The sequence below is a fragment of the Pseudomonas sp. ITEM 17296 genome, from assembly GCF_028895205.1.
GTDB classification, from domain to species: Bacteria; Pseudomonadota; Gammaproteobacteria; order Pseudomonadales; family Pseudomonadaceae; genus Aquipseudomonas; species Aquipseudomonas kermanshahensis.
Genome location: NZ_WJRS01000036.1, coordinates 1 through 42,154, shown reverse-complemented (window position 1 = coordinate 42,154; position 42,154 = coordinate 1). Strand labels below are relative to the sequence as shown.

Below are 42,154 nucleotides of genomic sequence, written 5' to 3'. Positions count from 1 at the left end.
TCGGCGCTGGTGCGGGCCTCTTCGCGGGTGAACCCGCTCCCACAGGGACTGTGCAAATGCTGAATCCTGCGTAGCACCTGTGGCAAACATCACTGACGGAGATCACTCGAGTATTTCCGGCGCTGGTGCGGGCCTCTTCGCGGGTGAACCCGCTCCCACAGGGACTGTGCAAATGCTGAACCCTGCGTAGCACCTGTGGCAAACATCACTGATGGAGATCACTCGAGTATTTTCGGCGCTGGTGCGGGCCTCTTCGCGGGTGAACCCGCTCCCACCGGGACTGTGCAAATGCTGAACCCTGCGTAGCACCTGTGGCAAACATCACTGATGGAGATCACTCGAGTATTTCCGGCGCTGGTGCGGGCCTCTTCGCGGGTGAACCCGCTCCCACCGGGACTGTGCAAATGCTGAATTCTGCATAGCACCTGTGGGAGCGGGTTCACCCGCGAAAAGGCCGGTACAGACAACCACAAGCCCCCTGCCATATCCCGAAACCATCCAACGCACTTTTGCGGTTTCACATCCACTACCTTGGAGAGGTCACTCTTCAAGTAAGAAACCAATGCCTCGGGCTCAATCACACCTGCTTCGACGTGGTCGCTATTCAGAGCTCGGCAGGCTGTACCTGCTTACTACTGTTACCCATCAACGCAAGCCGCTGTTCAATGACTTCCAACATGCCCGATTAGTTATCCATCAACTGCGACAATCCGATCATGACCACGCCTGCCGGTCATTGGCCTGGGTACTGATGCCGGACCATCTGCATTGGCTGATCGAGTTGAAAGGCACGACGCTGGGTACATTGATGCGCAGATTCAAATCCAGATCCAGTCTGGTTTTGCATCAGGCGGGGGTTGAGCATGATCCGGTGTGGCAGCCTGGGTATCAGGACCGAGCATTGAGAAGGGAGGAAAGCATGGTGCATGTAGCCCGGTACATTGTTGCCAATCCGTTGAGGGCTGGATTGGTCAGAAGTGTCCGGGACTATCCACACTGGGATGCGGTATGGCTTTGAATCGGTGCTGGGGTTTTCGCGGGTAAACCCGCTCCCACAGGATGTGTGCAGTTTCTAGAACTGCACTTGCCTGTAGAAGCGGGCTTGCCCGCGAAGAGCTGGGTCAGACCGGCGCAGCTGCTGCCGTCGGGCGCTTGACCTGTGGCTGCGACACGTTCGCCGCAGCCCCTTCTTCGATGGCCTGCTGAATCGCCTTGCGACGGTGCTCTTCAGCCCGGCGGCTGAAGTACCAGACCATGAAGGTCACCAGCGACACCGACAACAGGATCAGGCTGGCCACGGCGTTGATCTCAGGCTTCACGCCCAGGCGCACCGCCGAGAACACTTCCATCGGCAAGGTGGTCGAGCCCGGCCCGGACACGAAGCTGGCCAGCACCAGGTCATCCAGCGACAGGGCAAACGACATCATGCCGCCCGCCGCCAGCGATGGCGCGATCATCGGGATGGTGATCAGGAAGAACACCTTCCACGGCTTGGCACCCAGGTCCATCGCCGCTTCCTCGATCGACAGGTCCAGCTCACGCAAGCGTGCCGACACCACCACCGCCACGTACGCCGCACAGAACGTGGTGTGGGCGATCCAGATGGTGACGATGCCACGCTCTTGCGGCCAGCCGATCATCTGCGCCATGGCCACGAACAGCAGCAACAGCGACAGACCGGTGATCACTTCGGGCATCACCAGCGGCGCGGTGACCAGGCCGCCGAACAGCGTGCGGCCTTTGAAGCGGGTGACCCGGGTCAGCACGAAGGCCGCCAGGGTACCCAGCGCCACCGCTGCCACCGCCGTGTAGCAGGCGATTTCCAGCGAGCGCATCACCGACCCCATCAGCTGGGTGTTGTCGAGCAGGCCGACGTACCACTTGATCGACCAGCCCCCCCACACTGTCACCAGCTTCGAGGCGTTGAACGAGTAGATCACCAGGATCAGCATCGGCAGGTAGATAAACAGCAAGCCGAGCACCAGCATCAGCTTGGAGAAACTGAAGCGCTTCATGCCCTGCCCTCCATTTCTTTGGCCTGGCTGCGGTTGAACAGCAGGATCGGCACGATCAGGATCGCCAACATCACTACCGCCAGCGCGGACGCTACCGGCCAGTCACGGTTGTTGAAGAACTCTTGCCACAGCACCTTACCGATCATCAGGGTTTCCGGGCCGCCTAGCAGTTCTGGGATCACGAACTCGCCTACCACCGGGATGAACACCAGCATGCAGCCCGCGATGATGCCGTTTTTCGACAGCGGCACGGTGATCTTCCAGAAGCTGTTGAAGGTGCTCGAACCCAGGTCCGATGCGGCTTCCAACAGGCTCGGGTCGTGCTTCACCAAGTTCGCGTACAGCGGCAGGATCATGAACGGCAGGTACGAATAGACCACGCCGATGTACACCGCCAGGTTGGTGTTGAGAATCTGCAGTGGCTGGTCGATCAGCCCCAGCCACAGCAGGAAGCTGTTAAGCAGCCCGTTGTTGCTGAGGATGCCCATCCAGGCGTAGACGCGGATCAGGATCGCCGTCCAGGTCGGCATCATGATCAGCAACAGCAGCACAGTCTGCGACTCTTTGCGGGCGTTGGCGATGGCATAGGCCATCGGGTAGCCGATCAGCAGGCACAGCAAGGTGCTGAAGAAGGCCATCTTCAACGAGCCCAGGTAGGCCGAGATGTACAGCTCGTCTTCGGTCAACAGGCCATAGTTGGCCAGGTTGAGCACCAACTGGATCTTGTCTTCGACGTAGCTGTAGATCTCGGTATACGGCGGGATCGCCACGTCGGCTTCGGCAAAGCTGATCTTCAACACGATGAAGAACGGCAGCATGAAGAACAGGAACAGCCAGATGAACGGCACGCCGATCACCAGGTGCCGCCCCTCCGGGGTCAAGCGCTGGAAGGCTCGCTTGAGCTTGCGCAGTTTCATGACCGCAGTACCACGCCGCTGTCGTCTTCCCACCACACGTACACTTCATCGCCCCAGGTCGGACGCGTGCCCTGGCGCTCGGCGTTGGCCACGAACGACTGGACGATCTTGCCGCTCGGCAGCTCGACGTAGAACACCGAGTGGCCGCCCAGGTAGGCGATGTCGTGCACCTTGCCGCGCGACCAGTTGTGCTCGCAGGTCGGTTGCTGGGTAGTGACCAGCATCTTCTCCGGGCGCAGCGCGTAGGTGATGTGCTTGTCTTCGACCGACGTGGTGATGCCGTGGCCAACGTAGATCTTGCGCTCCAGTTCAGGGCTGGCAATGATCGCGTGGCCTTCGGCGTCGTCGACCACTTCACCTTCGAACAGGTTGACGTTGCCGATGAACTCGCACACCAGGCGGCTGGTCGGGGTCTCGTAGATGTCCACAGGCGAGCCGATCTGGGCGATCCAGCCCAGGTGCATGATGGCGATGCGCTGGGCCATGGTCATGGCCTCTTCCTGGTCGTGGGTCACCATCACGCAGGTCACGCCCACGCGCTCGATGATTTCCACCAGCTCAAGTTGCATCTGCGAACGCAGCTTCTTGTCCAGGGCGCCCATCGGCTCATCGAGCAACAGCAGTTTCGGGCGCTTGGCCAGCGAGCGCGCCAGGGCCACACGCTGGCGCTGGCCACCCGACAGCTGGTGCGGCTTGCGTTTGGCGTACTGGGTCATGTGCACCAGCTTGAGCATCTCGGCCACACGGGCGTCGATGTCCGCCTTGGGTAGCTTGTCCTGCTGCAGGCCGAAGGCGATGTTCTGCGCCACGGTCATGTGCGGGAACAGCGCGTAGGACTGGAACATCATGTTGATCGGCCGCTCGTAGGGCGGCATCTCGGTGATGTCGACGCCATCGAGCAAGATCCGCCCTTCGGTGGGGCGCTCGAAGCCAGCCAGCATACGCAGCAAGGTCGATTTGCCGGAACCGGAGCCACCCAGCAGGGCAAAAATCTCACCCTTGCGGATTTCCAGGGACACATCGTCCACCGCTACCGTTTCGTCGAACTTTTTCGTGACCCGGTCGATCTTGACCAGCACCTGCTTGGGTTGCTGGCCACCCTCGAGGGCTTTCTTATAGGCTCCGGAGGCAACTGCCATGAGTGAAACTCCCAACAAGATTTTTGTGCCCGCGCGGCCTGTTCTGCAGGGGCCGCGGCGGGTCTGGATTGTTACTTGCCCGACTTGACCTTGGTCCAGCTACGGGTCATCAAGCGTTGCACCTTGGGCGGCAACTCACTGTTGACGAACATCTTGTCCAGCACTTCCTGCGGTGGGTAAACCGCGGCGTCAGTCCTCACGGCCTGGTCCATCAGGTCGCCAGCCTTGGGGTTCGGGTTGGCGTAACCGACGTAATCACTGACCTGGGCGATAACCTCAGGTTTCAGCAAATAGTTGATGAAGGCATGGGCCTCTTTGACGTTCTTGGCGTCCTTGGGGATCGCCAGCACGTCGAACCAGAGGTTGCCGCCTTCTTTGGGAATCGCATACGCCAGGTTCACGCCCTTCTTGGCTTCTTCGGCGCGGGCCTTGGCCTGGAAGATGTCGCCAGAGAAGCCCGCCGCGACGCAGATGTCGCCGTTGGCAAGGTCGGTGATGTACTTGGACGAGTGGAAGTAGGTGACGTAAGGGCGCACCGCCAGCAGCTTCTGCTCGGCAGCCTGGTAGTCCTTGGGGTTGCTGCTGTTGGGGTCCAGCCCCATGTAGTTGAGCACCGCCGGGAGCATTTCGTCCGCCGAGTCGAGGAAGGCCACACCACACTTGGAGAGCTTCTTCATGTTCTCGGGTTCGAACAGCACAGCCCAGGAATCGATGGTGTCGACGCCCAGCGCAGCCTTGACCTTTTCAACGTTGTAACCAATGCCGTTGGTGCCCCACAGGTAAGGCACGGCGTACTGGTTGCCCGGATCGTTCTTTTCCAGGCGTTTCATCAGCGCCGGATCCAGGTTGGCATAATTGGGCAGCAGGCTTTTGTCGAGCTTCTGGAACGCGCCCGCCTTGATCTGCTTGCCGAGGAAATGGTTGGACGGCACTACCACGTCATAGCCGGTGTTGCCGGCCAGCAGCTTGCCTTCCAGGGTTTCGTTGGAATCGAACACGTCCTGCACGGGCTTGATACCCGTTGCCTTCTCGAAGTCCGCGAGTGTGGTCGGGCCGATATAGTCGGACCAGTTGTAGAAATGCACCGTAGGCGCCGCTTGGACGCTGCATGCCAGCGTCAGGCCCGCTCCAGCCATCAAGGCCTTGCGTAATACAGAAATAGACAAGTGGGTGGTCCTCACAATCAGTGCCTGGGTAGCGGCAATGTGGCCGCACACGCAAAACCGGCGCGCAACTTACCTTCGCAGCTTCGATGCCGCAATCATCAATTGCCTTTCATGGCCTCTGGGCCGGGCAACCCCGGCCCAGAGCGCCTCGCATCGGGCTTACTTGCCCGACTTGATCTTGGTCCAGCTGCGGGTGATCACACGCTGCACAGAAGCGTCAGGCGCAGCGATCGCGTACAGCTGCTTCTTCACTTCGGCAGGCGGGTAGATGCTCGGGTCGCTGGTGATGTCTTTGTCCACGAACGCGGTGGCGGCAGCGTTGCCGTTCGGGAAGCGCACGGCGTTGGTGATCTCAGCCATGATTTCCGGCTGCATCAGGAAGTCCATGAACTGGTAGGCAGCGTCTTTATGCTCGGCATCTTTCGGGATGGCGACCATGTCGTAGAAGGTACCGGCACCTTCTTTCGGAATGACGTAGTCCACTTTGACCTTGTCGCCAGCTTCGTGGGCGCGGGCCTTGGACTGCTCCAGGTCACCCGAATAACCGACGGCTACGCAGATGTTGCCGTTGGCCATGTCGCCGATGTACTTGGAGGAGTGGAAGTAGGTGATCGAAGGACGGATCTTGAGGAACAGGTCCTCGGCGGCCTTCAGGTCTTCCTTCTTGGTGCTGTTGCTTGGCAGGCCCAGGTAGTGCAGCGCGGCCGGGATCATCTCGGTCGGCGCATCCAGGAAGCTCACGCCGCAGCTCTTGAGCTTGGCGATGTTCTCAGGCTTGAACACCACGTCCCACGAATCGATCTTGTCCACGCCCAGCGCGGCCTTGACCTTCTCCGGGTTGTAGCCAATGCCGATAGAGCCCCACATGTACGGGAAGGCGTGCTTGTTGTCCTTGTCGCTGGCATCGCCAACGGCCTTGAGCAGGTCGGTGTCGAGGTTCTTCCAGTTCGGCAGTTTGGAACGGTCCAGTTCCTCGTACACGCCAGCCTTGATCTGCTTGGCCAGGAAGTTGTTCGAAGGCACGACGATGTCGTAGCCCGACTTGCCTGCCAGCAGCTTGGCTTCCAGGGTTTCGTTGCTGTCGAAGACGTCGTACTTGACCTTGATGCCGGTCTGCTTCTCGAACTTGGCGATGGTGTCCGGAGCGATGTAGTCCGACCAGTTGTAGACGTTCAATACCTTGTCTTCAGCCTGAACAGCGGTCGCCATGGCACCCATCAGGGCGGCGGCCAGCAACGTCTTGCCCATTTTCTTCATGCGTCATGCTCCAGATTTTTTTGATTAGCCATCCGTTCAGCTGCCAGGTCCCGCAGTACACGCGTCGGGCGACTGAAACAGTCGCTAGTCTGGCAAGTTACAAGGCGCTGTTTCAAGGAAAGCAGCCCCTTGTAACCAACTAATGTCACAACGCTAGCCTAGCAGGTGCTCATCTGATCGCTTCGAGGGTCAGGTCGAGGCACTTGCGCGCCTTTTCCACCAGCTCGTCGATCTCTGCATGGCTGATTACCAGCGGTGGCGCGATGATCATGGTGTCACCGACCGCGCGCATGATCAGGCCGTTCTCGAAGCAGAAGTTGCGGCAGATCATGCCCACGCCCTTGCCTTCGTAACGGCTGCGGGTGGCCTTGTCCTTGACCAGCTCGATCGCGCCGAGCAGGCCCAGGCCGCGTACCTCGCCCACCAGCGGGTGGTCTTGCAGCTCACGCAAACGCTTTTGCAAATACGGTGCCGCTTCTGTGCGCGCCTGCTCGACGATTTTTTCGTCGCGCAGAATGCGCAGGTTTTCCAGGCCTACCGCGGCCGCGACCGGGTGCCCTGAATAGGTGAAGCCGTGGTTGAAGTCGCCGCCTTCGCTGATCACCTTGGCCACGGTGTCACGCACGATCACACCGCCCATGGGGATGTAACCGGAGGTCAGGCCTTTGGCGATGGTCATCAGGTCTGGCTTGAGGTCGTAGTAGTCGGAGCCGAACCACTCGCCGGTACGGCCGAAACCGCAGATCACTTCGTCGGCCACGAACAGGATGTCGTACTTGGCGAGGATCTCCTTGACCTTCGGCCAGTAGGTTTCTGGCGGGATGATCACCCCACCGGCACCCTGGATCGGCTCGGCGATGAAGGCGGCGACGTTGTCTTCGCCGACCTCGAGGATTTTCTTCTCCAGTTGCTCGGCAGCCCACACACCGAATTCGTCCGGGCTCATGTCGCCGCCCTCACCGAACCAGTACGGCTGCGGAATGTGCACGATGCCCGGAATCGGCAGGCCGCCCTGCTCGTGCATGCCGCTCATGCCGCCCAGGCACGCACCGGCGAAGGTGGAGCCATGGTAGCCGTTGATGCGGCCGATGATGGTCTGCTTGTGCGGTTTGCCCTTGAGTGCCCAATAGTGACGGACCATGCGCAGCACGGTGTCGTTGCCTTCGGAGCCGGAGCCGGTGAAGAACACATGGGTCATGCCTTCCGGCGCCACGTCGGTGATGGCTTTGGCCAGTTCCAGCGCAGGCGGGTGGGCGGTCTGGAAGAACAGGTTGTAGTACGGCAGCTCGCGCATCTGCTTTTCGGCAGCCTGCACCAGCTCTTCACGGCCGTAACCTACCGCCACGCACCACAGGCCGGCCATGCCGTCGAGGATCTTGTTGCCCTCGCTGTCCCACAAATGCACACCCTGGGCCTTGGTGATGATGCGCGGCCCCTTTTCCTTCAGCTGTTTGTAGTCGCTGAAGGGCGCGAGGTGGTGCTCGCCGCTCAGGTTTTGCCATTCACGGGTTTGCGGGTTTTTGACGCTCATGTGCTTCTCCGTTATCCGACAGCCGCGCTCCTGCGGCACCAGGGTTGATCAGACAGCAAACAGCAGGAACTCACGCTCCCAGGAACTGATGACGCGTTTGAAGTTTTCGTGCTCGGCGCGTTTGGTGGCGACGTAGCCGGTGATGAACTTCTTGCCCAGGTATTGGACCAGCGCACGGCTGATTTCCATGCGTTCCAGGGCGTCTTCGATGGTAAGCGGCAGGCGCAGGTTGCGGCGTTCGTAACCGCGGCCCTGCACCGGTGCACTGGCTTCGATGCCTTCGACCATGCCGATGTAGCCGCACAGCAAGCTGGCGGCGATGGCCAGGTAAGGGTTGGCATCGGCGCCCGGTAGGCGGTTCTCGACCCGGCGGTTTTGCGGGCCGGCATCCGGTACGCGCAGGCCGACGGTGCGGTTTTCTTCGCCCCACTCGACGTTCACTGGCGCCGAGGTGTCGGGCAGGAAGCGGCGGAACGAGTTGACGTTGGGGGCGAACAGCGGCAGTGCTTCGGGGATGAACTTCTGCAGGCCACCGATGTGGTGCAGGAACAGCTCGCTCATGCTGCCGTCTTCGTTGCTGAAAATATTTTTGCCGGTGACCACATCAACCACGCTCTGGTGCAGGTGCATGGCACTGCCCGGCTCGCCGGTCATGGGCTTGGCCATGAACGTTGCGGCCACGTTGTGCTTGAGCGCGGCCTCGCGCATGGTGCGTTTGAACACCAGGATCTGGTCGGCCAGGTGCAGGGCGTTGCCGTGACGGAAGTTGATTTCCATCTGCGCCGTGCCGTCTTCGTGGATCAGCGTGTCGAGGTCCAACTGCTGCAGTTCGCACCAGTCATAGACGTCCTCGAACAGCGGGTCGAATTCGTTGGCGGCCTCGATCGAGAACGACTGGCGGCCAGTTTCCGGGCGGCCCGAACGGCCTACCGGAGGCTGCAGCGGGAAGTCCGGGTCTTCGCTGCGCTTGGTCAGGTAGAACTCCATCTCGGGCGCGACGATTGGCTGCCAGCCTTTGTCAGCGTAGAGCTTGAGCACTTTTTTCAAGACGTTGCGCGGCGAAAGCTCGACCGGGTTGCCCTTCTTGTCGTAGGTGTCGTGGATCACCTGCGCCGTCGGCTCGATGGCCCAGGGCACCAGGAACACGGCGTCTTCGTCGGGGCGGCAGATCATGTCGATGTCGGCCGGGTCGAGCAGCTCGTAATAGATGTCGTCGTCGACGTAGTCACCCGTCACGGTCTGCAGCAGCACGCTCTCGGGCAGGCGCATGCCTTTTTCGGCGATGAACTTGTTGGTCGGCGAGATCTTGCCGCGCGTGATGCCGGTCAGGTCGCTGATCATGCATTCGACTTCAGTGATCTTGTGCTCTTTCAACCAATCGGTGAGCTGGTCGAGGTTGTTACTCATAAATACCTCAGGAGGTAAGGTGGTCCGCGCCTTGATTCTGGATGGAGAAGATTGCTAAAGCAAAAACCCCCACGCAGGAGCACAGTGGATACACTGAAAACAAGCGTGTCCGTAATGAGTTTGAAGGGCAGGAAGGCGAATCGAAGCGTGCGAAGCCGCTACGGGGAATGGTCCGGGTGCGCCAAGCGTCAATTATTGCGGCCAGGGCGGCCACACCGTTGACGGTGCGTGCATGAACGACAGGGGTACCCGATGGCACTGCGCAGGCAGTGCTTTCAGGTCGCGACAAGCGGACCATGTGACCCTCGTATTATTGTGTTCTGGGTTGAATCCGAGCTTAGCCTTGTTCATTTTTTTACACAACACCTCCGTAAAAAATAAAACACGGCACGCTTGAGATAGCCCTTCAGGCGGGAAATAGCGGATAATGGTTCGCCCCGATATGCAGCAAATCTGCCGTAGATGTGCCATTTCAGGGCATCATGGGGTTGGCTTGACATCAGTAGGGCTTTTCGATTGACTGGTCTTGCAAGCCCCCCTTGATTGATATTTTTAACAACAAAGGTGTTGCATCATGTCGGTACCCCCGCGTGCCGTTCAGCTTAACGAAGCGAACGCGTTCCTTAAGGAACATCCTGAGGTTCTCTACGTTGACCTTCTGATTGCAGATATGAATGGTGTGGTGCGCGGCAAGCGCATAGAGCGCACCAGCCTCCACAAGGTTTACGAGAAAGGCATCAACCTGCCGGCCTCCCTCTTCGCCCTGGATATCAACGGTTCCACCGTCGAAAGTACCGGCCTTGGCCTGGACATCGGCGACGCCGACCGCATCTGCTATCCCATCCCCGATACGCTGTGCAACGAGCCGTGGCAGAAACGCCCCACCGCACAGCTGCTCATGACCATGCACGAGATCGAAGGCGAGCCGTTCTTCGCCGACCCTCGTGAAGTGTTGCGTCAGGTTGTCAGCAAGTTCGACGACATGGGCCTGACCATCTGCGCCGCGTTCGAGCTGGAGTTCTACCTGATCGACCAGGAGAACGTGAATGGCCGCCCGCAACCGCCGCGCTCGCCGATCTCGGGCAAGCGCCCACAGTCGACCCAGGTGTACCTGATCGACGACCTCGACGAATACGCCGACTGCCTGCAGGACATCCTCGAAGGCGCCAAAGAGCAGGGTATTCCGGCCGACGCCATCGTCAAGGAAAGCGCCCCTGCGCAGTTCGAAGTCAACCTGCACCACGTCCCAGACCCGCTCAAGGCCTGTGACTACGCGGTGCTACTCAAGCGTTTGATCAAGAACATCGCCTACGACCATGAAATGGACACCACGTTCATGGCCAAGCCCTACCCGGGCCAGGCAGGCAACGGCCTGCACGTTCACATCTCCGTGCTGGACAAAGATGGCAACAACATCTTCACCAGCGAGGATCCCGAGCAGAACGCCGCGCTACGTCACGCTGTCGGCGGTGTGCTCGAGACCCTGCCCGCGTCCATGGCGTTTCTCTGCCCGAACGTCAACTCGTACCGTCGTTTTGGCGCACAGTTCTATGTGCCGAATGCACCGAGCTGGGGCCTGGACAACCGCACCGTCGCGCTGCGCGTGCCGACCGGTTCTGCAGACGCCGTGCGCATCGAGCACCGGGTCGCCGGCGCCGATGCCAACCCGTACCTGATGATGGCGGCCGTGCTGGCCGGCGTGCACCACGGTCTGACCAACAAGATCGAGCCGGGTACGCCGATCGAAGGCAACTCGTACGAGCAGCTGGAGCAGAGCCTGCCGAACAACCTGCGCGATGCCCTGCGCGAGTTGGACGACAGCGAGATCCTCAACAAGTACATCGATCCGAAGTACATCGACATCTTTGTCGCGTGCAAGGAAAGCGAGCTGGAGGAGTTCGAGCACTCGATCTCCGACCTCGAGTACAACTGGTATCTGCATACCGTGTAACTGAAAACGCCGCCCACAAGGGCGGCGTTTTTCTGAGACCGGTGTCGCCTGCTTCGCGGGGCAAGCCCGCTCCCACAAGTCCTCCGCATGGCTCAGGCCTAGTGAGATTCCTGTGGGAGCGGGCTTGCCCCGCGAAGAGGCCGGTACAGGCTTACAAGGACTTCTCGAAAATCTTGGAGTTGCGCTGGTAGTTGTACAGCGATGCCCGCGCCGCCGGCAGCCGCTCCACGCCACTGGGCGCAAAGCCCCGCTCGCGGAACCAGTGCGCAGTCCGCGTAGTCAGCACGAACAACGTATTCAGCCCCATCTGCCGCGCACGGCTCTCGATGCGCTCCAGCAACTCATCGCCCCGCCCGCCATGCCGGTACTCCGGGTTCACCGCCAGGCACGCCAGCTCCCCCGCCTCGGAATCGGCAATCGGGTACAGCGCTGCACACGCGATGATCATGCCCTCGCGCTCGACCACACTGAACTGTTCGATTTCCCGCTCCAGCACCTCGCGCGAACGGCGCACCAGGATGCCCTGCTCTTCCAGCGGGCTGATCAGCTCCAACAGGCCGCCCACATCCTCGATGGTCGCCTCACGCACGACTTCGAACTGCTCCTGCGACACCAGCGTGCCGCCACCACCGCGGGTGAACAGCTCGGTAAGCAGCGCGCCGTCTTCGGCATAACTGACGATATGGCTACGCGCCACGCCGCCCTTGCAGGCCTCGGCGGCCGCATCCAGCAATTCGCCCTGGTAGTCGCTGCCCAGGCGCAGCAAATGCGGCGCCACCTGCTGTGGGCGCAGCTCACGCACCAGCTTGCCCTGCTCATCCAGCAGGCCCGGTTCGGCGCCGAACAGCAGCAGCTTGTCGGCACCCAGCTCGATGGCCGCGCGGGTGGCCACGTCTTCGCAAGCCAGGTTGAAAATTTCGCCTGTGGGCGAATAACCCAACGGCGACAGCAATACGATGGAACGCTCGTCGAGCAGGCGGCTGATGCCTTTGCGGTCGACCCGGCGCACTTCGCCGGTGTGGTGGTAGTCCACACCCTCGAGCACACCGATCGGCCGCGCCGTGACCAGGTTGCCGGACGCCACACGCAGGCGCGAGCCCTGCATCGGCGAGGCGGCGATGTCCATCGACAGGCGTGCTTCGATGGCCAGGCGCAGGGCACCCACGGCATCGATCACACAATCCAGGGTCGCCGCATCGGTGATGCGCATGCCACGGTGGTAGTGCGGGGTCAGGCCACGGTCGGCCAGGCGGCTCTCGATCTGTGGGCGCGAGCCATGCACCAGCACCAGCCGCACGCCCAGGCTGTGCAGCAGCACCAGGTCGTGGACGATGTTGCCGAAATTAGGGTGGTCCACCCCATCGCCAGGGAGCATGACTACAAACGTGCAGTCGCGATGGGCATTGATGTACGGGGAAGCATGACGCAGCCAGTTGACGTAATCGGGCATGACAGGGCCTGTGGATAAGTGGACGGAGAACGGCGATACAGGGGGCGTTCAAGATCATCGTCGGAACAGGCTTGCGGTCACGCGCGGTCTCCTCTAGGCAGGAACGAATAAGCTCAATGGACGTTTAGTGCAGGCAATAGTGCCGAATCAAGTCACGCAATAGACGCACGGTAGGCTCGATTCGTGACATTTCCAGGTACTCGCCAGGCTGATGGGCACAAGCGATGTCGCCAGGGCCCAGCACAATGGTCTGGCAGCCCAGCTGCTGAAGATAAGGTGCTTCGGTGCCAAACGCTACCGCTTCGGCGCGGTGACCGGTCAGGCGTTCGGCCACCTGTACCAGCTCGGCGTCCGCCGCCTGCTCGAAGGCGGGCACTTCCGGGAACAGCGGGGCATAGTCGATGCGCACCTCGAACCGCTCCGCCACCGGCGCCAGCTTCTGGCGAATCGCTGCCCGCAGTTGCTCGACATCCATCCCCGGCAACGGCCGCAGGTCGAATTCCAGCGCGCATTGGCCGCAGATCCGGTTGGGGTTGTCGCCGCCATGGATGCAGCCGAAGTTCATCGTCGGTGTAGGCACCGTGAACTGCGGGTTACGGTAGGTTTGCTGCCATTCGCCGCGCAATTGCATCAGTTCGCCCATTGCGGCGTGCATGGCTTCCAGGGCGCTGCGGCCGAGGGACGCGTCCGACGAATGGCCGCTGCGCCCGAGGATGTCGATGCGGTCCATGAGGATGCCCTTGTGCATGCGGATCGGCCGCAGGCCCGTGGGCTCGCCGATCACTGCGGCGCGGCCCAGCGGTTGGCCGGCCTCGGCCAAGGCACGCGCGCCGGACATGGAGCTTTCTTCGTCGCAGGTGGCGAGAATCAGCAGCGGCTGCTTGAAGTCATGCTCCAGCAACGGCACCACCGCCTCGATGACCAAGGCGAAGAAGCCCTTCATGTCGCAGCTGCCCAGGCCAACCCAACGGCCATCGACCTCGGTCAGCTTCAGCGGGTCGCTCGACCACAGCTGCTCGTCGTAGGGCACGGTGTCGCTGTGCCCCGCCAGCACCAGGCCACCCGGGCCGGTGCCACGGCTGGCCAGCAGGTTGAACTTGCCGGGGCTGACCTGCTGGATGTCGCACGTGAAACCCAGGTCACCCAACCAGCCGGCCAGCAGGTCGATGACCTGACGGTTGGACTGGTCCAGCGCAGGCTGGGTACAACTGACCGAAGGTGCGGCGATCAAAGCGGCGAACTGGTCTTTCAGCGTCGGCAACGGCATGCCTGTACTCCTCGGAAGCGTTGCCCATCATAGGACCATCTGCCGTCTGGAATAAACCGTTGACGGCCGACTCCTGTAGACTCTCTGCCAACGAGCCCCTCCTTCGAGCCTGCGATGCACAAAGAAACCGAACTCAAGCTCCGCGCCAGCCGCGAGACCCTTGCCGCCCTGCGTGAGCACCCCCTGCTGAAAAAGCGCAACAAGTCCGGTTGGCAGACCCGTGAACTGCTCAACCAGTACTTCGACACCCCGGAGCGCGAGCTTTCCGCCGCCCGTGTCGCCCTGCGCCTGCGCCGCGATGGTGATGCAATCATCCAGACCTTGAAGTGCCGCGGGCAAAGCGTGGCCGGGCTGTCCGAGCGCAACGAGTACGAGTGGCACCTGGACAAGGTCAAGCTCGACCTGAAAAAGCTCGACGGCACCTGCTGGCCCGAGCAGTTGGCTGCGCTCGACAAGAAAACCATCAAGCCGCTGTTCACCACCGACTTCAGCCGAGAATACGCCGAAATCGCTTGGGGCCGTGGCAAGAGCAAAGTCGTGATCGAGGCCGCGCTGGACCAGGGCTTCGTGATCGCCGGCAAGCGCAAGGAAGAAATCTGCGAGTTGGAGCTCGAACTGCGCGAAGGCGCACCTGAAGCCCTGCTGGAACTGGCCGCCGAGCTCGCCGCCAGCCTGCCGCTGATGCCTTGCGACATCAGCAAGGCCGAGCGTGGCTACCGCCTGCTGGAGCCCGAAAGCTACGAGCTGGGCCTGCCCCAGACCGAGCTGGACGCCGAAATGGCCCTGGACGATGCCTTCGCCGCCCTCGCCTGGCAGTTGCTCGGCAGCAGCCAGCGCCTGGCCGAGCAATACCGCCACAATGGCCACTGGCGCCTGCTGCAGGACTGGGTGCAGTCCCTGGCCGAACTGCGCGCACTGGTCGCCAGCCTGGGCCAGGCCGCACCGCGCGCCACCACCCGCGAACTGCGCGCCAGCCTCGACGCGCTGCTGGAAGACTGGCGCCCACTGGTGCAGGCCGGCAACGATGACGAAGACATCCGCCGCGCTGCGCCTGAGCAATTTGCCGAAGAACTCGAAGACGTGCGTTGGGGCCAGTTCTCGCTGGAAACCTCGCGCTGGCTGCTGGCCCGTGGCTGGACCGTCGAGCGCAAAGGCCGTGGCGAACGCCAGGGCAAGGCGCAGCTGGCCAGCTGGATGGCGCACCTGCTGGGTGAAGAAGGCCGTTCGCTGAAACTGCCGCTGTACACCCAGCGCCCGGAAGACCTGGCCGAACAGCTGCCGCGCATCGAACAGCTGCTCGCCTGGCTGCACCATGCCCGCCAGGTGCTCGAAGCGCCGCAGATGGACCGCCTGTACGGCGACCTGAAAAAGCTGCACGAGCTGGCTGAACTGCCGCTGTCCGAAACGCCCGACGAGCTGCTTGAAGCCCGTATCGAGCAGGCCCGCGCGGTTGATCAAAGCCGTGGCTGGAAGTACCTGCTCAAGGCTTGATCGGCGTCGCTAGCCCTGTAGGAGCAGCCTTGTGCTGCGAAGAGGCCCGTTTTGCCACAGATTTTTTCTGGTCAAACCGGCCCCTTCGCAGCACAAGGCTGCTTCTACAGATCGTGTGCTATCTCGACAGTGGCAGGCTGGTGGTGGATTTGATCTCCGAAAGCGCCACGATCGAATTGACCTCCTGAATCCCCGGCACATTCGACAGTTTTTCGAAGAAAAACCGCTCATACGCCTCAATGTCCGAGGTAACGATACGCAGCAGGAAGTCCACCGAGCCCATCAGCACGTAGCACTCCAGCACCTCCGGAAAACCTCGGATCGCCTCGGTGAACTCGGTGAAATTGGAGCGACCGTGCGCGTTGAGCTTCACCTCTGCAAAAATCTGCGTGTTCAGGCCGATCTTCTTGCGGTCGAGCAACGTCACCTGCCCACGTATCACCCCCTCCTCCTTCAGCCGCTGGATGCGCCGCCAGCAAGGCGACTGCGAAAGCCCCACACGCTCGGCGATCTGTGCGCTGGACAGCGAAGCGTCCTCCTGCAGCAATTCGAGGATGCGCCGATCATAGGCGTCCAGTTCGCTGTGCATGAATAATTCTCCAAATCACGACAATTCGAATAGATCAATCTGCCATACCGGCCAATTAGTCGAATCATAGCGAAAAAATACCCGCCTCAACGTGCAAGAATTTCTCCCACATTTGCGGAGACCAGCATGAACGCACTGCCACGTACCGACGCCTGGGCCGCCAGCAACGCCCACAGCACCGTGCACTACCGCCTGCAGGCCGAGGCCGAGCCCGACAGCTTGTGCCGGGTGCTCAACCTGTTTGCCTTACAGTTTCTGACCCCGCACCACGTGCAGGTCAGCCAACAGGATGACTGGCTCGCCATCGAGATCGGCATTGGCGGGCTGAGCTGGCACCGGGCCGAGGTGATTGCGCAAAAATTGCGCAACTTGGTGTGCGTGGGCGACGTAAGCCTGATGAACCTGGCGCGCGTGGAGCTGGCGGTGGTCTGACACCGCAAGATCCAGAAACCCTTTGCCCGCCGTAAGCGCACCACACCCGGCTAGCCTTCAACAGGACTCCCCTCCTGGCAAGGACGCCGCCATGCATACCCCCGACAACCAAGCCCTCGACCTCAAGCGCCTGCTCCAGGCCTTGCTCACCGACCGGCACCTGGACGCCAGCGACACCCTGCTGGTACTGCAGCAGGCCGCGTCACGGCCGACCTGCCACCCTCTGGAACTCATCGCCGCCCAAGGCCTTGAAGACCGCAAGCACCCCGGACAGCCCTTGGACCTGGACCGCCTCTGCCAATGGCTGGCTGACAAGATCGGCCAGCCGTTCCTGCGCATCGACCCCATGCAACTCGACATGGCCCAGGTCAGCGGGCTGATCTCCCCCGCTTTCGCCCAGCGCCATGGCATTCTCGTCGTCGCCGCCGACCCTTCCGGCGTCACCGTGGCCAGCGCACAGCCCTATCAGGATGACTGGCAAGCGGACTTGGCCAGGAGCCTGGGCAGGCCCATCCGCCGCGTGCTGGCCAGCCCGCTGCAGATCCGCCAGCTGGGGCAGTCGTTCTTCCGCCTGGCCCAATCGGTACAGGGCGCGCAGCACCAGCAGTCAGCCAGCCTGGGCGAGCTCGAACACCTGCTGGAGCTGGGCAAACGCCAGGCCGAAGCCAGCGCCGATGATGCTCACATCGTGCACATCGTCGACTGGCTGCTGCAGTACGCCATCGAGCAACGCGCCAGCGATATCCACTTGGAGCCCCGCCGCGACAAAGGGCAGCTGCGCTACCGCATCGACGGCCTGCTGCACACCGTCTACGCCTTCCCCGCGGGCGTCACCCTGGCGCTGGTCAGCCGCCTCAAACACCTCGGGCGCATGGATGTGGCAGAGAAACGCCGGCCACAGGACGGCCGGTTGCAAAGCCGCCTTGCCGGCGGCGGCGAAGTGGAATTGCGCCTATCGACCTTGCCGACGCCCTTTGGCGAAAAACTGGTACTGCGCCTGTTCGACCCGCAACAGCTGCATGAAGGTTTCGACCGCCTGGGCCTGGAAGGGCAGCAACTGGAGCAATGGCGCGCGCTGCTGGGCCAACGCCAGGGCATCATCCTGGTGACAGGCCCCACGGGCTCTGGCAAGACCAGCACGCTCTACGCCAGCCTCAAGCTGCTGGCCACCCCGCAAGTCAACCTGTGCACCATCGAAGACCCCATCGAGCGGCTGGAGCCGGCCTTCAACCAACTGCAAGTCCAGCCCGCACTGGGCCTGTGCTTCGCCGACGGCGTGCGGGCGATGCTGCGCCAGGACCCGGACATCATCATGATCGGCGAGATCCGCGACCGGGAAACCGCCCTGGTGGCCGTGCAGGCAGCCCTCACCGGGCACCTGGTGCTGTCGACCCTGCACACCAACGATGCCTGCGGCGCGATCACCCGGCTGCAGGAACTGGGCGTGGCTGATTACCTGATCAAGGCAACGCTGATCGGGGTCATGGCGCAGCGCCTGATTCGCACCTTGTGCGGCGATTGCCAGGGTTGTGCCTCGGCAGCCAGCGGTCAGCCCTGCCGCACCTGTCGCGATACCGGTTTTCAGGGCCGTACCGGCCTGTTCGAACTGTTGATACCCAGCGAAAGCCTGCGCGCGCAGATAGGCCCACACACCGACCTGGCGCAGTTGCGACGCCAAGCGCTGACCGAAGGCTTGGTAGACCTACGCCGCTGCGGGGAGGCGAAAGTGGCCCGGGGCCTGACCGCTACAGAGGAAGTGCTAAGGGCCTGCTCCTGAGCAAAAAACCCTTGTATTCAAGGAACTTGCACCCCCTCGGCAGGATCAAATCGCGCATCTTCAACCCTCACCCTTCGAGGTGTTTCAACATGCGTCTCAAAACCGCCATCGCGACCGCTGCCTTGCTTTCGCTGCCAATGGGCTCCGCCATGGCCGATACCTTCTGGCGTAACGTGATTTCTTCCGGTGCAACCACGGCGTCGACCTACCTGACGTCGAAGGATCACAAACTGGTAATGGCCGCGCAGGATGACGCCGGCAGCTTCGTGGCCAGTGAAGGCGCAATCCGCGGGCCGTTCCTGGAATCGGCGATGCGCCAAGTGCGCGCTGAAAACCCAGGGATGCAGGCCAGCGACATGGAACTGGCCAATGCCATCCTGGCCAAAAACGCTGTGTCAGAGTAAACCAGCGTGCTAGTCAGTTCTGGCCTTGACCGAGCCAGAACTGATCTCCAGTTTTCTGAGCCTTGGAGAGGCTCACCATTACAACAATGATCTGACCGATAATTATTTCAGAATCCCCCAATCGACCCACTGCCTGGCAATGGCGGCGGCTCTCTCAGCCAAAGTATTTCTGCCCCTCGAATGGCTTCGACGCGATTATTAAATAGCGCTTGGTCTGCGGCTACTTTTCCTAAACCAAGAAGCGTGCGTTTCCTGTCGGGACTGATTGTTTTTGATTGAAAAACGGCACCGGTAAATGCGCTTAGGCGAAACTCAATTTGCATATTGCTCGCACGGGTAAACAAACCACTAACTTCCTTGAGAGCCTGTTGCCTTAATATTCCTCGATCACCATGCCCTTGAGGCAATTCACCTAAAGCATCAAGTTTCCATCCTGCTTTTAGCAGACCATTATCTATGGTTAATTTAATATTATTCGAAGCCACTTTATAAGCGCGCACACTCAAATCGCGCTCTTGCAAGAGGACGTTCCTCCTTTGCACGCGCTCCAACCTATGATCACGTTGCGCTTGGGCTTGCACTACCCCTCTCCGCCGCCCCGTAGGATCTGAATAGTTGATTGGGTCACCCGCACAATAAGCATAGCTATTGATCCCACCTTCAAAGAAAGGACTCAGGCTATCAGCGCCGCTGAACCTCATTGACCTTGTGTTATAGGCACGAACCCCATTCCCCAACATATAAGAGCTTGCAACGGGTTCTAAAATGGCCCCGGTGAAGCCTGGAGCTAGAAACATGGCATTCACTTCAGGCCGGTATCCATACGCAGTATACGTGCTCTGAACCACAACATCGCCACGAACCACACCGATTACAGAACCGTTCAAGTCAGTGGTCACGAGCCTAGGAATGCAATGTCCAGATATGCCCTGGCTTTCACTTAGAAACACCCCGCCAGCAAATAGCAATGTCTGGCTAGCTTTGCCTTTAATTTGAGTCACCAACTGCTGCCCCTGATAAAACAACCTTCGTACGTCAGGCTGCTTCTCCATTGAAACCTCCAGTTGCTGGTTCAGATGCTTCAGACATGGATGCTGCAGGAAACGTTGCCAACGCGAAACTAGCAGAATTGTCAGTCCGCCTCTGCGTAGCACCTATTCTGAAACGCCCGTTTCGTCCCTACCGATAAGCCTCCACCGGCACACATGCGCAGAACAAGTTCCTGTCCCCATACACATTGTCGACCCGGTTCACCGCTGGCCAATACTTGTGCTGGCGTACGTGTGCGCTGGGGGCGATGCCTTGCTCCAGGCTGTACGGCCTGTTCCACGGTGCCAACACGTCAGCCAAGGTATGCGGCGCATGCTTGAGCGGGTTGTCTTCAGCCGGCCAGTTGCCTTCCTGTACCTGAGCGATTTCTGCACGGATCGCCAGCATCGCTTCGACGAAACGGTCCAGCTCGGCTTTCGACTCACTCTCGGTCGGCTCGACCATCAGCGTACCCGGTACCGGGAATGACATGGTAGGGGCATGGAAGCCGTAGTCCATCAAACGCTTGGCCACGTCTTCCTCGCTGATGCCGGTCTGCGCCTTGAGCGGCCGCAGATCGAGAATGCACTCGTGGGCCACGCGCTGGTTACGCCCGCGGTAAAGCACCGGGAAAGCCCCGCCAAGTTGGCTGGCCAGGTAATTGGCCGAGAGGATCGCCACCTCACTGGCATCGGCCAGTTGCGGGCCCATCATGGCGATATACATCCAGCTGATCGGCAGAATGCTCGCGCTGCCCCAAGGCGCGGCACTGACCGCGCTGTTGTTCGGGTCCAAACCCGGCACCGGTACCACCGGGTGGCTGGCGACAAAGGGCTTGAGGTGGGCGCGGATACCGATCGGGCCCATGCCGGGGCCGCCGCCCCCGTGGGGGATGCAGAAGGTCTTGTGCAGGTTCATGTGCGACACATCGGCGCCGATGTCGGCTGGGCGCGTCAGGCCGACCTGGGCATTGAGGTTGGCGCCGTCCATGTACACCTGGCCACCGTGCTGGTGCACCACGTCGCAGATTTCACGAATACCCTCTTCATACACCCCGTGGGTCGAGGGGTAGGTGACCATCAGGCACGACAACCGATCCCCGGCCGCTTGCGCTTTGGCCTTGAGGTCCGTGAGGTCGACGTTGCCGTCGTCGTCGCAATCGACGATCACCACCTCCATGCCGGCCATCTGCGCCGAGGCCGGGTTGGTGCCGTGGGCCGAGGACGGAATCAGGCACAAGGTACGCTGAGGCTGGTGGCGGCTGCGGTGGTAGCGGGTGATGGCCATGAGGCCGGCGTATTCGCCCTGCGCGCCGGAGTTGGGCTGCATGCAGATGGCGTCGAAGCCGGTGATGGCACATAACCAGCTTTCCAGCTCGTCGATCATCGCCTTGTAGCCCACTGCCTGGGCAGCAGGGGCGAACGGGTGCAACTGGGCGAAGGCTGGCCAGGTGATGGGGATCATCTCGCTGGTGGCGTTGAGTTTCATGGTGCAGGAGCCCAGCGGGATCATTGACTGGTTCAGCGCCAGGTCCTTGTTTTCCAGCTGCTTGAGGTAGCGCAGCATCTCGGTTTCGCTGTGGTGCAGGTTGAAGACCGGGTGCGCAAGGATCGGCGTGCGCCGCACCAGCCCCGCCGGGATGCCTTCTGGCAGCGCCAACTGGTCGAGCGCGGCAATGTCCAGGCCGTGATCGACGCCGAGGAAAATATCCAACAGGCGCAATACGGTCTGCTCGTTGCAGGTTTCGTCCAGGCTCACGCCCAGGTGCCCGCGCCCGAGGATGCGCAGGTTGATACGCGCGTGCTCGGCACTTTCGATGATCGCCGCCTGCGCGCCGCCCACCTCCAGCGTCAAGGTGTCGAAGAAATGCTGGTTGAGCCGCTTGATGCCCTTGGCCTCCAGGCCGGCCGCCAGAATGAAGGTCAGCCGGTGCACCCGCTGGGCGATGCGCTGCAAGCCTTCTGGGCCATGGTAGACGGCGTAGAAGCCGGCGATGTTGGCCAGCAGCACCTGGGCCGTGCAGATGTTGGAGTTGGCCTTCTCGCGGCGGATGTGCTGCTCGCGGGTCTGCAGGGCCATGCGCAGCGCGGTGTTGCCCCGGGCATCGCGCGACACACCGATGATGCGCCCCGGCATGGCCCGCTTGAAGTCGTCGCGGCAGGCGAAATAGGCGGCATGAGGGCCGCCATAGCCCATCGGGACGCCAAAGCGCTGGGTCGATCCCAACACCACATCGGCGCCCAGCTCACCGGGTGGCGCCAGCACCACCAGGCTGAGCAGGTCGGCGGCGACGCAGGCCAAGGCATGCTGGCTGTGCAGATGATCGATCAGCGGGCGCAGGTCGCGTACCTCGCCGTGGGTGTCCGGGTACTGCAGCAAGGCGCCGAATACCGCGTGCTTGGCCAGGTTATCCACAGAATCGACGATCAGGTCGAAGCCAAACCCTTCGGCGCGGGTTTTCAGCACCGAGAGGGTTTGCGGGTGGCAGTGCTCGTCGGCGAAAAACGCGTTGCTCTTGTTGCGTGCCACGCGCTTGGCCAGGGCCATGGCCTCGGCAGCGGCGGTGGCCTCGTCGAGTAGCGAGGCGTTGGCCAGGGTGAGGCCGGTGAGGTCGATGACCATCTGCTGGAAATTCAACAACGCTTCCAGCCGGCCTTGGGCGATTTCGGGTTGGTAAGGCGTGTAGGCGGTGTACCAGCCAGGGTTTTCCAGCACGTTACGCAGGATGACGGTCGGCGTGACGGTGCCGTGGTAGCCCATGCCGATGAGGCTGGTCCAGACCTGGTTCTGTTCGGCATAACCGGCGAGCTTGGCCAATGCGGCCTGTTCGTCCAGCGCCGGCGGCAGGTCGAGGGGGCGATCGAGGCGGATCCCCGGCGGGACCGTCTGCTCGATCAGCTCGCTGCGGCTGGCAACACCCAACGCGCTGAGCATGGCCTGCTGCTCCGAGGCATCGGGGCCCAGGTGGCGACGCAGGAAAGGGTTGAGCTCTTGCAGTTGATGCAGGGACGGCGACTGGGACATGACGACGCTCTCTTCCTAGACCAGGCCTCATGGAGACTTATAAGTCTAGGAAGGATTGCCGATTGTGCGGGGAAACTTGCTTGCAGGCCCGGCCTCATCGCGGGTAAACCCGCTCCTACAGGGGTATCAGCTGCCGTGCAGTACCTGTGGGAGCGGCTTTAGCCGCGAAGAAGGCGACGCGGTATTACTCGCCGATAGCAGCCTGATAACCCGCAGCATCCAGCAGCTTGTCCAGCTCAGCCTTGTCGCTTGGCTTCAGCTTGAAGATCCAGGCACCGTAAGGCTCTTCGTTGAGCAGCTCTGGGCTGTCGGCCAGTGCTTCGTTGACCGCGATCACTTCGCCACCGATCGGGGCGTAGATGTCGGAAGCAGCCTTGACCGACTCGACCACGCCAGCCGCGTCGCCTTGGGCGAACACCTTGCCGACTTCCACCAGTTCGACGAACACGACGTCACCCAGGGCTTCCTGTGCGTGGTCGCTGATGCCAACGGTCACTGTGCCGTCGCTTTCCAGGCGTGCCCACTCGTGGCTTTCGGCAAAACGCAGTTCGGCGGGGATATTGCTCATGTCTTGAATTCCTCGATTGGCTCAGCGGTCGGCCCGCCGGTTAAAAATTATTCAAATCAGGATTTTGCCGTGGCGCACGAAGGTCGGTTTGACCACCCGCACCGGGTACCACTTGCCGCGAATCTCGACCTCGGCGCGGTCGCCGGTGGCCATGGGTAAACGCGCCAGGGCAATAGACTTGCTCAGCGTAGGAGAGAAACTACCACTGGTGATCTCCCCTTCGCCAATGCCGGCAACGCGAACCACCTGATGGGCACGCAAAACGCCGCGTTCTTCCAGCACCAGGCCAACCAGTTTTTCCTTCACACCTTGCTCGATTTCCGCCAGCAGGCCCGCGCGGCCGATGAACTCGCGTTCAGCCGGCTCCCAGGCGATGCTCCAGCCCAGGTTGGAGGTGAGTGGGGTATGGGTTTCGTCGATGTCCTGGCCATAAAGGTTCATGCCGGCTTCCAGGCGCAGGGTGTCACGGGCGCCCAGGCCACTGGGGGCGATGCCGGCGCCGACCAGGTCGTTGTAGAAAGTAACGGCCTCGTGGCCTGGCAGGATGATCTCAAGGCCGTCTTCACCGGTATAACCGGTGCGGGCAATGAACCAGTCGCCGTCGGCAATGCCTTCGAACGGGCGCAGCGCGCGAATCAGCGCGGCGCGCGAGGCGCTGAGCAAGGCGGCGACCTTGTCACGGGCCTGCGGGCCTTGGATGGCAAGAATGGCCAGGTCCGGGCGCACCTCGAAATCGACCGAGAACTCGCTCTGCTGGGCCTTGAGCCAAGCCAGCACCTTGGCGCGGGTAGCGGCGTTGGTGACCAGGCGGTAGCCGGCTTCGGTGCGATAGGCGATGAGGTCATCGATGACCCCGCCCTCTTCGTTGAGCAGTGGGCTATACAGCGCCTTGCCGACACTGTCGAGGCGGGCAACATCGTTGGCCAGCAAATGCTGCAACCAAGCGGTAGCATCACGGCCACTGATGTCGATCACGGTCATATGGGAAACATCGAAGACCCCGCAGTCACTGCGCACCTGATGGTGCTCCTCGACTTGCGAGCCATAGTGCAGGGGCATGTCCCAACCGCCAAAATCGACCGTCTTGGCGCCGAGCGCCAGGTGCAGGTCATACAAAAGCGTGCGCTGTCCCATGGGTTTCTCCTTCCGGGCGTGGCGAAGCGGCGGCGGTCGATGACGTTTGGTCGTCAGCTCTTCTTGTAGGACCCGCCGCGCGAGTGCCGCGCATTGTAGCCGCATGGGCGCGGGCTGGCATCCTTACTGTCAGTGACCGGGGCGCCGAGCTGAGCGGCGAATCAGCCCGATGACCGGCAGCAGGCCCACCAGCACCAGGGTCAGGGCAGGCAGCGAGGCACGCGCCCACTCGCCCTCGCTGGTCATCTCGAACACCCGTACCGCCAAGGTGTCCCAGCCGAACGGGCGCATCAGCAAGGTGGCCGGCATTTCCTTCAACACATCGACGAATACCAGCAGGGCAGCACTCAGTGCACCGGGCACCAGCAACGGCAGATACACCTTGAAAAACAATGCCACGCCGCCGACGCCCAAGCTGCGCGAGGCCTCCGGCAACGAGGGCCGGATACGCTCCAGGCTGCTTTCCAGCGGCCCGTAGGCCACGGCGATGAAGCGCACCAGGTAGGCCAGCAGCAAGGCCGCAAGGCTGCCCAGCAGCAAGGGTTTGCCAGCGCCGCCCAGCCACGTCGAAATCGGCACCACCAGCCGGTTATCGAGGTAACTGAAGGCCAGCATGATCGACACGGCCAGCACCGAGCCTGGCAAGGCATAACCAAGGTTGGCCAGGCCGACCCCGGCGCGGATACCGCCGGTCGGCGCCTGGCGCCGGGCGAAGGCCAGCAGCAGCGCCACGCTCACCGTGATCAATGCGGCCATGCCACCCAGGTACAAGGTGTGCAGCACCAGGCCGACATAACGCTCGTCCAGGTCATGCCGCCCGCGCTGCCAGCACCACACCAGCAGTTGCAGCAGCGGTATGACGAAGGCACAGGCGAACACCAGCAGGCACCAGCCGCTGGCCAGCAGCGCCTTGGCCCCACGCAGGTGATAGAGCGCCTTGCCGCGCGCGCGCTCATTACCCGTGCGGCTCGCGCCGCGGGCACGGCGCTCGCCGTACAGCACCAGCATCACTGCCAACAGCAGCAGGCTGGCCAACTGGGCCGCGCTGGACAGGCTGAAGAAGCCGTACCAGGTCTTGTAGATGGCGGTGGTGAAGGTGTCGAAATTGAACACGGCCACCGCACCGAAGTCGGCCAGGGTTTCCATCAATGCCAGGGCGATACCGGCACCGATCGCCGGCCGCGCCATGGGCAGTGCGACGCGCCAGAACGCCTGCAGCGGTGACAGCCCCAGTACCCGGGCCGCCTCCATCAGCCCCCTGCCCTGCGCCAGGAAGGCTGTGCGCGCCAGCAGGTAGACATAGGGGTAGAACACCAGCACGAGCACGATGATCACCCCGCCCGTGGAGCGCACGCGCGGCAGGCGCATCGGCCCGAACACTTCGCGCAGGGCGCTTTGCACCGGGCCGGCAAAATCCAGCAGGCCGACAAAAACGAACGCCAGCACGTAGGCGGGGATGGCGAACGGCAGCATCAGCGCCCAGTCCAGCCAGCGCCGGCCAGGGAATTCGCAGAGGCTGGTGAGCCAGGCCAGACTGACCCCCAATACGGTCACGCCGATGCCTACGCCTACTACCAGAGTCAGGGTGTTGCCGAGCAGGCGGCTCATCTGGGTGTCGAGCAGGTGTGACCAGATCTGCAGGTCGATCGACTGCCATGACAGCAGCAGGACGCTCAGGGGCAACAGCACCAAGGCGGCGACCAGGGCGACCGGGAGGTACCAGCGACGTTGGGGGGTGTGGGGCAAGTTCAGAACTCTCGGTTGCGATTGCGACCGCTGCGCGGTCGTTCGCGGGCAAGCCCGCCCCCACAGGGTTTACACACGCTTCAGTGGAAAACCTGTGGGAGCGGGCTTGCCCGCGAAAGGGCCCTTGCAGGCCCCGGAAGGATAACTTAGTTCCAGCCAGCCCGATCCATCAAGCGAATCGCTTCGGCCTGGCGCTTGCCAGCGATTTCGACCGGAATGCTGTCAGCCTTGAAGCTGCCCCAGGCGGCTACCTCGTCCGATGGCTTGACCTTCGGGTTGGCCGGGAACTCCTGGTTGATGTCGGCGAACAGCTTCTGCGCGTCCTCACCCGTCATCCATTCCACCAGCTTTTTCGCAGCCTCAGGGTGCGGTGCATGCTTGGTCAGGCCAATACCCGACAGGTTGACGTGCACACCGCGGTCACCTTGGTTGGGCCAGAAGATCTTGACCGGCAACGTGGGGTTTTGTTTGTGCAGGCGCCCGTAGTAGTAAGTGTTGACCACGCCCACGTCGCACTGGCCAGCTTCGATGGCCTGGATCACGGCGTTGTCATCGGAGAACACGTCGGTGGACAGGTTATTCACCCAACCTTTGACGATGGCTTCGGTTTTCGCCTCGCCGTGGTTCTCGATCAAGGTGGCGGTCAGCGACTGGTTGTAGACCTTCTTCGCAGTGCGCAGGCACAGACGCCCTTCCCACTGCTTGTCGGCCAGGGCTTCGTAGGTGCTCAACTGCTCCGGTTTGACCCGGTCGGTGGAGTAGATGATGGTGCGCGCGCGCAGGCTCAGGCCGGTCCAGTCATGGGACGAGGCCCGGTATTGCGGCGGGATGTTCTGGTCGATGATGTCCGATTTGATCGGTTGCAGGATGCCCATCTGCTCGGCCTGCCAGAGGTTGCCGGCATCGACGGTCAGCAGCAGGTCGGCCACACCGTTCTCGCCCTCGGCCTTGATGCGTTGCATCAGCGGGGCTTCCTTGTCGGTGATGAACTTGACCTTGACCCCGGTCTTGGCGGTATAGGCGTCGAACACCGGCTTGATCAGCTCATCGATGCGCGAGGAGTACACCACCACTTCTTCCGCTGCCTGGGCAGTGCCGCCGAACAACGTCAGGGCCAGGGCGGCCAGTAGGGGCTTGCGTGGCAACATGAAATGCACTCCTCGGATCGTATGAGAGGCGCAAATGGTAGTGAATCCCATTTTGTCCCTCACCCTCGGAGCCGTTACCGGATGTTGCAGCCCCTGCCCGGGCCTCCTGTAGGAGCAGCCTTGTGCTGCGAAGAAGCCACAACGGTGCTCGTCATACCGGCCCTTTCGCAGCGCAAGGCTGCTCCTACAGAGGCCGTGCTAACGTCAGGGTTTGGCCAACTCCGGTAGGTCCCCAGTCAGCCCCAACGCTTGGCGCACGAACAATGCCTTGGCCTCCGGCATCTGCTCCACCAGCTTCAAGCCACTGTTACGCAACCAGCGCAACGGCAGCGGATTGGCCTGGAACAGCCGCTCGAACCCTTCCATGGCGGCCATCAGCCCCAAGTTGTGCGGCATGCGCCGGCGCTCATAGCGGCTCAGCACCTTTACATCCGCCAGCCGTTCGCCGCGCTCGCTGGCATTCACCAGCACCTCGGCCAGCACGGCGGCATCAAGGAACCCCAGGTTGACGCCCTGCCCGGCCAACGGGTGAATGGTGTGCGCGGCATCGCCGATCAACGCCAGGCCCTCAGCCACATAGCGCTTGGCATGGCGCTGACGCAGCGGCACGCACACGCGTGGGTCGGCCTGTAGCACCTCGCCCAGGCGCCCCTCGAAGGCCCGCTCCAGGGCCTTGAGGAAGGCCGGCTCGTCCAGCGCCATCAGTTGCTCGGCATGCTCTGGCGTGGTCGACCAGACGATCGAGCACCAGTCCTGCTGGCCCTCACGTGTCAGCGGCAGAAACGCCAGCGGGCCCTCGTCGGTAAAGCGCTGCCAGGCCGTAGCCTGGTGCCCCGCACTGCAACGTACGCTGGTGACGATGGCGTGGTGCAGGTAATCCCACTCACGGGTTTCGCAGCCGGTCAGGCGGCGTACCGCCGAGTTGGCGCCATCCGCCGCCACCACCAACGGCGCCCGCAGTTGGCGGCCGTCGGCCAGGGTCAGCAGCCACTCGTCACCGGAACGGCGCAGTTGCTCGAGCCGCGCGTTGGGCAACAGGCCGATGTCGCTGTCATGCAGACGCTCCAGCAAGCCATCCTGCACCACCCGGTTTTCGACGATGTGGCCGAGCACCTGGGCATGCACGCTGGCCGCCGAGAAGTGGATCTGGCCCGTACCGCTGCCATCCCAGACGTGCATGTCGGTATACGGCGTGGCCCGTCGCCGGGCGATGCCATCCCAGGCGCCTAGGCGCTCCAGAATGCGCTGGCTGGCCGCCGACAATGCACTGACGCGCGGCTCGAACGGCGCTTCGGTATCGAAGGGTTTTACCGACAGCGGGCTGCCGTCGAGCAGGAGAATGTCCAAGCCACTGTGGCGCAATGCCAGGGCCAGGGCGCTGCCGACCATTCCGGCACCGACAATCAACAGATCTGCGCGCATTTCCATGCCTTACGCCTGCCTCGCTTGCGGCTTGAGCCGCACGTATAGGGTTTTATCGACCCGCGCTACCAGTTCGCCGGCGCCGTCGCGGATGTCCACCTGCAGCCGCGGCAGGCACTTCTTGCCGGTGGCGGTCTGCTGGCGAATGTCGTCGAGCAGGGCGTCATCGAGGTGGAACTCGGCGTACACGGGGCCTTTGCCCGGCGAGATGAAATCGATGCTCGCCGCCTTGTCCCAGACGATGTACTCGCGCCCCAACTGCTCAATCAGCAGCAGCATGTAGAACGGGTCGACCATCGAGTAGAGGCTGCCGCCGAACTGGGTACCGACGTAGTTGCGGTTCCAGCGGGTGAGCTTCATGCGGACCTTGACGCTGCGCATGTCCGGGCTGATGTGCTGCACGCGGATACCGGCGCCCAGGTACGGCGGGTAAAGGTTCAGTAACCAGCGCAACATGCGGGCCCGGCGCGCCAGTCTGCGCGGATTGCTCATGCCTGGCCCCGCGGATCGGGGCGCGTACCCAAGCCCATGGCCTGGCGGGCAAACCAGCTTTTTGCCGGCGGCAGCAGGTCGAGCCCGAGCAGGCCAATGTTGCGCCCGGCAGCCAGCAACGGCTGGTTGCTGCCGAACAGGCGGGTGACCTGGTCGGAGAAGCCGATGGTCAGCGCCTGGTCCAGGCGCTGACGCTGATGATAGGCCCGCAAGGTGCCAAGGTCACCGGGGTGCTGCGGGCCCGCCAGCAGCGCGTGTGCAAGCACCTGGACGTCACGCAGCGACAGGTTGAAGCCCTGGCCGGCAATGGGGTGCAGGCTGTGCGCAGCGTTGCCCAGCACCACCAGGTGCGGGCGTACCTGCTCTTCGGCCTCGACCAGTGCCAGCGGGTACAGATGCCTTGCACCCACTTGGCGCAATGCCCCAAGACGATAGCCGAAGGCGTCCTGCAGCTCGCGCAGGAAGCTGCGTTCGTCGATTTCGGCCAGGCGCTGAGCGTCCATGCCCTGACGGGTCCAGACCAGCGCACAGCGGTTTTCCGGCAGTGGCAGCAGGGCCATCGGGCCGGTTTCGGTGAACCGCTCGAACGCCTGGCCGCGGTGGGCTTCGCCAGGCGTGATGTTGGCGATCAGGGCGCTTTGCTCATAGGGCGTGCGGCGCACATGAATACCCAGCTGCTCACGCAGGCCAGAGCGGCCGCCATCGGCCAGCACGGCCAAGTCGCATTCCAGGCTGGTGTCGTCATCCAGCTGCAGGCGATAACCGCCTTCGATGGCGTGCATCGCCCTCACTTCGGCGGGGCAACGCCAGCTCACCACCTCAGGGTCCAACCCCTGCCACAGGCACTGCCCGAGCCAGGCGTTTTCCACCACGAAACCCAGCGCTGGCACGCCTTCTTCGTGGGCATCGAGGCGCGTGGCACCGAACCGGCCACGGTCCGATACCTGAATCTGCAGGATAGGCTCGGCGCGCTGGCTGATGGCCTGCCACAGCCCCAACTGCTGGTAGATCTGTTGCGTGCCATACGACAACGCCGACGAGCGTGCATCGTAGCTGGGCTGGAAACTGTGGCCGGGTGCGAACGGCTCGATCAGCAGGATCTTCCAACCCCGCGCCTTGGCCCCGGCCTGCAGGGCCAACGCCAGGCTCGCGCCGACCAGGCCGCCCCCGATGATCGCCAAGTGGACCCGGTTCATGCCGCGTCCTTGCGCGCAGCCTGCATCAGCGCCTCGATCTCGGCGACTGTGCGGGGTACACCCGACGTCAGAATTTCACAGCCCTGCCTGGTCACTACCACGTCGTCCTCGATCCTTACGCCGATGCCGCGCCACTTCTTGGCCACCGCCTGGTTGTCGGCGGCGATGTAGATGCCCGGTTCGACGGTCAGCGCCATGCCGGGCTCCAGCACGCGCCACTGGCCGCCCACTTTGTATTCGCCCACATCGTGCACATCCATGCCCAGCCAGTGCCCGGCGCGGTGCATGTAGAACGCGCGGTAGGCTTCGCTTTCGATCAGCCCCTGCACATCGCCCTTGAGCAACCCCAGTTCCACCAGGCCCTCGGTGATGACCTGCACGGTCGCCTCGTGGGCGTGGTTCCAGTGCTTGCCGGGGGCGATTTCGGCGAAGGCTGCGGCCTGGGCCTTCAGCACCAGCTCGTAGATGGCCTTCTGCTCGGGCGAAAAACGCCCGCTGACCGGGAACGTACGGGTGATGTCGCTGGCATAGCAGTCGATTTCGCAGCCCGCGTCGATCAACACCAGGTCGCCGTCCTTGAGCGGGGCGTCATTCTGCTGATAGTGCAGGATGCAGCCATTGCGCCCGGCCGCGACGATCGAGCCATAGGCCGGCATTTTCGCGCCACCTTTGCGGAACTCGTAATCCAGCTCGGCTTCCAGGCTGTACTCATGCAGCCCGGCCCGGCAGGCCTGCATGGCACGCACGTGGGCACGGGCGGAAATGTCTGCGGCAACGCGCATCACCTTCACTTCTGCCGCCGATTTATACAGGCGCATGTCGTGCAGCAGATGATCCAGCGCAACGAACTCGTTCGGCGGCTGGGCACCCAGGCGCGCCTTGGAGCGGATCACGTTGATCCAGTCCATCAGCCGGCGATCGAATTCCGGGTTGCTGCCCATGGCGCTGTACACCCGCTCCCGGCCCTCGATCAGGCCCGGCAGGATCTCGTCGATGTCGGTGATCGGGAAGGCATCGTCGGCGCCAAAATCACGCACCGCACCTTCCTGGCCCGCGCGCAGCCCTTCCCACTGCTCGCGCTCAGGGTTGCGCTCGCGGCAGAACAACACGTACTCGCCATGTTCACGGCCCGGGATCAGCGCAATCACCGCCTCGGGCTCGGGAAAGCCGCTGAGGTACTGGAAATCGCTGTCCTGGCGGTACACGTGCTCGACGTCGCGGTTGCGAATGGCAACGGCGGCGGCGGGCAGGATGGCGATGCTGTTGGGGACCATCTGCGCCATCAGCGCCTTGCGCCGACGGGCATACTCGGCCTTGGGAATGTGGCTCATGGGCAGACTACCCCCGGTTGATCAGTGCAACGATGGCTTGGACGCAGGCGCGGCCGGCTTGGCCAGCTCGGAGAACAGCAGCAGCGGCGCGACGCGCAGGTATTCCATGACTTCCATGTAGTCGCTCTCGCCGTCTTCGGATTCTTCGAGGGCTTCTTGTACCTGGGAGATTGCCACCAGGTCCTGCAGCACGTCTTTGGCTTCGGTGGACAGGTCCTTGCCACCGGCGTTCAGGCCAAAGCCCGTGATGAAGCCTTGGCACCACTGGCCCAGCGCCGCAGCACGGTCAGCCAGCGCGGCATCATCGGTCGGCAGCAGCAGGACGATGGCCATGTCATCGCTGGTGAGCTCGCCCTTGACCATCTCTTGCAAGCCGATCAAGGCGTTGCGGACGGTGTCACCGGGTTCGTTTTCCAGCAGTTGGGCGGCGTCGGCCAGCCAGGCGTCGGCATCGAAGCCGGCACCGGCGCAGCTGCGCCCGACCAGCAAGCCGTGCAGCTCGGCAGGAGTGACAGGGTGGCCGTTGCTGGCAAGCAGCATGGCGAAGGCAATGTAGGGCGATTGGGTATTGGGCATGGGCAACTAGGCGCCAGACGGCGCAATGACTAGAATGGAGACCTTGTATCCTAGCACCGGCAGGCGCGCCAAGACCATCGGCACTGGCCGTCGCGGCCCGGGGAGAGGCATCATCGCCAGGTGACTCAACGACGGAGCGATTCGAGTGCAACCCACGCAAGAGAACGACCTGCAAGCGCTGATGAGCCGATTCGAGTTGCTGATCGAACGTGTCGAGCAACTAAAACGGCAAAATGCACTCCTAGTAGCTCAGGAAAAATCCTGGCGCGAAGAGCGCGCCCACCTCATCGAAAAGAACGAGATCGCAAGGCGCAAGGTCGAGTCGATGATTTTACGCCTCAAGGCTCTGGAGCAAGACTCATGAGTTCAAGCAATAGCGTCACCGTGCAGATCCTCGACAAGGAATACTCGATCATCTGCCCGCCGGAAGAGCGCAACAACCTGGTCAGCGCCGCGCGCTACCTGGACGGCAAGATGCGCGAGATCCGCAGCAGCGGCAAGGTGATCGGCGCCGACCGCATCGCGGTCATGGCTGCGTTGAACATTACCCACGAGATGCTGCACCGCCAGGAAGACCGTAGCGCTGCCCCGGTCGCTGGCACCAACCGCGAACAGGTGCGCGACCTGCTGGATCGGGTCGATAAGGCTTTGTCCGACGACACGGATACCAAAATCGGCTGAGATTGGTATACTGGCGCCACTCCCTGGGGGATGCGCCAGTCGGTTATGTCCCTGAGCCGATACGCACAACCACGGGGGTTGCACGCTGGGGCCGGTGTGCATGTCCGCTCGACGGAAAGCCTTAACGCCCCCTGCAATCTCCACCTTGAACTTTCGGGTTCAAGGGCTACACCGATAGCGGTCTTATCGGGGAGCCTTATTTTTTTGTCCGCCCTTGCTGCGGGCATACCCCTACCAGTCGCGACAACTGGGAACGCCTGTGCCATGACCGACACCGCGCCGCTCACCCGCCCCCAGCTTCGTCGCCTGCTCCGCAATGCCCGCCGCGCACTGACGCCTGCCCAGCAGCGCCAAGCCGCCCTTGGCCTATACCGCCAGCTGGCGCAAGACCCGCTGTTTCGCCGCGCCCGGCACATTGCCCTGTACTTGCCCAACGACGGCGAAATCGACCCCTACCTGCTATTGCGCGAAGCTCAGCGACGCGGCAAACGCACTTACCTGCCGGTGCTGCACGCCTGGCCGCGCACACGCATGGTGTTTCAGCGTTTCGAACAGGGTGAAAAACTCAAGCGCAACCGTTTCCGTATTCCAGAGCCACTGACCGACCGCAAACGCCAACGCCCGATCTGGGCCTTGGACCTGATCCTGCTGCCGCTGGTGGGTTTCGATGAAGTGGGTGGCCGCTTGGGCATGGGCGGTGGTTTCTATGACCGCAGCCTGGCCTACCAGGCGCGCCGCAAGACCTGGAAGAAACCTTTGCTATTGGGGCTGGCGCATGAATGCCAGAAGGTCGAGCGGCTGGCACAGGCCAGTTGGGATGTACCATTGCAAGGCACGGTCTCGGACCGCGATTGGTACCTGGCGCCGAACTGAGCGGCGCCAGCGGAGGGCATCAACGTTGCGGCTGGCTGGCGTCGACCGGCATTTGATAGGCGGTGTCCAGCTTGCGCTCCAGGAACCCCTGCGCATAACCAGTGGTGACCACACCCAGGCCAAAAATGAACACCAGGATCCACAGCAGATCCGGCTTTTTGCGTTGATTCATCGAAGATTGCCCCCCAGGCAAACTGTTTCGGCTTGGCGATTTTCTGAGTATCGCCAGAGCATCTCGCTTTAAACGGGGCGCATTTTCCGACAACCTGCGCCGACACGCAAACATTGGCGCCAACCGGCTGTCGGTTTCGTGCAACAGGTTATTTCAAACCTTTTCAGGAGCAGCATGCATGGCCTATTGGCTGATGAAATCCGAGCCCGACGAGCTCTCGATCGAAGCCCTTGGCCGGCTGGGCGAAGCGCGCTGGGACGGCGTGCGTAACTACCAGGCGCGCAACTTTTTGCGGGCCATGAGCGTGGGTGACGAGTTCTTCTTCTACCACTCCAGCTGCCCGCAACCGGGCATTGCTGGCATCGCCCGCATCACTGCGGCGGCCTACCCGGACCCGACCGCACTGGACCCAGAAAGCCACTATTACGACCCCAAGGCCACCGCCGAGAAGAACCCGTGGAGTGCGGTGGACGTGACCCATGTGAAAACCCTGCCCAAAGTGCTCGACCTTGGCCGGCTCAAACAACAGGCCGCGCTTGCCGAATTGCCGCTGGTGCAAAAAGGCAGCCGCCTGTCGGTGATGCCGGTTACCCCCGAACAATGGGCGGCCATTGTCGCGCTGAAGTGAAGGTGGGCTAGGATCAAGGGGTTTGACCGATATCAACACGCCATGGATAGCCGCACGCCACGATAGGGGCGTGCATTGAGCAGGATGCTGACTGATGAATCGATATGCCCCCAGGGTCTTCGCCACTGCGTTGATCGCCCTTCTGGCGACCGCGGCAGGGCTGGGTTACTGGAAGTCGCTGCATGACCAGCTGCCCGAAGGCCTGAGCATGGGCAACGGCCGTCTTGAGGCGACCGAAGTGCAAATTGCCACCAAGGTCCCCGGGCGTTTGGCTGAAGTGCGGGTCGACGAAGGCGACAAGGTGATCCGTGGCCAGCTGCTGGCGCGTATCGACACCCGCACAATGGAAGCCCAGCGCAACCAGGCCGAGGCCGAAGTGCTGCGCGCCCAGGAAAACTACGCGGCGGCCCAGGCCAGCGTGCAACTGCGCCAGAGTGAGCTGCTGCTCGCCGGGCAGGAACTCAAGCGCGTGCGCGAGATTTTCAAGCGCAACTATGCCAGCCAACAACTGCTCGACCAGCAGCAGGCCCGCTTCGACACCGCGAACGCGGCGGTGGTTGCGGCGCGCGCCCAGCTGGCAGCCGTCAAAGCCGCCATCGGCGCGGCCCAGGCCCAGGTCGCCCAGCTGACCAGCGAGATCGACGACAGCAGCCTGCGCGCGCCCATCGACGGCATCATCCAGCTGCGCCTGGCCGAGCCGGGTGAGGTGTTGGGCGCTGGCGGTCGCGTGCTGATGCTGATCGACCCGAGCGACCAGTACATGAACCTCTACCTCCCAGCCTCCACCAGCGGCCGCCTGACCGTTGGCGATCAGGCACGCATCGTCCTCGACGCGCTGCCCGATCAGGCGTTGCCGGCGAAGGTAGCGTTTGTCGCAGCCAAGGCGCAGTTCACCCCGAAACAGGTCGAAACCCGCGATGAGCGGCAGAAACTGGTGTTTCGCGTAAAACTGCGCCTGAGCGACCCAAGCGCCGTGCCGCAAGCCAAGCCGGGCATGCCGGGCGCTGGCTATGTGCGCACGGCTGACGTGGACTGGCCGGCCAACCTGCAATGAACGCGCCGGCATTGCTGGCCGAGGGCATCAGCCACCGTTATGGCGACCTGATCGCCTTGCAGACGCTGGGTTTCAGCCTGCCCAGCGGCACCCGCTGTGCACTGATCGGGCCTGACGGGGCCGGCAAATCGACCCTGCTCGGGCTGATCGCCGGCGTAAAACGCCTGCAGCAGGGCGAGTTGCAGGTGCTGGGCGGCTCGATCCGCCAACGACGCCACCGTGCTGCGCTGTACCCCAAGGTCGCGTTCATGCCCCAAGGGCTGGGCAACAACCTGTACCCCGAGCTGTCGATCAGCGAGAACATTCGTTTTTTCGCCACGCTGTTTGGCCTGGGCCGGCACGAATGCGAACAGCGCATGGCCAACCTGCTGCAGGCCACCGACCTGCATCGCTTCGCCGAGCGCCCGGCCGGCAAGCTGTCGGGCGGCATGAAGCAGAAGCTGGGCCTGTGCTGCGCGTTGATCCACGAACCTGACCTGCTGATCCTCGACGAACCCACAACCGGGGTCGACCCCCTGTCGCGGCGACGCTTCTGGGAACTGGTCGAGCAGGTACGCGCACAACGCCCGCAATTGACGCTGCTGGTGGCCACTGCCTATATGGAGGAAGCCGAGCAGTTCGAGCATTGCCTGATGCTCGATGGCGGCCGGCTGATTGCCGCGGGCCCCAGCCACACATTGGCGGGCGTCACGCCCAGCGGCAAACTGGACGATGCCTTCACCCATTTCCAAGGGGCAGGCAGTACGCAACCTGCGCCGTTGACTATCCCGCCACGCTCGGCAAATGACGGCCTGGTCGCCATCGAAGCGCATGACCTGACCCTGCGCTTTGGTGACTTCACCGCGGTCAACAAGGTCAGCTTCGCCATTGGTCGTGGGGAAATTTTTGGTTTTCTCGGCTCCAACGGCTGCGGCAAGACCAGCACCATGAAAGTGCTTACGGGCCTGGTACCCGCCAGCGAGGGCAGTGCCAGCCTGCTGGGCCGCCCGGTGGACGCCAGCGACCTGGCCACGCGCAAGCGGGTTGGTTTCATGTCGCAGAGTTTCTCGCTGTATGGCGAGCTCAGCACCCGTCAGAACCTCACGCTGCATGCGCGCCTGTTCGACCTGCCCAATGTCGACAGCGCGCAGCGCATCAGCGAACTGATCGAGCGCTTCGGCCTGCGCGACATCGCCGACCAACCGTCAGGCGCCCTGCCCCTCGGCCTGCGCCAGCGCCTGTCACTGGCGGTCGCGGTGCTGCACCGCCCTGAAGTGCTGATCCTCGACGAGCCGACTTCCGGCGTCGACCCTGCCGCCCGCGATGACTTCTGGCGACTGCTGGTGGAGTTGTCGCGCGAGCAGGGCGTGACCATTTTCCTCTCTACTCACTTCATGAACGAAGCCCAGCGCTGCGACCGCATTTCGTTCATGCACGCCGGGCGCGTGCTGGCCTGTGACACGCCTGATGCCCTGCAACGCCAATACGCCGGCGAAACCCTGGAAGACGCCTTCGTGCGCTGCCTGGAGCAAGCCCAGGAGGCCGTACCCCAGGCCCCGCAAAACACTGTGCTGGAGCAGCCTGCAGCGGCCACACCGCCGTTGCGCCAAGGTTTCAGCCTGCGCCGCCTGCTGGCGGTGGCCAGCCGGGAGGGCAAGGAGCTGCTGCGCGACAAGGTGCGCCTGGCCTTCGCCCTGCTCGGCGCCGTGTTCATGATGGTGATCTTTGGCTATGGCATCTCGCTGGATGTAGAGAACCTCGCCTTCGCCGTTCATGACCAAGACCAAAGCCCGCAAAGCCGGGCCTACCTCGAAGCGTTTCGCGGATCACGGTATTTCGCCGAGCAGGCGCCGATTCGCGATACCCGTGAGATGCACCAACGCCTGCAACGTTCCGAAATCAAACTGGCGCTGGAAATCCCACCCGGCTTTGGCCGCGACCTTTACGCCGGTCGCCAGCCGGTGGTGGCCGCCTGGCTCGACGGCGGCATGCCGTTTCGTGCGGAGACCAGCCGCAACTATGTCGAAGCAGTGCACCAGGCGAACCTCGAACAATTTGCCGCGGCCAGCCAGCAACCGGTGCAGCGCCAAGACCCGGTGCGCTTGGAAACACGCTTCCGCTACAACCAGGACGTGGTCAGCGTGAATGCCATCGGGCCCGGCGTCATGGCGCTGATCCTGGCGTTCATCCCGGCCATGCTCACCGCCCTGGGCATCGTCCGGGAAAAAGAACTTGGCTCCATCACCAACTTCTACGCCACGCCCCTCACCCGGCTGGAGTTTCTGCTCGGCAAACAGCTGCCCTACCTGGCCGTAAGCCTGGTCAACCTGGCGTTGCTGGTGGCGATGAACCGCTGGTTGTTTGCCGTACCGCTCAAGGGCAGCGTGCTGGCCCTGGCCTGCGGCGGCGTCGCCTACCTGCTGGCGACCACCAGCCTGGGCTTGCTGATCTCGGCCTTCACCCGCACCCAAATCGCGGCCATCCTGGGCACCATGATCATCACCAGCCTGCCGACCATCCAGTTCTCCGGTTTGATCGTGCCACGCTCGTCGCTCGATGGCGCCGCGGCAGTGATGGGCCAGCTGTTCCCGGCGGGTTACTTCCTGGACATCGCGGTCGGCACCTTCACCAAAGCGCTGGGCCTGCGCGAGCTGTGGCCGCAGTGCCTGATCCTGCTGAGCTTCTTCGCCGTGTTCACCGGCCTGAGCCTGGCCATGCTGAAGAAGCAGGAGGCCTGACATGTCGCGCCTGAACCACACCCTGCGCCTGGGCCTGAAAGAGCTGACCAGCCTGCGCCACGACAGCGTGCTGCTGCTGTTTTTGCTGTATGCCTTCAGCGTGGCGATCTACATGCCGGCGGCGGGCTCGGTGATCGGCGTGCACAACGCCAGCGTTGCCGTGGTGGACGAAGACCATAGCCAGCTCTCACGCAAGCTCACCGAGTCACTGCAACCACCCGAGTTTCAACCTGCCGTGCCCCTGCCCCCGGACCGCCTGGACCAGGCCATGGACAGCGGCCAGTACACCTTCGTGATCAATGTACCGGTGAACTTCCAGAGCGACCTGCTGGCCGGGCGCTCACCCGAGCTACAGATCAACGTCGACGCCACGGCCATGAGCCAGGCGTTCATGGGCGCCGGCTACATCGGCCGGATCTTCGAGCGTGAGCTGCTCGACTATGCCCAGCGCACCACAACCCAGAGCCCCGTGCTGATCAACCCCAAGGCACTGTTCAACCCCAACCTGGAGGGTGGCTGGTTTCTGGCCGTGATCCAGATCATCAACAACATCACCATCCTGGCGATCATCCTCACCGGCACGGCGCTGTTGCGCGAGCGTGAGCACGGCACCCTCGACCACTTGCTGGTGCTGCCGTTGACCGCCCTGGAAATCATGCTGGCGAAAATCGCCAGCAACGCGCTGGTGGTGGTGCTGTGTACCTGGGTTTCGCTCATCATGGTGGTCAAAGGCGCCCTGGGCGTGCCGCTGTCTGGCTCCATCGGACTGTTCCTGGCCGTGACCGCGCTGTACCTGTTCGCCAGTACCGCCTTGGGCATCTTCCTCGCCACCCTGGCGCGCTCGACGCCTCAATTCGGCCTGCTGGCGATCCCGGTCATCATCCCGATGCTGTTGCTGTCTGGCGGCAGCACCCCGCTGGACAGCATGCCGCAGTGGCTGCAGTGGGTCATGCAGGGCTCGCCGTCGACGCATTTCGTCAGCCTCGGCACCGCGATCCTGTTCCGCGACGCCGGCGTGGTCGTGGTATGGCCAGACATCCTGGCCCTGGCCGTGATCGGCCTGGTGTTCTTCAGCGTGGCGCTGGCGCGCTTTCGGCGGACGCTGGCGTCCTGAGAGAGTGTCGCTGGGGAATATGAGAACGACACAAAGACAAAGGGCGCCTTCCGGCGCCCTACTCACAGACAGGTCGGCTTGTCATCGCCATCTACCTGCCCGGCTCTGTGATTGCTGGTTAACCAGGATCCGCAGAGTCTTACAAGCCCCTTACGGGAACAGGATGGATTATCACGCATCAGGTGCTTTATTGACAACAGACTGCACTGTTGCTGGATGTGTGAAGCCCAGCGTGAAGCAAACGGCGGCCCTAACGGCGGCAAAATGCTCGGGCTGCATTGTAAAAGTCATATATTCCCGGCCACCTCCCTGCCGCGACTTGACGCGGCATCTGTCCAGCCTGGAGGTTGCAACCGTGTAGATCATGTCGCACTTGGCCCAGCATGTCAGATCACGGCCAGGCAAATAACTCGGCAGGACAACGTGATGCCTGGCCAAGTGATCAGGAGCAGTGGTGCTCAACGGGATTATCGTCACCAACTGGCGATTTTGACTGTGCTTGCGAAGAACGACGACGGGCCGCACCTTGATCATTTCAGGTGCTTGAAATCCTGAAAAATCGCACATCAGTACAGTCGCCTCATTCGGTTGGTACTTCAAAGGCATTGCCAATACTCTCGAGCAACTGAAGACGAGGCACAATTTAACGCGGCCATCGCATCAGAAACTGTAAATTGGCGGACGTACAAGGAAGACAGAAAGGTCCTACGACTAGGGTTAGTCTGAGCTCGTTTCAGACACAAATGACGAGGCCCTGCTGGAGGCCTGCGCCCTAATAGAAGCCGCTGTCGCCGGCTTGCCGGCGATGGGCCCCAAGGGTTTCAGGTCACTGCACGATCAGGTTGTTGAACAGCAGGTCTTCGACAATCGGCTTGCCCTCTTCCGCTTCCATCACCTGCTGCACCTGCTTCAAGGCTTCCTGGCGCAGTTGCTCCTTGGCGTCGACGTTGCTCATCTTGTCAACGGTCTGCTGGGTGAACAGCGCCACCAGCTGGTTACGGATCAGCGGCTCGTGGTGTTTCACGGCCTTGGCGGCTTCATCACCGGTCACGCGCAGGGCCACGTCGGCTTTATAGACACGCAGCTTGGGGCTGCCGTCGAGGGCATAGTTACCGACAAAGGGTGGGCTCAGGGTGATGTAGGCGACCTTGGGCGCCCCTTCCTTGGCTTCTTCGGCCACGGCCGCAACTGGCAGCATCAGGGCCAGCACCATCAAGATCCACGCTTTCACGAATTCGCTCCTCAATACAATTGGCGCCAGCTTACCCAGCACACCGCTCAAACCCAAGCCCTGGCTTATGCCGGCCCATCAGGGTAGGCCATGCTCGTTGACCCGGCAGGTGGCCCTCCTACACTTATCGGCCACTACCTGCAAAGGAATAGCCCCGATGAAAGCTGTGTTGTGCAAAACCTTGGGCCCGGCGCGCGACCTGGTACTGGAAGACGTCGCCAGCCCCGTGCCGAAAAAGAACGAGATCCTGCTGGATGTGCAGGCAGCAGGCGTCAACTTCCCCGATACCTTGATCATCGAAGGTAAATACCAGTTCCAGCCACCGCTGCCGTTTTCCCCAGGTGGCGAGGCGGCCGGTGTGGTGGCTGCGGTCGGCGAAAAGGCCGGTGCGTTCAAGGTGGGCGATCGGGTCATGGCCCTCACGGGGTGGGGTGCGTTCGCCGAACAGGTGGCGGTGCCCTTCTACAACGTGATGCCGATCCCCGAGCACATGGACTTCACCACCGCCGCCGCCTTCGGCATGACCTATGGCACCTCGATGCATGCACTCAAGCAGCGCGGTCACCTGCAGCCGGGTGAAACCCTGCTGGTGCTGGGGGCCTCAGGGGGTGTGGGCCTGGCGGCCGTGGAAATAGGCAAGGCCATGGGCGCCCGGGTGATCGCTGCAGCCAGCAGCGCCGAAAAACTGGCCGTGGCCAAGGCTGCCGGCGCCGATGAGCTGATCGACTACAGCCAGGCCAGCCTCAAGGACGAGATCAAGCGCCTGACCGGCGGCCAGGGCGTGGACGTGATCTACGACCCGGTGGGTGGCGAGCTGTTCGACCAGGCGGTAAGGGGCCTGGCCTGGAATGGCCGGCTGCTGGTGGTGGGGTTTGCCAGCGGGGCGATCCCACAGCTGGCGGCGAACCTGGTGCTGCTCAAGGGCGCAGCGGTCGTGGGGGTGTTTTGGGGGGCGTTTGCCCAGCGTCAGCCGGAGCAGAATGCAGCTAACTTCCGTCAGCTGTTTGCCTGGTATGGTGAAGGCAAGCTGAAGCCGCTGGTGTCGGAGACTTATCCACTGGCTGAGGCTGGGGCTGCCATTGAGAAGCTGGGGCAGCGGCAGGCTGTGGGTAAGTTGGTGGTGCTGACTAGCTAGCGTCTGGCTGCTTGGTTGCCTGCTCGGGCCTCTCGCGGGGCAAGCCCGCTCCCACAGATTATCCACTGCCCTTAAGTCGGCTCGGGTGCC

Annotated in this window: 38 protein-coding genes and 1 other RNA gene; 15 read left to right on the top strand and 24 right to left on the bottom strand. The window is 62.6% G+C overall.

Annotation, left to right across the window (positions count from 1 at the left end):
- Positions 1 to 562 precede the first annotated feature (562 nt).
- Positions 563 to 1,018, top strand: a complete 456-nt coding sequence (locus tag GIB19_RS25775) for an REP-associated tyrosine transposase (protein ID WP_085272204.1) — start codon at positions 563 to 565, stop codon at positions 1,016 to 1,018.
- Positions 1,019 to 1,121: 103 nt separating this feature from the next.
- On the opposite strand, the gene GIB19_RS25770 is transcribed toward GIB19_RS25775, so the two are convergent.
- From GIB19_RS25770 to GIB19_RS25740, 7 genes are all read right to left on the bottom strand, one after another.
- Positions 1,122 to 2,015 (bottom strand): ABC transporter permease subunit, encoded by an 894-nt coding sequence (locus GIB19_RS25770; protein ID WP_027592258.1) that lies wholly within the window; start codon positions 2,013 to 2,015, stop codon positions 1,122 to 1,124.
- Positions 2,012 to 2,932, bottom strand: coding sequence for an ABC transporter permease subunit (locus GIB19_RS25765; protein ID WP_027592257.1), 921 nt, complete (start codon positions 2,930 to 2,932; stop codon positions 2,012 to 2,014). Before GIB19_RS25765 ends, GIB19_RS25770 begins: the two co-directional genes overlap by 4 nt.
- On the bottom strand, positions 2,929 to 4,071 hold the full coding sequence (gene potA / locus GIB19_RS25760; protein WP_027592256.1) for a polyamine ABC transporter ATP-binding protein: 1,143 nt from the start codon (positions 4,069 to 4,071) through the stop codon (positions 2,929 to 2,931). The genes GIB19_RS25765 and potA overlap by 4 nt, the downstream gene beginning before the upstream one ends.
- A gap of 71 nt (positions 4,072 to 4,142) precedes the next feature.
- The gene (locus GIB19_RS25755; protein WP_099455669.1) at positions 4,143 to 5,237 is read right to left on the bottom strand and encodes a polyamine ABC transporter substrate-binding protein; all 1,095 of its coding nucleotides are present in this window, start codon (positions 5,235 to 5,237) and stop codon (positions 4,143 to 4,145) included.
- Positions 5,238 to 5,396: 159 nt separating this feature from the next.
- Complete coding sequence (locus GIB19_RS25750; protein WP_099430738.1) at positions 5,397 to 6,494, bottom strand: polyamine ABC transporter substrate-binding protein; 1,098 nt, start codon at positions 6,492 to 6,494, stop codon at positions 5,397 to 5,399.
- Positions 6,495 to 6,663: 169 nt separating this feature from the next.
- Entirely contained in the window at positions 6,664 to 8,025 is a 1,362-nt protein-coding gene (locus GIB19_RS25745) for an aspartate aminotransferase family protein (protein ID WP_099430739.1), read from the bottom strand.
- Between the two features lie 48 nt (positions 8,026 to 8,073).
- Positions 8,074 to 9,432 carry a glutamine synthetase family protein gene (locus tag GIB19_RS25740; protein ID WP_027592252.1) on the bottom strand — a complete coding sequence of 453 codons (1,359 nt, stop codon included), beginning with the start codon at positions 9,430 to 9,432 and terminating at the stop codon, positions 8,074 to 8,076.
- A 574-nt stretch (positions 9,433 to 10,006) separates the two neighbouring features.
- On the opposite strand from GIB19_RS25740, the gene GIB19_RS25735 reads away from it, so the two are divergent.
- The gene (locus GIB19_RS25735) at positions 10,007 to 11,383 is read left to right on the top strand and encodes a glutamine synthetase family protein (RefSeq protein ID WP_027592251.1); all 1,377 of its coding nucleotides are present in this window, start codon (positions 10,007 to 10,009) and stop codon (positions 11,381 to 11,383) included.
- Between the two features lie 151 nt (positions 11,384 to 11,534).
- Here the strand turns inward: GIB19_RS25735 and argA are convergent, their stop codons facing one another.
- Together argA and argE are read right to left on the bottom strand one after the other, a co-directional pair.
- A complete protein-coding gene (argA, locus tag GIB19_RS25730; RefSeq protein ID WP_027592250.1) occupies positions 11,535 to 12,833 on the bottom strand; it encodes an amino-acid N-acetyltransferase in 1,299 nt (432 codons plus the stop codon).
- A 124-nt stretch (positions 12,834 to 12,957) separates the two neighbouring features.
- The gene (gene argE, locus GIB19_RS25725; protein WP_274888527.1) at positions 12,958 to 14,100 is read right to left on the bottom strand and encodes an acetylornithine deacetylase; all 1,143 of its coding nucleotides are present in this window, start codon (positions 14,098 to 14,100) and stop codon (positions 12,958 to 12,960) included.
- A gap of 114 nt (positions 14,101 to 14,214) precedes the next feature.
- On the opposite strand from argE, the gene GIB19_RS25720 reads away from it, so the two are divergent.
- A complete protein-coding gene (locus GIB19_RS25720) occupies positions 14,215 to 15,591 on the top strand; it encodes a CYTH domain-containing protein (protein ID WP_027592248.1) in 1,377 nt (458 codons plus the stop codon).
- Between the two features lie 118 nt (positions 15,592 to 15,709).
- On the opposite strand, the gene GIB19_RS25715 is transcribed toward GIB19_RS25720, so the two are convergent.
- Positions 15,710 to 16,180 carry an Lrp/AsnC family transcriptional regulator gene (locus GIB19_RS25715; RefSeq protein ID WP_027592247.1) on the bottom strand — a complete coding sequence of 157 codons (471 nt, stop codon included), beginning with the start codon at positions 16,178 to 16,180 and terminating at the stop codon, positions 15,710 to 15,712.
- Between the two features lie 126 nt (positions 16,181 to 16,306).
- On the opposite strand from GIB19_RS25715, the gene GIB19_RS25710 reads away from it, so the two are divergent.
- The 3 genes from GIB19_RS25710 (at position 16,307) to GIB19_RS25700 (ending at position 18,793) form a co-directional block, all read left to right on the top strand.
- Positions 16,307 to 16,612, top strand: coding sequence for a hypothetical protein (locus GIB19_RS25710; RefSeq protein WP_027592246.1), 306 nt, complete (start codon positions 16,307 to 16,309; stop codon positions 16,610 to 16,612).
- A 91-nt stretch (positions 16,613 to 16,703) separates the two neighbouring features.
- The gene (locus tag GIB19_RS25705; protein WP_274888525.1) at positions 16,704 to 18,389 is read left to right on the top strand and encodes a GspE/PulE family protein; all 1,686 of its coding nucleotides are present in this window, start codon (positions 16,704 to 16,706) and stop codon (positions 18,387 to 18,389) included.
- Between the two features lie 89 nt (positions 18,390 to 18,478).
- Complete coding sequence (locus GIB19_RS25700; protein WP_099430742.1) at positions 18,479 to 18,793, top strand: DUF2388 domain-containing protein; 315 nt, start codon at positions 18,479 to 18,481, stop codon at positions 18,791 to 18,793.
- Positions 18,794 to 18,900: 107 nt separating this feature from the next.
- On the opposite strand, the gene GIB19_RS25695 is transcribed toward GIB19_RS25700, so the two are convergent.
- The 11 genes from GIB19_RS25695 to GIB19_RS25645 form a co-directional block, all read right to left on the bottom strand.
- Positions 18,901 to 19,845 carry an RHS repeat-associated core domain-containing protein gene (locus GIB19_RS25695; protein ID WP_099430743.1) on the bottom strand — a complete coding sequence of 315 codons (945 nt, stop codon included), beginning with the start codon at positions 19,843 to 19,845 and terminating at the stop codon, positions 18,901 to 18,903.
- 127 nt (positions 19,846 to 19,972) lie between these two features.
- The gene (gene gcvP / locus GIB19_RS25690; protein ID WP_274888523.1) at positions 19,973 to 22,846 is read right to left on the bottom strand and encodes an aminomethyl-transferring glycine dehydrogenase; all 2,874 of its coding nucleotides are present in this window, start codon (positions 22,844 to 22,846) and stop codon (positions 19,973 to 19,975) included.
- A 184-nt stretch (positions 22,847 to 23,030) separates the two neighbouring features.
- Complete coding sequence (gene gcvH, locus GIB19_RS25685) at positions 23,031 to 23,414, bottom strand: glycine cleavage system protein GcvH (RefSeq protein WP_274888522.1); 384 nt, start codon at positions 23,412 to 23,414, stop codon at positions 23,031 to 23,033.
- Positions 23,415 to 23,465: 51 nt separating this feature from the next.
- Positions 23,466 to 24,548 carry a glycine cleavage system aminomethyltransferase GcvT gene (gene gcvT / locus GIB19_RS25680; protein ID WP_265968698.1) on the bottom strand — a complete coding sequence of 361 codons (1,083 nt, stop codon included), beginning with the start codon at positions 24,546 to 24,548 and terminating at the stop codon, positions 23,466 to 23,468.
- 129 nt (positions 24,549 to 24,677) lie between these two features.
- Positions 24,678 to 26,294, bottom strand: coding sequence for an ABC transporter permease (locus GIB19_RS25675; RefSeq protein WP_274888520.1), 1,617 nt, complete (start codon positions 26,292 to 26,294; stop codon positions 24,678 to 24,680).
- Between the two features lie 146 nt (positions 26,295 to 26,440).
- The gene (locus GIB19_RS25670; protein ID WP_099455677.1) at positions 26,441 to 27,442 is read right to left on the bottom strand and encodes an extracellular solute-binding protein; all 1,002 of its coding nucleotides are present in this window, start codon (positions 27,440 to 27,442) and stop codon (positions 26,441 to 26,443) included.
- Positions 27,443 to 27,646: 204 nt separating this feature from the next.
- Positions 27,647 to 28,864 carry a 2-octaprenyl-3-methyl-6-methoxy-1,4-benzoquinol hydroxylase gene (locus GIB19_RS25665; protein WP_274888534.1) on the bottom strand — a complete coding sequence of 406 codons (1,218 nt, stop codon included), beginning with the start codon at positions 28,862 to 28,864 and terminating at the stop codon, positions 27,647 to 27,649.
- Between the two features lie 9 nt (positions 28,865 to 28,873).
- Positions 28,874 to 29,356, bottom strand: a complete 483-nt coding sequence (locus GIB19_RS25660; protein WP_027592237.1) for a DUF4442 domain-containing protein — start codon at positions 29,354 to 29,356, stop codon at positions 28,874 to 28,876.
- Positions 29,353 to 30,552, bottom strand: a complete 1,200-nt coding sequence (gene ubiH / locus GIB19_RS25655) for a 2-octaprenyl-6-methoxyphenyl hydroxylase (protein WP_265968692.1) — start codon at positions 30,550 to 30,552, stop codon at positions 29,353 to 29,355. The genes GIB19_RS25660 and ubiH overlap by 4 nt, the downstream gene beginning before the upstream one ends.
- A complete protein-coding gene (gene pepP, locus GIB19_RS25650; RefSeq protein ID WP_027592235.1) occupies positions 30,549 to 31,883 on the bottom strand; it encodes a Xaa-Pro aminopeptidase in 1,335 nt (444 codons plus the stop codon). Before pepP ends, ubiH begins: the two co-directional genes overlap by 4 nt.
- A 21-nt stretch (positions 31,884 to 31,904) precedes the next feature.
- Positions 31,905 to 32,459: a YecA/YgfB family protein gene (locus GIB19_RS25645; RefSeq protein ID WP_099430753.1), complete on the bottom strand. Its 555-nt coding sequence runs from the start codon at positions 32,457 to 32,459 to the stop codon at positions 31,905 to 31,907.
- Positions 32,460 to 32,640: 181 nt separating this feature from the next.
- Here GIB19_RS25645 and GIB19_RS25640 point away from each other — a divergent pair, with 181 nt between their 5' ends.
- From GIB19_RS25640 to GIB19_RS25625, 4 genes are all read left to right on the top strand, one after another.
- Positions 32,641 to 32,823: a TIGR02449 family protein gene (locus GIB19_RS25640; protein WP_033693939.1), complete on the top strand. Its 183-nt coding sequence runs from the start codon at positions 32,641 to 32,643 to the stop codon at positions 32,821 to 32,823.
- The gene (locus tag GIB19_RS25635) at positions 32,820 to 33,140 is read left to right on the top strand and encodes a cell division protein ZapA (RefSeq protein WP_027592233.1); all 321 of its coding nucleotides are present in this window, start codon (positions 32,820 to 32,822) and stop codon (positions 33,138 to 33,140) included. The genes GIB19_RS25640 and GIB19_RS25635 overlap by 4 nt, the downstream gene beginning before the upstream one ends.
- Before the next feature lie 17 nt (positions 33,141 to 33,157).
- A non-coding RNA gene (ssrS, locus tag GIB19_RS25630) (6S RNA) lies at positions 33,158 to 33,337 on the top strand.
- Positions 33,338 to 33,404: 67 nt separating this feature from the next.
- Positions 33,405 to 34,013, top strand: a complete 609-nt coding sequence (locus GIB19_RS25625) for a 5-formyltetrahydrofolate cyclo-ligase (protein WP_027592232.1) — start codon at positions 33,405 to 33,407, stop codon at positions 34,011 to 34,013.
- A gap of 19 nt (positions 34,014 to 34,032) precedes the next feature.
- Here the strand turns inward: GIB19_RS25625 and GIB19_RS25620 are convergent, their stop codons facing one another.
- Positions 34,033 to 34,185 (bottom strand): hypothetical protein, encoded by a 153-nt coding sequence (locus GIB19_RS25620; RefSeq protein ID WP_172960392.1) that lies wholly within the window; start codon positions 34,183 to 34,185, stop codon positions 34,033 to 34,035.
- Positions 34,186 to 34,363: 178 nt separating this feature from the next.
- On the opposite strand from GIB19_RS25620, the gene GIB19_RS25615 reads away from it, so the two are divergent.
- From GIB19_RS25615 to GIB19_RS25600, 4 genes are all read left to right on the top strand, one after another.
- Positions 34,364 to 34,813, top strand: a complete 450-nt coding sequence (locus tag GIB19_RS25615; RefSeq protein WP_274888515.1) for an EVE domain-containing protein — start codon at positions 34,364 to 34,366, stop codon at positions 34,811 to 34,813.
- Between the two features lie 94 nt (positions 34,814 to 34,907).
- The gene (locus GIB19_RS25610) at positions 34,908 to 35,867 is read left to right on the top strand and encodes an HlyD family secretion protein (protein WP_274888514.1); all 960 of its coding nucleotides are present in this window, start codon (positions 34,908 to 34,910) and stop codon (positions 35,865 to 35,867) included.
- Entirely contained in the window at positions 35,864 to 38,584 is a 2,721-nt protein-coding gene (gene rbbA, locus GIB19_RS25605; RefSeq protein ID WP_274888513.1) for a ribosome-associated ATPase/putative transporter RbbA, read from the top strand. Before GIB19_RS25610 ends, rbbA begins: the two co-directional genes overlap by 4 nt.
- A gap of 1 nt (position 38,585) precedes the next feature.
- Positions 38,586 to 39,698, top strand: coding sequence for an ABC transporter permease (locus tag GIB19_RS25600; RefSeq protein WP_274888512.1), 1,113 nt, complete (start codon positions 38,586 to 38,588; stop codon positions 39,696 to 39,698).
- Between the two features lie 171 nt (positions 39,699 to 39,869).
- Here the strand turns inward: GIB19_RS25600 and GIB19_RS25595 are convergent, their stop codons facing one another.
- Together GIB19_RS25595 and GIB19_RS25590 are read right to left on the bottom strand one after the other, a co-directional pair.
- Positions 39,870 to 40,304, bottom strand: coding sequence for a type II toxin-antitoxin system PemK/MazF family toxin (locus GIB19_RS25595; RefSeq protein ID WP_274888511.1), 435 nt, complete (start codon positions 40,302 to 40,304; stop codon positions 39,870 to 39,872).
- A gap of 220 nt (positions 40,305 to 40,524) precedes the next feature.
- Positions 40,525 to 40,929, bottom strand: coding sequence for a flagellar basal body-associated protein FliL (locus GIB19_RS25590; RefSeq protein WP_027592226.1), 405 nt, complete (start codon positions 40,927 to 40,929; stop codon positions 40,525 to 40,527).
- A gap of 157 nt (positions 40,930 to 41,086) precedes the next feature.
- Here GIB19_RS25590 and GIB19_RS25585 point away from each other — a divergent pair, with 157 nt between their 5' ends.
- Positions 41,087 to 42,064: an NADPH:quinone oxidoreductase family protein gene (locus tag GIB19_RS25585; RefSeq protein WP_274888510.1), complete on the top strand. Its 978-nt coding sequence runs from the start codon at positions 41,087 to 41,089 to the stop codon at positions 42,062 to 42,064.
- Positions 42,065 to 42,154 lie beyond the last annotated feature (90 nt).

Excerpts from the sequence above, each read along its gene's own strand:
- GIB19_RS25740 (WP_027592252.1), bottom strand. The coding sequence starts at position 9,432 with ATGAGTAACAACCTCGACCAGCTCACCGATTGGTTGAAAGAGCACAAG.
- gcvH (WP_274888522.1), bottom strand. The coding sequence starts at position 23,414 with ATGAGCAATATCCCCGCCGAACTGCGTTTTGCCGAAAGCCACGAGTGG.
- GIB19_RS25700 (WP_099430742.1), top strand. The coding sequence starts at position 18,479 with ATGCGTCTCAAAACCGCCATCGCGACCGCTGCCTTGCTTTCGCTGCCA.
- GIB19_RS25585 (WP_274888510.1), top strand. The coding sequence starts at position 41,087 with ATGAAAGCTGTGTTGTGCAAAACCTTGGGCCCGGCGCGCGACCTGGTA.
- GIB19_RS25775 (WP_085272204.1), top strand. The coding sequence starts at position 563 with ATGCCTCGGGCTCAATCACACCTGCTTCGACGTGGTCGCTATTCAGAG.
- GIB19_RS25640 (WP_033693939.1), top strand. The coding sequence starts at position 32,641 with ATGAGCCGATTCGAGTTGCTGATCGAACGTGTCGAGCAACTAAAACGG.
- ubiH (WP_265968692.1), bottom strand. The coding sequence starts at position 30,552 with ATGAACCGGGTCCACTTGGCGATCATCGGGGGCGGCCTGGTCGGCGCG.
- rbbA (WP_274888513.1), top strand. The coding sequence starts at position 35,864 with ATGAACGCGCCGGCATTGCTGGCCGAGGGCATCAGCCACCGTTATGGC.
- GIB19_RS25635 (WP_027592233.1), top strand. The coding sequence starts at position 32,820 with ATGAGTTCAAGCAATAGCGTCACCGTGCAGATCCTCGACAAGGAATAC.
- potA (WP_027592256.1), bottom strand. The coding sequence starts at position 4,071 with ATGGCAGTTGCCTCCGGAGCCTATAAGAAAGCCCTCGAGGGTGGCCAG.
- gcvP (WP_274888523.1), bottom strand. The coding sequence starts at position 22,846 with ATGTCCCAGTCGCCGTCCCTGCATCAACTGCAAGAGCTCAACCCTTTC.
- GIB19_RS25620 (WP_172960392.1), bottom strand. The coding sequence starts at position 34,185 with ATGAATCAACGCAAAAAGCCGGATCTGCTGTGGATCCTGGTGTTCATT.
- GIB19_RS25720 (WP_027592248.1), top strand. The coding sequence starts at position 14,215 with ATGCACAAAGAAACCGAACTCAAGCTCCGCGCCAGCCGCGAGACCCTT.
- GIB19_RS25765 (WP_027592257.1), bottom strand. The coding sequence starts at position 2,932 with ATGAAACTGCGCAAGCTCAAGCGAGCCTTCCAGCGCTTGACCCCGGAG.
- GIB19_RS25770 (WP_027592258.1), bottom strand. The coding sequence starts at position 2,015 with ATGAAGCGCTTCAGTTTCTCCAAGCTGATGCTGGTGCTCGGCTTGCTG.
- GIB19_RS25735 (WP_027592251.1), top strand. The coding sequence starts at position 10,007 with ATGTCGGTACCCCCGCGTGCCGTTCAGCTTAACGAAGCGAACGCGTTC.
- GIB19_RS25715 (WP_027592247.1), bottom strand. The coding sequence starts at position 16,180 with ATGCACAGCGAACTGGACGCCTATGATCGGCGCATCCTCGAATTGCTG.
- GIB19_RS25610 (WP_274888514.1), top strand. The coding sequence starts at position 34,908 with ATGAATCGATATGCCCCCAGGGTCTTCGCCACTGCGTTGATCGCCCTT.
- GIB19_RS25670 (WP_099455677.1), bottom strand. The coding sequence starts at position 27,442 with ATGTTGCCACGCAAGCCCCTACTGGCCGCCCTGGCCCTGACGTTGTTC.
- argA (WP_027592250.1), bottom strand. The coding sequence starts at position 12,833 with ATGCCCGATTACGTCAACTGGCTGCGTCATGCTTCCCCGTACATCAAT.
- GIB19_RS25665 (WP_274888534.1), bottom strand. The coding sequence starts at position 28,864 with ATGCGCGCAGATCTGTTGATTGTCGGTGCCGGAATGGTCGGCAGCGCC.
- GIB19_RS25595 (WP_274888511.1), bottom strand. The coding sequence starts at position 40,304 with ATGCCTTTGAAGTACCAACCGAATGAGGCGACTGTACTGATGTGCGAT.
- GIB19_RS25645 (WP_099430753.1), bottom strand. The coding sequence starts at position 32,459 with ATGCCCAATACCCAATCGCCCTACATTGCCTTCGCCATGCTGCTTGCC.
- GIB19_RS25615 (WP_274888515.1), top strand. The coding sequence starts at position 34,364 with ATGGCCTATTGGCTGATGAAATCCGAGCCCGACGAGCTCTCGATCGAA.
- GIB19_RS25750 (WP_099430738.1), bottom strand. The coding sequence starts at position 6,494 with ATGAAGAAAATGGGCAAGACGTTGCTGGCCGCCGCCCTGATGGGTGCC.
- GIB19_RS25695 (WP_099430743.1), bottom strand. The coding sequence starts at position 19,845 with ATGGAGAAGCAGCCTGACGTACGAAGGTTGTTTTATCAGGGGCAGCAG.
- pepP (WP_027592235.1), bottom strand. The coding sequence starts at position 31,883 with ATGAGCCACATTCCCAAGGCCGAGTATGCCCGTCGGCGCAAGGCGCTG.
- GIB19_RS25745 (WP_099430739.1), bottom strand. The coding sequence starts at position 8,025 with ATGAGCGTCAAAAACCCGCAAACCCGTGAATGGCAAAACCTGAGCGGC.
- GIB19_RS25660 (WP_027592237.1), bottom strand. The coding sequence starts at position 29,356 with ATGAGCAATCCGCGCAGACTGGCGCGCCGGGCCCGCATGTTGCGCTGG.
- GIB19_RS25705 (WP_274888525.1), top strand. The coding sequence starts at position 16,704 with ATGCATACCCCCGACAACCAAGCCCTCGACCTCAAGCGCCTGCTCCAG.
- GIB19_RS25600 (WP_274888512.1), top strand. The coding sequence starts at position 38,586 with ATGTCGCGCCTGAACCACACCCTGCGCCTGGGCCTGAAAGAGCTGACC.
- GIB19_RS25710 (WP_027592246.1), top strand. The coding sequence starts at position 16,307 with ATGAACGCACTGCCACGTACCGACGCCTGGGCCGCCAGCAACGCCCAC.
- gcvT (WP_265968698.1), bottom strand. The coding sequence starts at position 24,548 with ATGGGACAGCGCACGCTTTTGTATGACCTGCACCTGGCGCTCGGCGCC.
- argE (WP_274888527.1), bottom strand. The coding sequence starts at position 14,100 with ATGCCGTTGCCGACGCTGAAAGACCAGTTCGCCGCTTTGATCGCCGCA.
- GIB19_RS25625 (WP_027592232.1), top strand. The coding sequence starts at position 33,405 with ATGACCGACACCGCGCCGCTCACCCGCCCCCAGCTTCGTCGCCTGCTC.